The organism is Clostridium sardiniense, assembly GCF_016907995.1.
Taxonomy (GTDB): domain Bacteria; phylum Bacillota; class Clostridia; order Clostridiales; family Clostridiaceae; genus Clostridium; species Clostridium sardiniense.
In genome coordinates this window covers 115,343-168,323 of the sequence record NZ_JAFBDA010000008.1, presented here as the reverse complement: position 1 = coordinate 168,323, position 52,981 = coordinate 115,343, and the positions used below count along the sequence as shown (strand labels likewise).

The following is a 52,981-nucleotide window of genomic DNA, read 5'->3' as shown; positions in this document are numbered from 1 at the left end:
AAAGTATATATTAAATCATATAAAGTATATCATTAAATCTAATATTTGTAACCTAATTTGAATTAAAGTCATATTTTATATATAAATTTTATCTAGAAAGACAGTACCTAAAATTACTTATTTAATTCAAGTTAACACTTGTATTGAATCTCACTGTATTAAAATAATTTAAAATAAAAAAACCTACATTAAATAATAATGTAGATTTTTTTATATAATTTATTATAGTTATTTACTCAAAATAACAAACAACTGGTGTATTAGGTTCTATATTATTAAATACTTTTTCTGCAAGAGCATGTGGTGCATTTACACAACCATGAGAACCACTATTTTTATAGATTTCTCCACCAAATTTATTTCTCCAGCTTGCATCATGAAGACCGATCCCACCATTAAATGGCATCCAATAATCAACCTTTGAACTATAATTTTCTCCTTTTAGTGTTGCATTTTTTTCCTTATACTTTAACCTATAAGTACCTACAGGTGTTCCCCATTTTTTGCTTTCATTACCTGTAACTACATCACCATCGGCTACAAGAACTCCATCTTTATAATACCATAGATGTTGTTTTGTCATGTCAAGTTCAACATAAGTATTTCCAATATCATCTGAACCATAAGCTGCTGCTGTTTGAGAATATTTAGGGTCTCTCTTTACAGTTTCTCCATTCTTTATATCTTCCATTAATGCTTGTGTCTCATTTGGAATACTAATTGCCCATCCATAATCTCCACCTGGAACTTTTACTACAGTTCCTAGTGTAGTCTTAAAATCTCTTGTTTTTCCGTATGTGTTGTAAGTTTTAGCTAAATTAGTTACATAATTGCTAACTTTATTTTCATTAATAATAGCATTTAAATCTCCATTAACTTCAAGCCATTTATTTATTGTAGAGCCATCTAAGTTAACTTTGTTATCTCCTATTGTATAAGTCACATTAGTTTTTACGTATTTATCAAGCTTGTCCTTAGCTTGTGCTACTTCTGGTGATTTTGTAGTATATTTTGGATTTTCATAACAATTAGCTTCTTCTAAATTTAACGTATGTTTGCCATTAGCTATAGCTTTTACTATTTCATTATATAAAGTTTCTTTATTAACTTTAGTTCCATATACTTCATCTACAACTTTATATTGACCATCTTCATACTTAAAGCTAACATTCTTAGGTTCAACTATATTTTTCTTCTTGAAATAAGGTAGCTCATTAACATATTTATCTAATTTTTGTTTATCATATGAAGCCATTTCAGTAACCTCTGAATTCTTCGCTTTAAAAATATGAATAATCCAAGCAAATGGATTTTGGCTATCTTTTAACTCTTGAATCTTATCTGTTGAATTATACTGCAATCCTATATCAGATGCTGTAATTTCTGCATCTAAGTTATCTCTACCTTCTAACTCTAACTTATATGCTCCAATTTGTGATGATATTTTTTCATTTGCCTCTTCCACAGTTTCACCAGACACACTTATACCGTTAATTTCAGATCCAAAATAAAAGTGGTTAGTAAAATAAAATGACATACCTAAATACACTACTAGTAAAATGCAAAATGCAATTATAATACCTGTAATTATTTTTTTGCGATTATTTTTTTCTTTTTCCATAATGATTACTCTCCCCTGTACTTGTTACACACAACATAAAATTTTATTTTAATACTTCTACTTTTTTAACTTATGCCTTAGAAATACGCTTGTTACTTTTAAAAATTTATTCATATATTAAGTCCTAACCCCTTATATAATCATAAATTTTATTTTAAATATATCTCATTACTTATGTAATACATTCTATAAATATGTACTAATACTTATAATTAGGATTACTTTCTTTAAAAGAATAAAATATTATAGTTAAGACTTATCAACTACAAACCTATTTTTATTGTTCCTGTATTGCTTAATTAAGTAATACTTTTCACATACGGAATAAAATTTTCAAAATAAAAAATCCACTATATCGCTATGGTGGATTTTAATAGTTGATGTTACTTATAATACATCTTTTAAAATAATTCCATCAAGATCTCTCTGAGTATAGCATGTGTATTAAAATGCGATTTCTAGAAAACCTATATTTAGGTAACTAAAATTTTAGCTTTATATGTTTAATATCTAGTTAAAATAAATATAAAATTTTACTAGTTTGAGTTCACAACTAATAATACCAGTATACTTATACTTCGGCAATATAGAATTCATAAATTTAACTTTTAAATTTATAATATTTTTTAAACATATTAACATATTTTTAAAAATTATTTCTATTATTATTTTAACTCTAATTTTTGTGTTTTTTGTGAATATTTTAAAATATTTTCCTTATCTTTTCTCGTGTTTTTTTAACATATTTTATGCATACTAATATTATCAATTACTGGAGGTGAGAATATGACAAAAGATAGTCAGCCTGATAATAAAAAAGATAGAATGAAAAAATGTAATTACCAAACACCAATAACTAGTGAAGAAGGTAAAAATCATAATAGAACTCAAAAGAAACACTCAGTTAAACGCGAAGGTTTTCAAAGTCAACATATTAACTAATAAAAAAGATTCTACCTTTATAAATAAGGTAGAATCTTTTTTATTAAAGTTCATTACTTTCAACAATTTGTATTTCTAATCCATCTGGATCTTTTATAAAGAAGAACTTAGTATCTTTAAAGACTTTAATTGGTCCTCTTACTATATCTATATTCTTATTCTTCATATCCTCAATAGATTCATCTAATGAATCTACTCTAAAAGCTAAAGTTATTCCTTTAAATATTTTTTCTTCATCATTTTTTTTATTTTCTATAAGCTCTAAATTAAAATTATGATTATCCTTTAAAAATATTATAGTCATTTCTTCATTAGGCCTTAGAGTTCTTATTTCTTTTAATCCAATTATATCCTTATAAAATTTTGATGATTTTTCTATATCTGATACCGTCAATGTACTCCAGCAAAAATTCACTGCTATCACTCCTTCTAATATATACAGTAGTATTTCTTTTTCATATTATATCATAATAATTTTGTATTATTAGTCTTACATAATACAAAAAATTTAACTAAAAATACTTGTAATTAAATAAGAATCCTAATAACATATTAGGATTCTTACATATTTAAAATTTTTACTTTTGTAATCTCACAGTGTCTTTAGCAATCATAAGCTCTTCATTAGTTGGAACTACATAGACTTTTACCTTTGAATCATCTGATGAAATTTCAGCTAACTTACCTCTTACTTTATTTTTCTCACTATCTACTTTAATTCCTAAAAACTCTAGTCCACTTAAGCAAGCTTCTCTAGTTTCTGGACCATTTTCTCCAACTCCTGCTGTAAAGATAATTGCATCTACTCCACCCATTTGTGCTGCATATGCTCCAATTTGTCCTTTAATTTTATAATGGAATATATCTAAAGCTAATTGAGCCCTTTTATTTCCTTCTGAAGCTGCTTTTTCTATATCTCTAAAATCTGAGCTAACTCCTGATATTCCAAGAACTCCTGATTTTTTATTTAATAAATTAGCTACTTCCTCTGCTGTATAATTACATTCACTAATTAGATATGTTGGAATAGATGGATCTATACTTCCTGATCTTGTTCCCATAGCAATACCTTCAAGTGGTGTAAAGCCCATAGTAGTATCAACAGATTTACCACCCTTTACAGCAGCTAAGCTCGCTCCATTTCCTAGGTGACAACTTATTATTTTTAAATCTCTAATATCTTTACCCATCACTTCTGCAAGCTTATTTGATACATACTTATGAGAAGTTCCATGGAATCCATACTTTCTTATTTTATAATTTTCATATAATGCATATTCTATTGGATAAATATATGCAACTTCTGGCATTGTTTGATGGAAAGCTGTATCAAACACTACAACCATAGGAGTATCACCCATAATTTCTTGGCATGCTCTTATTCCAATAATATTTGGTGGATTATGTAAAGGAGCTAGCTTTGAGCATTCCTCTAAATATTTAATTACTTCTTCATCTACAACAACAGAATTTGCGTATCTTTCTCCGCCATGAACTACTCTATGTCCTACAGCTGATATTTCATCCATAGATGAAATTACACCATTTTCTTCATCAACTAATGCTTTAAGTACTAAATTTATAGCATCTTTATGATTTTTAATCTCTTCATTTATCTTATATTTACCTTTATCTGATTTTTGTGTTAAAACAGAACCTTCAAGTCCAATTCTTTCAACTAATCCTTGTGCGATACATTCTTCATTTGTCATATCAATTAATTGATATTTTAAAGATGAACTACCACAATTTATAACAAGTACCTTCATTTAAATACACCATCCTATTCTTTCATTGTCATCTATTGTTTTTAAAATAATTACAACAACGTTTACAATACCCTTAATGAACATTCTCTTTATAAATAATTAATTGGGCCTAAATATATTGGTAAATTGTTCTATACCTTTTAAAATATACCCAGCATCTATATTTTTATATGAAATAACAACTCCAAATCCCAATCCCCTATATTTACCTCTTTAAATTATTATCCTTCGCTCACTCAAAGTATTAATAATCATCGTACATGTAAGCATTTACTTACACTCTCATTGTAAACATTTTATATTAATATATCAACATTTGCAAATAAAATAATAAAAATAATTAGATAAATATTTTTATTGAGTATTTATTAAAATTTAGTTAAAAATAAGTGCTTTTTTATCATAATTTATTAACAATTGTTCATTTATACGCGATTATATTCATTTATGGTTCATTTTATAAAATTTGTGTTCATAAAATAAATATTTAATCAACTATTTATTACCAAGTATTTTTTTACCTTAAAATAAATGCAATGAATTATTAAAATATTAATTACAAATACTAAATAAAACAATTACCAAACTATATAAAAGTGTATAAAATATGTTTCTAATTATTGTATTTTTATTATTAATAAAATATTCAATAAATTATTTGTTGATAATAATTATTATTTAATATATAATTTAAATATAGAATTTATTGAGAATTGGAGATGTTAAATATGAGTAATAAAGAAAAAACTATAAAACCAGAATTTTTTGATCAAATCGTAGAAGAAGAAAAAAAGGTAGATGTAACAGATCCTTGTGATCCATCACATCCTGATTATCCTTGGGTACCTTGTGGAATAGACAAGAAGGATAAGAAAAATAATAAATAATATAAAACATCAAAGCTCCACAAAACATTTATTGTTGTGGAGCTTTGTTTTATTCTCTATATATATTTACCCAATAAACTAATTTATTTTAATACCTATTTATATAATTTATTTTATTGCCTTAATAATATACTTTCCTTTTGGTATATTAAAAAAATTATATTCTCCAGTAAAATCTGTATAGGTAAATTTTTTTGGTATATATACTTTTTTAGAAATTACTTTATACAATACTACAATCGCCTTATTAACGACTCTATTATTTATATCAGTAATATATCCATATATTCTATTAGTATTTATATGACATAAACTTATATTACAATTAATATTTTTGAATGCCTTAATTATAAATGTTTTTTCTGTATATCCCTTCTTAGAAATAGTAATTTTATAAGTATTTTTGCAGATTCCACTAGTGAGTGCTCTTCCTCTATAACATGTCAAAATATTTATAATTTTTTTTGATTTATATGCCCTAATTGAAATTTTAGCATCTTTTATAGGAACATTATTCTCATCTCTGACATTAAATTTAATATATATTCTACTATTTATTTTATATTTTTCTCTAGGTAATATCATCAGTATTAATATAAATAAAAATCTATTAATCATATGTTATATTCACCTTTATTAAAATTACTTATATGTATATTTAAAGAACTGAATTAAAATCCAGTTCTTTAAATTTATTAAGGTACAATAACATCTTGTGTTTGGTTCGCTTTAACTTTGTAGTTTCCTTGTGGAACATTAATAAACAAATATACTCCTGAAGCATTAGTTTTACCAAATGAAATAGCTGTCAGTGAATCATCTGAATTGACTTTATATAAGACAACATCGGCATTAGCAATTGGTTGATTATTATTATCTGTAATAATACCTGAAACAGTACCTCTTGAAGCATTTGGATCCTGCGCTATTGTAATTAGTGAAGGGACTATTTGACCAGGTGTGCTTATAGATACAGTACTAGATGCTCCTATATATCCTAAAGCTGATACTCTTATTGAATAATTTCCAATTGCAAGCTCTCTAAATACGAATTGTCCATACTCATTAGTATAAGTTATAGCTTGAAGAACTTCTGTATTATCTGGATTAACCAAATATAATGAAACAACTGCACCGCCTATAGGTGTATTGCTTGAAGAGTCAACTAAGTCTCCTGCAATTATTCCAAGCTGGGCTGCTGGATCACTAACAAGATTAAAATCTCTATTTATAACTTGTCCAGCAGCAATACTAAAGCTTACTCCTTGTTGAAGTGCCATTCCAGCTGCTGTACAGAATATATTATAGCCTGTTCCAGCTGGAAGATTATCTAATGTATAAGTCCCATCTAGTGCAGTTACAGCATGTAATATTGGATTATAATTAGAATCCATAATCTTAACTAAAGCATTAGGGACTGGGTTTCCACCTGAAGTTACCGTTCCTGTAACTTTTCCTGTATTATTTAATACTTGTGGTCTCAAAGATAAGTCTAACCTAATTTCTTGGCCTACACTATTAATTTGTTTAGCTTGAGATTGACCGAGCACATAAATATCTTGTTTTATCGTTGCCATAAAAGTTCTCTCCTTTATTCTTCTACTTAAAATCACAAATTTTTTAAATATTATAATGTATTATATTAATAAACACAGTAATGTGCTATAACAAACTACATTTAGCCGAATATAATATATAAAAATCTTTTTATGGAGGTGCAACATGTATAACCCTTCAAATTTTCTAATCAGTATAAATAATGACTCAATTATTAATTTAACTACTGGAGGAACTATTTCAGTATTAACTACCGTATCTAATACTGATAGTACTAGCACTTTATATAACTTATCATTTACTCTTAATTTAGGTGATGGAATCACGTTTGTTAGCTCTTCAGTACCATATACAAGCGTATCAGATAATATTTATTTATTTACAAATATAAAGGATCTAGCTCCTAATGAAATAGATTATGGCATTAATTTTAATTTAAAACTCAATACTGAATTTAATAATGGTGATACTATACCTTTTGGCTCATTAATACCATGTAGTATTAATGCATTTGCTGATACTATGCCTCGTGGAATTTATGATAATGATAATGAAATTATAGATGCTATATCATCCTTTTTATTTAATGCAAGCAGATATATTATTTATAAAGTAAACCCATCTGAATTATTATTAGGTAGAACCTATTCCTCATCTATAATAATTAAAACAGCTAAAAATTCTGATATATTCTTTGATAGTTTTACAGATATTTTAGGCAATGGGATAAGTTATTTGGGCAATTTAGTTATATTCGGTTATTCATCGCAGGAACTTAATAATTTTACACTTCTCGCTCCAAGCACTTTAAGTAATAATTTTATTTTAGTTTGGAATAATATTTCAATACCTGAAGATACTACTGTAACAATAAGTTTTGATATAAAAGTCAATGAAAGATATTACACTAATGGTATTATATCAGGTTCATATATTGAGAATAATTCATCAATTTCAAATGAATTATCTTGGATTATAGATAATGTGAGTTTTTCTCAAGTTTATACCCTTGTTGCTTTTGAGGTAATTTTAAATATAGTTTTATCTAAATATATAGTTGATATAAACGAAAATTTAACTTACTATGTATATTTTTATAACAATCTATATCATGGGTTATTGAATCTTAGTGGATATCTAACTACAAGCGATGGACAAATGCTTGATGATACTAGTACTCCTATGTATAATTCAAAAACTACTTCTTCTGGTGGAATAACTCAAGTTTTATTCAATGTAGGAACCATATCTCCCGGTCAAACATCAATTGTAAAAATTAATGGTAACATTCTTAATAGATATCTATCTAATGGGCTAGATATTCTATCTGGTGATACCTTTACCGTTTCAACAAGTTGTAATGCCATAAGTACTGCTACTAATAAACTTATAAGCTCATCAAATTCTACTGCCCTAAGAATTGGTTCTCCATTAATCTCTAAAGTTATTACTGGATATTATTATAGAGATAATACACCAAAACCCTTTAATATTGTCGCTCCTGGCGATTATGTAAGTTATAAATCAACTTATACTGGAAGCAATATACTGGCTCCTTCTAGCCAAGTTAAAATATTTGATTTTTATCCTTATATGACTAAAGATATTATCAATATTAAATATAATTATTCATCAAATGAATATCCTGGTACTGGAATTGTTCCAGTATCTCCAAACGGTGTATTATGGTTTGTAAATAGTATATCTGGAGGTCAATCCTTTGATATAGATTATACTACTCAAATAGATTATATAAATTCAAATACTAATTTCCCTTATAATCTATTTAAGTTACAAGTTGTAAACTCTAATGGAATAGGTTATTCAAGTAGAAGCCAAGTAGGATTTATTTTGGGAAAACCAAATTTAATTTTAAATAGAAACGTATTTGGAAATAATATAAGTAAAGTAAAGATTGGAGAAATATATTCTTTTAATGCTTCTCTTAAAAATGATAATTCTCTAAATAACGTAACTGATGCATTTAATATTACATTTACTGAATCAATTCCAGCTTCTGTAATACTAGATCAAAACTCTATAATTGCTAAAGTGAATGATTCTATAGTCCCATTTACAATACAAAATAATTCTATAGTTATTAATATTGCTAAATTAGGACCAAATGATATTTTTATATTAAGTTATAAAATAGCAATAACTAATACTCTAGGTCCTAATGAATCCTTTACTTTTACAAGTTCTACAACATCACCATATACACAGAGTTATAATTCAACTCTAGAAAATTTACAATATGATATTGGTGCTTTAACACAAAGTACAACACTTCGTTCAGAGATTATTACACTTCAACTAAATAGTGATTCACCTACAAAAATTGTAGGTGATATTGTATATTATACTCTTAAAATTATAATCCCTATGGGACAGAAGTTATCATCATTATCTGGCTTGATATTAATACCATCATATCAAACTTATTTAAATGAAGCATGGCTAAATGATATTCCTATAGATTCTTCTTTGGTAAATAACACGGTGGTTTTTAACACTATAACTAATATAGATACAACATCTAACTCAATTATCTATAATTATAAAATTAAGTGCTTAATAAGTGACTCAATAGTATCAAGTCAAAATCCACTCTATACTACAGAAAATTTTTATGGTAATTTGACTTATATAAATATGCTAAACGTAAGTACTAATTTAGGTATAAATAATTCACTTATAATAAATCATCCTCATATTGACTTAAATATTGGCTCCTCTGGAGTTATGAATGGATTTACACAATTATTTATCCTTGGAAGCTTTAATAAAGTATATACCAAAGTTGAAACTTCTAATTTAGGAAGCACTGATGCTACTAATATTTATGCTACTATAAGTATTCCAAACTATTTAAACTTTAATAGTATTACATTGTCTTCTAACGGAATTACTTCAACTTACAACAGTACTACTCATATACTATCTATAAATATAGATGATATTTCTGCTTTATCTAGTAAATATTTAGTATTTGAATCTAATATTTTAAATGGACCTATTGCTGAAAGTAAGCTAATTATAACTGGTCATGTAAATCAATATTACAATAAAATATATAAAAGTAAAATATATACTTCTGATTTGATTTATAATAATGAATTATATATAAATAGCTTAATACAATTCTTACCATTATCATTTTACAGTCTAATTGGTAGTGATGCTGCAATTAATCTATCTCAGCTTGGAGAGCCAACTAAAATAGAATATATTTTAACTAATATAGGACAAGGATTTGATAACTATAGATTAGAGATGACTCCAATTAAATATATCTATGATGTTTATATTGGCGAAACATTTGTACAATCTATTCTTCCAAATACTTCTGCTAATATAACATCATCATTATTAAATAATATTAATCATGGAAATAGTGTTTATATATCTTTTAGATATATAATACCAGTGGATAGTGGAATGCCTTTCTATACAACTATGCTTGTAAAGGCTATCTCACTTAATAACGAAAATACTAACAAAACAATTCCAACAACACTTCAAGACCCATAAATAGCATAGAAGGGTTGCTACTAAAATGTAACTACCCTTCTATATTATTTGTTATTTAAACTTCTTTTTACTTCTAACAAATAATTTCCTCTTATAATTAAAAAATATATTATTTGTACTAATAAGAAACTTCCCATTACAAGAAAAGCAGCTATGCTTATATTTATATTAAAAGCGCTCTTTAATGCCTCTAGTGCAAATATTGAATGAATAACAGCTATTGCATATGGTAATAAAAACAGTACTCCAATTTCAATAGTTGATACTTTTTTTATCTCTTTAAAAGTTAATCCTATCTTATTTAACTTTTTATATTTAATTTTATCTTCTTCAACATCCATGTAACACTTATTATATAAAAAGCTTCCTGTAGTTACAAAGAATATTATTCCTATGAATATAGTTAAAAACATAACTTCTCCATATTCAACCTTGCTTGCTTCTAGCATCTCAGCCTTCATTAGTAAAGTATACTCGCCACTATATCTTTCATCTCCAAATTTTTTATTATAGTCATTACATATATTTAAAGTATCCTTATAATTTTTTACATTGAAAGCAATAAATAAAGATTCTGATTCTTTAAGTTTATTATAGGTATAATCATTTACAACATAAACATCATCATAATATGCAGGTACTATTCTTTTTTCTAATTTTCCAATTACCTTTATATCCATATTATTTGTTAGAATATTTTCTCTTTTAGTACTATTAAGTGGTGTTCCTAGTAGTGCTTCGTTATTTTTAAGATGTACTTCTTCTTGTCCAAGAGATTGAGCTAAACTATTGTAAGTACTTTGACTAATTACATGTAGAGCTATAGTATTCTCTTCAGGGAATACAAATTTAATTGCACCTTGCTCCTTCATATAATCGTATCCATCCCTTTTTAGAGAATTTTCAATAAAATCTATTCTATTACTATTTATCTTTTCTCCTGAATAAAAAAATGTTTGAGGAAAGTTTTTTTGAACTTCCTCTTCTTTATTCATCCAAAAAGCTGTTACTCCACCAATTGATGTAAATACTACTGATGAAGTTATTGCTATTAGAAAAAACATTCTTGAATTATCTTTAACTCTATATAAAAGATTTGATATCCATAATACAGATGTTTTATTCATATAGAATTTCCTGTTATTTTTCATAATTTTTATAAGGAATATACTAAATTGTGAGAATAAAAGATATGTGGCTATTATGACAATTACGGTTACAGGTATAATTCTATAAGATATATTTCTCATAGTTGATGTAATAGAGAAGTAATATCCTCCTATTAATAAAATTAAACTTAATATTGATAGAATTTTAGAACTCTTAGGCTGATCCTTTGGCTTTTGAGTTCCTTTAAGTAAACCTAGAACCTTATCTTCTTTTATTATTGATGTGGTAAAAATCGATATTACAATCCCCATTAAAATAAATGCTATTAGAATTACTATAATTGCTTTAACAGGTAAATAAAATTCTAAAGCATCAATACCTAACAGTTTTCCACTCAGTGCTAAAAACACCTTAGAAAATACTAAGCCTATTAACACTCCAAAAAATCCTGCTGAAGTGCTTATAAGCATATTTTCAATTGCAATCATTTTTCTTATCTGTCTTTTTGATATTCCTAAAATATATAGTATTCCAAATTCCTTAAACCTACTTTTTAAAAATATACTTACTGAGTAGAATACAAAAAAGCATAAGAATAAGTATGCAATTGATGCTGTTAACTTAAAACCTTGTTGTAAGTGCTCTGGCAAAATGTTAATATTCAAATCAGGATGCATTACTAGCATAGTAAATGAAAATAATAATGCTGCAGATATAGTGCTACTTAAAAAATATCCAAAATAAGCCCTTATATTTCTTAATACATTTTTAGTTGCAAACTGTCTAAAATTCATTAATTTGTTCCTCCTAATAGTGCAAGTACATCTATTATCTCTTGATAAAACTGTTCTCTACTTTCCCCTTTGTAAATTTCATTATATATATATCCATCTTTTATAAAGAGAATTCTACTACAATAACTTGCCGCTAATGGATCATGAGTAACTAGCATAGTTGTTACCTTCTCTTCTTTATTTATCTTTTCAAATAGTTCCATTACTGTCTTTGATGACTTTGAGTCTAAATTTCCAGTAGGTTCATCTGCTAGAAGAATTGAAGGATCATGTATAAGCGCCCTTGCAATAGCTGTTCTCTGCGCTTGACCACCTGATACTTCGAAGGTTCTCTTATCTAGTAAATCCTTTATTCCAAGAATCTTTGATACTTTATTAAGTTTTTCATCCTGCTCTTTAACTAATATCCCATCTAACGTTAATGGTAATACTATATTTTCTCCTATAGTTAATGTATCTAATAAATTAAAGTCCTGAAAGACAAATCCAAGTTCTCTTCTTCTAAATAAAGCTAACTTATCCCCTTTTAATTTTAAAGGATTCTTACCCTTTATTGTTATTTCACCTGAGGTTGGTTTATCAACAGTAGAAACCATATTTAAAAGTGTCGTTTTACCACTTCCTGAAGGTCCCATAACCCCTACAAATTCACCTTTTTCTATAGTAAAATTTATATTATCTAAAGCATTAAATGTTACTTTCTTTCCATATACTTTTTTTAAATTTTTAACCTTTAATATGTCCACGTCTCTACTCCCCCTTTAAACTTCTTTCTTTTAATAAAATATTTTTAAGTGTAATTATTTTATGGTCTCTCATACTTCTTTCTCCTTCATTACTACCGCTTATATGACTAGTTTAAAGGGAGTTCCATAAAGTTACTATCTCCAAACCTTACATAAACGTGACACGTATGTCACACTTATTTATTAATAAAATAAGTAGAATTATATATTAAAAACATATAATCCTACTTATTAAATGTTATTATTACAGTTGTTCCTTTTAAAACTTCTGAATCTATTGATATATCATGACCTAAATAATCACAAACTTTCTTTGATATATATAATCCCATACCAGTAGATTCACCAAATTTACGTCCATTTTCACCTGTAAAAAAAGGATCAAATACTCTTTTAATATCCTTCTTAGGTATTCCTATACCTTCATCACTTATGGTTAATTTTATATTATCAGTGCTTTCATAAGCTTTTATAATTAATTCTTTTCCATATTCTTTAGAATATTTTAATCCATTAACTATAAGCTGTTCTAATATGAATTTTATCCACTTAGCATCACTATTTACTTGTATATCCTTATCTATTTCAATCCTTGGCATTATTCTGCTTTTTATAAACATCTGTTTTTCTTCATTAATCTTACTTAAAACTAAATTATTCAACGAAAACTTTTCTACTACAAAATCTTTTCTAAAAGAATCAAGCCTCGCAAAATACATAGCCATGTTTAAACCTTTATTTAATTTATTTACCTCTGCTTTCATGCTTTCAATTGGTTCTTCACCCTCATACTCTTGAATATATAATTGTATTGCAGATAGTGGTGTCTTCATCTGATGAACCCATTGATTTATAAAAGTTAAATGCTCTTCATGAGTATTATTAAGTTTTATAATCTCACTTTCATATAGGCTATGCTCTTTCTTTAAAATATTAGATATATTTTCTCCTAAAAGAGAATTACCAATATCAATAAATGCTTCATCAATATTTTTTATACCATCTTCTAAGAACTTGTATACTTCTTTATTTTTATAATATCTATAAGTTAAAAAGCATAATAAAATAAATGTATTAAATAACAATATATATAAGCATTCACTAAATTCAACTGTACCTAGAAGAATTAAATATCCTAACGTAAGAAAAATACTTATAAAATATATACTTATATATCCTATATTATCTTTTATAAATAACTTCATATAAATTTCTCCTTACCATGTTTTATTCAATTTATATCCTAATCCTCTTACAGTTTCTACACCATTTTCTATTCCAAGTTCTTTAAGCCTTTTTCTTATTCTGCTTACATTAACATTTAAAGTATTCTCTTCTACAAACTCAATATCGTCCCATATCTTCTCTAAAAGAAAATCTCTACTTACTACTTTAGGATACCTCTTTATAAGATACTCTAATAATATTCCTTCCTTTTTAGTAATTATTAAGACTTTATGATTAAACTCTAACTCAGATCTATCCTTATAAAACTTAAGTCCATCTAGCTCCACTATTCTTTCATTAATTTTTGTTGCATAATCTCCAAATGCCCTTCTTATTTGACTTTTTATTTTTGCCATAACAACTTCATAATAAAATGGCTTTGTTATATAATCATCTCCACCACTTTCAAGAGCCATAACTTGATCCATACCACTATCTCTAGCTGATATGAAAATTATAGGTATCTTAGAATATTGTCTTATTTTTCTACACCAATAGAATCCATCATATTTAGGAAGATTAACATCTAATAATACAAGATCAGGATTAAACTCATTAAATTCATTAATTATATCTTCAAAGTCATTAGCTACTTTTACATAAAAACCATATTTACTAATATACTCTTTTAATAAAAGGCTTATTGATACGTCATCTTCTACAATATATATTTTATAATTCATAACATTATCTCCCCTTTAGTTATTAGCCCCATTTAATTATACCAATATTTACTTCATATATATAATATTTTCATATTATGATTCCATTTAATTTCAACAATAAAAAAAGTAGCTTAAAATAAGCTACTTTTTACTATATTATTTATACTACTATACAATTTTCTCTAAAACAGATTCACCTATAGTTCCTTCTGGCATCTTAAGATCAAAGTTATCAGCTATAGTTGCTCCAATTGTAGCAAAGCTTTTTGCTGTTTCTAATTGTCCATCGCCTTTCATTGAAGGTGAGTATGCTAAGAATGGTACATGTTCTCTTGTATGATCTGTTCCTTTATAAGTTGGATCATTACCATGGTCAGCAGTTATTATTAATAAATCATCTTCTTTTAATTTATCTAGTACTTTACCTAAATTAACATCGAATTTTTCTAATTCTTCTGCATAACCTTGTGGATTTCTTCTATGTCCCCAAAGAGCATCAAAATCAACTAAGTTTACGAAACATAATCCATTAAAGTCTTTATCCATTATTTCTAATGTTTGTTCCATTCCATGAACTGAACTCTTTGATTTATGTCCTTCTGTAATTCCTTCACCATCAAATATATCCTTAATCTTACCTACAGAAATAACGTCAAAGTTATTATCCTTTAATTCATTAAGAACAGTTTTTCCATATGGCTTTAACGCATAGTCATGTCTATTACTAGTACGTTTGAATTCCCCTTTTTTATTTCCTAAATATGGTCTTGCAATTATTCTTCCAACTTTCCACTCATCTTTAAGTGTTAATTCTCTTGCAATTTCACAACATCTGTATAATTCGTCTAATCCAAATGTTTCTTCATGACCACAAATTTGTAGAACTGAATCTGCTGATGTATAAACTATCATATCTCCAGTTTTCATTTGATGTTCACCAAGTTCATCTAGTATTTCTGTTCCACTAGCACTCTTGTTTCCAACAATTTTATGACCAGTTCTTTTACTTAATTCATCTAATAATTCCTTTGGGAATCCTGTATCAGTAAATGTTTGGAAAGGTTTTGTAATATGAAGTCCCATCATTTCCCAATGGCCTGTCATTGTATCTTTTCCAACACTCGCTTCTTGCATTTTCATTTGATATCCTAATGGTTTTGAAACTTCATCTACATGTTTTACTTTGTGTAAGTTTGAAATACCCATCTTTTGTAGATTAGGAATATTAAAACTTTCCACTGATTCAGCTATATGTCCAAGTGTATCAACACCTACATCACCATATTTTTCTGAATCAGGCATAGCTCCAATTCCTAATGAATCTATTACTATAGTAAAAACTCTTTTATATTTACTCATAATCACAACTCCTTATACTTTTTAATGCTATTTTATAACAGTCCTTTTTCTTTGTCTAATTTTATTAGATTTCTAATTCCTTCAACTGCTACTTTTATAGCTCCTTCAGTATCATGCGCTTGCTTATTTTCAAGTCCAGCTTTTTCTCTTTCTTGGTTAGCTATAGCTAGGAATACAGCTCCGACTCTTACCTTTAAGTAACTTCCAACTATAAATAATGCTGCACCTTCCATTTCAGATGCAAGACATCCACATTTAACCCATGCATCCCACTTATTAATTAAGTCATATCCTATTGGCTTAGTTTCTGGTGAATGTTGACCATAGAAAGAATCTTTTGATTGAACAACTCCAGCATGATAAGTTTCATTTAAATTTTTTGACGCTTGTACTAAAGAGTTTACTACATCTAAATTTGCAACTGCTGGAAATTCTATTGGAACATATTCCCTAGTAGTTCCTTCTGCTCTTATAGCTCCTGTTGCTACTACTATATCTCCACCTTTTACATCAAGATCCATACCACCACATGTACCTACTCTTATAAATGTATCTGCTCCACATTTAACTAATTCTTCTAATGCAATAGCAGCTGATGGTCCACCGATACCAGTTGAAGTAACACTTACTTTAACTCCATCTAAATAACCAGTATATGTAACATATTCTCTCTTATCTGCAACAAGTTCTGCATTATCAAAATATTTAGCTATCTTAGCACATCTTTTTGGATCTCCTGGCATTATTACGTATCTTCCAACTTCACCTTTTGCGACATCTATATGATATTGTTTTTCTGAACCTTGTGAATAAATCATTTAAATTCCTCCTATTGTTAGGACAAGTACAACTTGTCTATTTTGTTGTATGTTTTTATATATAGATAATACCATGATAATTTATCATCCGTCAATCGTTTACATATTTTTTCATATTTTTTATTTGCTATTTTTATAAAATATCTTATAATTTATATTAATAAATGAACTTTCAAAGTTAAACTTGTATATAACTTGTCCGTTTATTAGAAAGGTGATTATGATGGATAATATTGATATTAATATAATTGATACAGCAAAAGAATTACGATATGTGACTGTATATAATAAACTTTTTAAAATGATAAATGAAGGAACTTTCCCTAAAAATAGTAGACTACCATCCGAACCAGATCTTGCAAAAACATTAGGGGTAAGTAGAAGTACCCTTCGTCAAGCACTAGCATTACTTCAAGATGATGGTCTAATTAAAAATATACGTGGAAAAGGAAATTATATTACAAAAGAAATTTCACCTAAGAAAAGTGGCTTAGAAAAAATAGGACACGTTGTTTATAAATGCTTAGATCATAAAATAGATACTATTGAGTTTGATTTTAAGATACAACCACCTTCAGATTATTTCACTAAAATATTAGGTAAAAAATCTGTAGCAACAGTTGGTATAGATAGATGGTATATGTGTAATGAAGATACTGTCGCTTATACATTTACTATAATTCCAATAGAAGCTATATCTACTTTTAATCTTGATTTAAATGATAGAGAAGAACTTCTTAAGTTTATTGAAGATAAAGTTTATACTGAATGTACTGATGCATTAGTTGATATAAAATTTTCAACAGCTGGAAACTTTGTCACTAAAGGTCATCCAATCTCTTGTGAGAAGCAATTTTATTTAGTTGAGGAAGGCCTTTATAAAAATAGTAAATATCCTATTGCCTTTAATAAACATTATTTACCTATGCAGTATGCTAATATTAAATTTCATCCAACTAAATAAATTTCATCCAACTAAATAAATTTAATAGTTAATTTAATAAAAATAAAAAAAACATCTTATTTTATTATAATAAATAAGATGTTTTTTATAAAATAATTTTACTTTTATTTTAATACTCTAAAATTTGAGTATTGAGAGATCGATATATTTTTTATATTAATACGTTATATAAATATTTACTTAATAATCTATGCTGATTTTTTCTTTCTAAAGCATAATGAATAAAGAAGTACTACAGCAAAACAAATAACAGGTATAAAGAATGCTGAACGAATAGCAGCTTCAGCACCTTGATATGCTGGAACTATACTTGATAATTTCCCACTATCAATAAAACTTCCCATAATAGGTGTTATTACTGCACCTCCTAAGATTGCCATTATAAGACCTGCTGCTCCAACCTTTACTTCTGTTCCTAATCCCTCAAGTGCTATACCATAAATTGTTGGGAACATTAATGACATACAAGCTGATATTGCAACTAAACACCAAACTGATATATTTGTTGGTAAGAATATTGTTCCTAAGCTAGATAGTATTCCACCGATTGCAAATATAGCCATCATTACAGCAGGCTCTATATATTTCATAAGTGCTGTACATATCCAACGACATACTATAAATGAAACTATTGCTATAAGATAGTATTTAGCTGATGATGCTTCATCTAATCCTAATGTAACCATTACATATTTTATAGTCCAAGTCCATACAGCTATTTGAACTCCAACATAGAAGAATTGAGCAACTACACCAAATGCATAACGTGGAATCTTTATAAGTTTCTTTATTGATTCTATTATATTAAGTTCACCAGAATCATCCTTTTCAGAACTTTTATTTTTCTTAAAGAAACACCAAATTATTATAGCTATAACAACTAAACCTACATATGGTACACACACCCATAATAATTCAGTATTACGTATATCACTTAAAGCTTCTGCACTCATACTTAAACGTTCTTCATAAGTTGCTGCATTTAAATTTCCTAATATTAAATATTTAGCTAATATAATACCTGTTAATGAACCAATAGGATTAAATGCTTGGGCAAAGTTAAGACGACGAACACTTGTCTCTTCATCTCCTAATGAAATTACATATGGATTACAAGTAGTTTCTAATATAGAAAGTCCACCTGCTAAAACGAAAACTGATACTAAAAATAAATTGAAGTTTTGTAACATTGCAGCTGGTATATATCCCATAGCTCCGATTATATACAATCCAAGACCTACTAATACACCATTTCTATATGAATATTTCTTAATAAGCATTGCTGCTGGTAATGCAAGTACTGCATATGAACCGTAAAAAGCAACCTGAACCAGTGAAGAATCCGCTGCTTCAAGCATAAATATTCTTCCAAAAGCCGGTACAAGATTATCAGTCATATTATTTAAAAGACCCCAAAGTACAAAACATGATATAAGCATTATGAAATGTACTCTATATTTCTTTGGCACAATACTAGTTTTCTCGGTACTCTTTATTTTCCCTTCCATTAAGAACTCCCCCTACAAATTTATAGATAATATATTTATTTTTCTTTTCTATAACGCTTGAATCCAGGATGTCTTCCACTTACTCCATAAGTTTTTCTCATACTAATTAATCTATCAACATTTTCTCTTGATATCTCTTTCTCTCCACCTAACAAATGTGCTGTTAAACTTATTTTTGCATATAATTCTAATGTTTCCATTCTATAATAAGCTGTTATTAAATCAGATCCTACTGCTAATGCTCCATGATTTTCAAGCAATACAACATCATGTTCCTGTAGATATGGCGCTATTGATTCTGGAACTTCATAAGTTGATGGCGTACCATATGGTGTAACTGGAATAGATCCTATTGCAATTACAGTTTCGATCATTGTATATCTATCCAAGTCAATATGAGCAACTGCAAATCCTGTCGCAGTTGGTGGATGTGCATGAACAACTGCACAAACATCCTCTCTTTCCTCATAACACCTTAAATGCATTTTTATTTCTGAAGAAGGTTTCGCTCCCTCTGATCCATCAAGAACTTCTCCACTTGCATCAATATGAACTAATTTTTCTGGAGTTATAAAGCTTTTACTTATTCCAGTAGGTGTAGCTAAAAATGTACCATCATCTAATTTTACTGTTACATTTCCATCGTTTGCTGCAACCCACCCTAATTGCCACATTTTGTGGCATACATCACATATTTGCTCTCTTATTTCCATATACATTAAATTATTATTTTCACCTTGCATAAATTCTCCCCCTACTCTTTAACTAAACTTCAGTCACTACTCCTTTTTGTAGTATTACATTTGCATATAGTGCTTTTTCTCCTGTTGCAATTATTGCATATGCTTTTTTAGCTTCATCATAAAATTTAAATCTTTCTATAGTTCCTACTGTCTCTTCTCCACGATTATCATATTTACTAATAATCTTTTTATAATCATCCCAAATTGGTGTTAAAACAGTATCTCCAACCATAACTTTCATTAAGTTCACTGGTTTCTCTACATAAGTATCAAGTGGAAATACCTTTAATATTGCATCTAGTAATTCTGGTATTCCATGACCATCGCAACGAATTACTATACAATCTTTTCCCATACTTTCAGTAGGAAAGTTACCATCTGCTATTACTATTTGATCGCTATGTCCCATTTCACACAACACTTTAAGAAGATTTGGGGATAAAATTTGTGGTACGCCCTTTAGCATTTAACTACCTCCTTATATTTGATCACATCTTTAAATCTTTCATATGCTCTATTCCATAAATCAAAATCATTAGGATAATACTGATTTATATCTTGAGAATTTTTTATAACTTCACGAGCTTTATATAAATTCTCTATTTGCTTTGTAGCTATTAACTGTATTGCTATATTTCCTAGTACTGTGGCTTCAATAGGACCTGCGGAAACTTTACAATTACATGCACTTGCTGTCATTTGACATAAAAGTTTACTTTGAATACCTCCACCTACCATATAAATAACTGAATAATCTTTATTAGTACACTCTTTTATTTCTTCTAAAGAATATCTATATTTCATTGCTAAACTTTCATTTATACACCTAACAATCTCACCTTCACTTTGCGGAACTTCTTGATTAGTTTTTACGCAATAATCTTTGATTCTACTTGGAATATCACCAGTTTGTACAAATACAGTATCATCTGGATCTATAAAACATTTAAATGGTTTGGCCTCTTTTGCCATCTCTTCTAATTGTGAGAATTCATATTCTCTGCCTTCTCTCTCCCATTGTCTTCTACTTTCTTGTATAAGCCACAAGCCAATAATATTTTTTAAGAAGGAAGCTTTATCTCCATACGCTCCCTCATTTGTAATATTATAATTATTTGATTTTTCATTAATAATTGGTTCATCAATCTCAGTCCCAAGTAAAGACCATGTTCCACAACTTAAAAATACAAAATCTTTTTCTGTAGTTGGAACAGAAACTAATGCACTTTGTGTATCATGCCCTGCTACCGCAATAACATCACACATATCTATTTTAAGCTCCTCACTTATCTCCTCTGATACATTACCTATTATCGTTCCACTTGGTACTATTTTTGTAAATATTCTTCTAGGAAGCCCTAAAGTTTCTATTACTTTATCTGACCAAGCTCTATTTTTAGCATTAAATAACTGAGTTGTTGATGCTATAGAATTTTCCGTAACCTTTTTACCTGTTAATAAATAATTAAATAGATCAGGCATTAGGAGCATCACATCCGCCTTTTCAAGCAGATGTGATCTTTTTTCCTTTAATGCTAATAGTTGAAATACCGTATTTATCTCCATAAATTGATTACCAGTTATATTATAAAATTCATCCTTTGATATTTTCTCAAAACTTTTCTCTATCATTCCAGTTGTTCTTTTATCTCTATAGTGAATTGGATTTTCAAGTAATTGACCAAACTCATCTAAAAGAGCAAAATCAACTCCCCATGTATCTATCCCAATACTATCAATTCTTCCAAACCTTTTAGCCTTTATAAGACTCTGCTTTATTTCAAAAAATAGTCTTAAAACATCCCAGTACATAGTCCCATTTAAAGTAACTGGGTCATTTGAAAATCTATGAATTTCTTTAATATCTATTTTATTCCCATTAAAAGTTCCAAGCATTGCCCTTCCGCTAGATGCACCAAAATCAAAAGCTAATACTTTCTTCTCTATACTTTTATTATCCATAGTATCACCTACTAATTTTTTTATTTATACATTGGTCCATAAGCTTTGCAAGCTCTATAATCTTGTCCTTCTTTATCCATTCCAAATGCACTCCAAGCTGCTGGTCTAAATACCTTATCCTCAGGTATATTATGCATACTTACAGGTATTCTTAACATTGAACATAGAGTTATTATATCTGCACCTATATGTCCATGACTTATAGCACCATGATTAGCACCCCAGTTATTCATTACATCATAAGCTGATGTAAATGCACCTTTACCAGTAAGTCTTGGAGCAAACCAAGTACAAGGCCAAGTATAATCTGTTCTCTTCCATAACTTATCTGATACTTCATCTGGAAGTTTTACCGTATACCCCTCAACTAACTGAACAACTGGTCCAAGTCCCTTTACAAGATTTAAGCGCATCATTGTTACTGGCATTTCAGCTTCTGTTAAGAATCTTGAAGAGTATCCTCCACCTCTAAAGTATCCATTGTCAGCAGCATTCCAAGTAGTTGCTTTTATAATTTCTTCTTGATCATTTTCTGTTATGTCATACCATGCTTTCATTGTTCCATTTCCATCAGCATCTTTAGCTTGTCCGCACGCGTCTAAGCAAGCTGCTCCTGAATTTATTAAGTGTATGAATCCATCTGATTCCTTTGCTACACCTTCTAAATCATATCCAGTAGCTTTCTTCACTGCATCTGGGCTCCAATAAGTACGAACGTCAGCAAATATTTGAGCCTTATTTGTAAGCAATTTATTAAATAGCATTCCTATTCCGTTTAATACATCATTTTCAGTAGCTAATATATAAGGTTCCCTAGCTCCATCCCAATCAAATGAAGTATTTAGTAGCGCTTCTGGGAAATCACAGTTTGGATAAAAATCAGTCCATTGTCTTTGACCTTGGAATCCAGCTGCTATTGCATTATGTCCAAGTATTTCTTCTTCGCATCCTTTAGGTAAATTCTCATTTCCATTCATTAAATCTTTTATAATGCACATCATCTTAACAACAAACTCCCAATCAGAGTCCTTTTCTTCTCTTGTCTTTTGAACACTTTCAGGATTTTTATCAAAGCCTTCTATACACCTTTCCTTAGTCCATTTTAAAGCTCTTTTAAATTCTTCTTCATCATATATTCCTTCAGTCATTCTTCTTATTATTTCTACTTCATCAACTGATTCTACTCTCATTCCTAAATATTCTTCTATAAAATTAGGATCTATAATAGAACCACCTATTCCCATACATATAGAACCTATTTGAAGATAAGATTTTCCTCTCATAGAAGCTGCTGCAACTGCCGCTCTACCAAATCTTAATAACTTTTCTTTTACATCTTCAGGTATTTCTGTGTTATCCGCATCTTGAACATCATGTCCATATATTCCGAATGCAGGAAGTCCTTTTTGTGCATGAGTTGCTAGAACAGATGCTAAATAAACAGCTCCTGGTCTTTCAGTTCCATTAAATCCCCATACTCCTTTTATAGTCATTGGATCCATATCCATTGTTTCTGCACCATAGCACCAACATGGAGTAACTGTAAGAGTTATATCTACACCTTCTCGTCTAAATTTATCTGCACAAGCTGCCGCTTCTGGTACTCTTCCTATTGTAGTATCAGCTATAACAACCTTTACCTTTTCTCCATTTGAATATTTTAAATTCTCTTCTAAAAGTTTTGCAGCTGACTTTGCCATATTCATTGTTTGTTCTTCAAGAGAACCTCTTACATCAATTACTCCTCTTCTTCCATCTATTGTTGGTCTTATTCCAATTACAGGATACTCTCCTACTAATCTACTTTTTGCCATAATAACTCCTCCCTAAATATTCTTATATTTAAATTCTTTTAATTTACATTTTTTAGTATTTTTGTTGTTAAATTCATTATAATTCTTTCGTTAAACGTTTTCTTGTGCTATAATAGTCAAAAAATATAATTATATTCACTTTTTCATTTAAATCTTAAATTGGAGGTTTTCCTATGAAGTATTTTGATTATAAAGAAAATAAACAACATGGCACTTTCGATTTTCCTATAGAGCTTTATCACGTAACACCAAATCATCCTAGATACAACATGCCCTATCATTGGCACACTGAATGTGAAATCATAAGAATCTTAGAAGGCGATATGCTTATAATAATTAACGAGGAAAAAATATTAGCTAAAAAAGGTGATATTCTTTTCATTCATGACGGAATATTTCACGGTGGAACACCAAAAGACTGTATATATGACTGTATTGTATTTGATATGAAATTACTATTAAAACAAAATCATGCTTGCACAAAGCAAATACAAAACATTATAAATCACAACAAAGTAATTGAACCTAAGCTTCCTACTGATATTGCAGAATTAAAGACATGTTGTAATAATCTATTTGATTCTATGCAGATAAAAAATGCTGGATATGAATTTGTTACACAAGGGTCTTTGTATCACTTATTAGGCATTATATTAAAGCATGAGTTATATATAAATAAGAATAAAAATACTAAAAGAAATCAGCAAAAAATTCTACAGTTTAAAAAAGTCTTATCTATAATTGAAAATGAATATTCTAACCCTATTTCCCTTGAAGATTTATCTAGAGCTGCTGGAATGACTCCAAAATATTTTTGTCGATTTTTTCATGAGATGACTAATAAAACTCCAATTGAGTATCTAAACTACTACCGAATTGAAAGTGCCTCGGAACAACTTATAACTACTGACTTACCCGTTACAGAAATTGCTTTTAATTGTGGCTTTAATGATGTAAGTTATTTTATTAAAACTTTTAAAAAATATAAAAATGTAACTCCAAAACAGTATTTGAAAGCATATTCACTTAATGTTATATAGGGCACTTATTTTAATTTATAAGTTTATTTAAATATTAGTAAATATAAAAATGAGCTACAATAAATCATAGGGATTTATACTGTAGCTCATTTTTGTATATTTTATATTAATATATTTTAGTTAAATTAATGATTGATATAATTTTATTATATCTTCTACTGATGTTTCCTTTGGATTACCAGGTCTACATGCATCTAAGTATGCAGACTCTGCTAAAAATTGAATATCATCTTCCTTTACTATATCTGTTAAGTTAGATGGTATACCAACATCATTAGAAAGCTTTTCAACTGCATCTATAGCTGCCTTTCTGTACTCTTCAACACTCATACTCTCTGTATTTTCAACGCCCATAGCCGCTGCAATATATCTATATTTATCACCTGTTTTATCTGCATTATATTCCATAACAGTTGGAAGAATAATTGCGTTTGCAACTCCATGAGGTGTATCATAAACTGCACCTAATGAATGTGCCATAGAATGAACAATTCCAAGTCCTACATTGGAGAATCCCATACCTGCAATATATTGGCCAAGAGCCATTCCTTCTCTTCCCTCTGTTGTATTTTCAACTGCTCCTCTTAAGCTTTTTGAAATTAATTCAATAGCTTTTAAATGGAACATATCCGTCATTTCCCATGCTGCTAATGTTGTAAAGCCTTCTATTGCATGAGTTAAAGCATCCATCCCTGTAGCAGCTGTAAGACCTTTTGGCATACTTGCCATCATTTCAGGATCAATAACTGCTACTATTGGAATATCATGTGTATCTACACAAACAAATTTTCTATTCTTCTCAGTATCTGTAATAACATAGTTAATAGTAACTTCTGCCGCTGTACCTGCCGTTGTTGGAACAGCTATAATTGGTACAGATTTATTTTTAGTTGGAGCTACTCCTTCTAAGCTTATAACATCTTCAAATTCTGGATTATTAATAATAATACCTATTGCTTTTGCTGTATCCATTGATGATCCTCCACCAACAGCAATTATATAATCTGCACCTGAATCTTTATAATTTTCTACACCAATTTGTACATTTTCAATTGTTGGATTAGGTTTAATATTAGAATATAATTCATAACCAAGCTCAGCCTCATCTAATATATCAGTAACTTTTCCTGTTACTCCAAATTTAATTAAATCTGGATCAGAACATAAAAAAGCTTTCTTAAATCCTCTTCTTTTTACTTCAGTTACAATTTCCTTTATAGCTCCAGCTCCATGATAAGAAACTTCATTTAATACAATTCTATTAACCATGCTATTCTCCCCTTTTTAATGTAATATAAGTATATTGTAATTTTATGAAGTTCTTATTACTAGGAAGATAGTAGCATAAAAATATAATAATTTTCACTTTTATTTATAAGCTAAAAATCTTTTATATATTATTATTCATTTTTATCAGTAACTTTACATATCTTTTCTAAGTATTCCTTACTAAAATCAACAGCTATTTTATTATCTAATACTAAAACATACTTCTCTTCAAAGGATTCGACTTTACCGTCATTAAATCTATAACCTTTGTAAGTATTTATTAGTTTACTAGTTCCTTCTTTAGTCTTACATAACTCATCTAATTCTTTACTTATTTCATATAAAGCTAGTGCTAATTTTATATTATATAAATCACATTCTCTAATATAAACTATCTTCTTAACCTTTTTATTTTTATCTTTAAATTCCTTTAATTTATCATGGGGAATATCCTTTAATACTTTCTTTCTATTCTTTATATGAGTTTCTTTTATCATATAGATTTTTTCTTTATGTATCTTATGCCATTCTTTTGAACTAACTAAGCCACCTAAATCATACAAATCCTTAAGTAGCTCTAATTCATTTTTATTTATCTCCATAAACCTATAACCTGGAACATTTTCTCCAAGCTCTTTTAATATATGATACCTTCCCTCTATATACTTTGCTAGAATCCAATTATTCTCTACTTTCTCTTCTGTAACTTCTAAAATACAATGTTTCTCCCCATGAGACATGAAATTCCAATGATCTGATATCCTAAGACTTCCTTCGGGCTTATACTCCCAATTAACATTTGGAACATTATAATAACTTGAACTATATGGACTTTTATTAATATGGTCAAACTTACTAATTTCTTCTAATACTTCCTTTGGAGTTACCTTTGCTTTCTGTGGTAATAATATCTTTCTCATAATACTTCTCCTAAATATTTTATATAAATAGTATGTGTATTTTAGAAAAGTTAATTATAAAAAAATTGCATGCTTTAATTAGCATGCATTTTTTTACTTATATTCATTAAAGGAAAGAATATCATCAATTGGTTTTCTTACCTTATTTCTTGGCTTTTTATCCTCATAATATCCTAAAGATATAACAAGATGTATTTCTTTATTTATATTTATATTCAATAACCTCTTTATTGCTTTTTCTTTAAACCATCCCATCATACAGGTACCAAGTCCTAGTTCAGTTGCAGCTAAGCAAATATGTTCTGAAGCAATACCTATATCTATAGATGTATAATCTTTCTTCTTAATAAGTTCTCCCATCTTAGATGTTAAATTACGTTTTTCACCTACAACAACAATAAATACTGGCGTATTAAGTGCAAATTTATTTAAACCAATCATTGGTTCATATAAAGTATTTGCAATTTCCTTTGTGATTTCTTTATCATCAACGACAACAAATTTCCAAGGTTGTGCATTACAAGCTGATGGTGCTAATCTAGCAGCCTCAATAATTTTTATAATCTTTTCTCTCTCAACTTCTTTTTCTAAGTATCCTCTGACACTTTCCCTTTTATTTATAAGATTAAAAAAGTCCATATACCATAACTCCCTATACATTTCTTTATATCTATATCATTTCTTTTTATTATATTATCTATTTTCATATATAGCTATTTAGAAAATTTATATTCCCTTAAAACATCACTTAGCTAATCTACTAATCCTAATTAGCTTTTTTTATCATATCTAAAAATCTCTCTTCATCTAAGAATTTTATCTTCTGACCTTTATCTCTTAAATTTGATGCTCTTTTAAGCTTATTGCTCATTTCACACCTATCTAATTCTTCTATATTTTTTGTATTTGTTACTAAGCATGTTGTTTTCTTAGTTACCGAACTTCCTGTGCATCCTCCAAGTTTTCTAACTAACATCATAGCTTCATCTCTTGTCATAGAAGATAATCCTCCTGTAAATACTACAACCTCATCTCTAAATGCATTACTATCTAAACATTCAAATGGATTATTACTATCTATTGATGGATCTCTTCTTGATGTTATTAATATTCTTCCTCTACTTGAAGAAGGCTTATACCCATCACTATTAACTACTCCAAGAGTTACCCCTAAAGATTTAGATATCTCATTAACATCTTTAGTATCTAATTCCTCTGAAATATTAAGTAGTATATTGCTACATGCAAGAGCATCTGCTAAAGCATCATGGTGCTTAAACTTATATCCTAAAAAATTATTTACTGTGTTTAATCTTACATTATTAAGCTCTGTGTAGAAATTCTTTGCAAGTTTCATTGTACATATATAATTAAAAGTTGGTGCTTCAATTCCATAAAGTTCTAAGGTATTTCTTAAAACAGATATATCAAATCCAGCATTATGAGCTATTACTAAACTTTCATCAAAATGATGTTTAATTTTTTCCCATACCTCATTAAATTCTAATTCATTTTCAACCATTTTAGGTCTTATACCATGTATACCTATATTTATTGGCATAAACCTCATTTCCTTTGGCTTTATTAAATGATGTATTCTTTCAATAATTTCTCCATTCTTTACTACAACAATACCTATAGAGCAAGGACTATTCCTCTTTTCATTTGCAGTCTCAAAATCTATAGCAACAAAATTCATCTATCTTCCTCCATTATTAAATAATTGATTATATTTATATATCTTATAATTTAAACAATATTATATTAAAAAAATAATTATACTATGATAATCTAATATTTAAAAATTATTATTTAGTAAATTTAATATAAATAAAAAGTTGTATTGAGAAACAATATCTCTCAATACAACTTTTAACTAATATAGTATTAATTATATTATATACTATTTAAATTTAATTTTATTACTTTCTACAATAGAAATGTATCTTTATAAACTAATTATTATCTATTTCTTTTCTATTCTTAGCTTCAAACTTATCTGAGATAAATGACAATATTATTGATAAGATCAAAACTGCTACAGATAAATATAATAATGGTCTATTATCCTCTACTGGACATGCTCCTTGTGGTAAATGCATACGACTTTGAAATACTTTATACCCAGCATATATAGCTACAACAATGGCTATATTAGAAATATAATTACTAACTTTACTTAACTTCATAAATTTGTTACCCCTATACTCCCTTATAATATTTTTAAATATTATTTTATATGGAATTAATATACCATTATTATTGAGATATAACAATAAGTTACTTTTAGGTAACCAAAATTACTTATTATATTCTCTAATGTATTTAGTTTACTATTAGTTTACTTTTTAATAATTTAGATTAACTTCTATTCAATTGTAATATTTTTAATTACTGGATATACTTTACTTAGAAAGCTTTCTTATTACAAAATAAAGGAGTAAAACTTATGATTTTAAATGTTGGAAAAGTCATACAAAAATTAAGAAGAATAAAAGGTCTAACTCAAGAACAGCTTGCCGAAGCAGTAGGTGTATCAAAGCCAGCAGTATCAAAATGGGAAAATGGATACGCTTATCCTGATATTACATTACTCTCTCCAATCGCTCGTCTGCTTGATACTACAATTGATGGATTATTAGAATTTAAAGAAAAGCTAACAGATAAAGACATAGAAGAAATTTTATCAATATGCTCAAATAATTTTACAAGTAAAGATTATAAGGAAGCTTATGAAGATTGTGAAAAATACTTAAAAGAATACCCAAATGATTTAGGTTTAAAGCTTAAAATAGCAAGTTTATATTTTACTCAGCTTCCCCTTATAACTACAGAAGAAAGTCAAAACTCTCTAATGGACAGAGTTATGGAACTAACTAAAGAAGCTTCCGTATGTGAAGATATAGAAATATCAAAATCAGCTCTTTTAAGTTTAACAAGTTATTATATAATGCTGCAGGATAATGATAAAGCTTTAGAAACTGCACAAAAGTTACCATCTGAATCTACAGATACTAATCTATTAATTGCTACTATTTACTATAATAAAGGAGAAATTGAAAAATCAAAGAAAATGTATCAAGAAATGCTTATTAAAAACTTAGGAAACTGTGGTATGAATTTATTATCTTTAGCTCGTATTGCAGAAAAAAATAAAGAATTTGACAAATCAATAAAATTATTAGAAGCTCTAATAAAGCTTCATAATTTGTTTGACTCCCCAAATAATGGAATGGCAGCTTATATAACACTAGCTGAAGCATATGCTCGTAATGGTTGCGAAAAAGAATCCATAGAAGCATTAAAGAAATCTGAACCTCTTATAAAATGTAGATTAGAAAATATTTATGAAGATTTATCAAATAATATATTTTTTGATACCTTAGAGATTAGCAAAAAGACTATCTCTAAAGAGTATTTAAAAGAAACTATAACTACTCTTTTAGAAGGTAATAAGACATTTGATAAGATAAAAGAAAATACTGAATTTCAAGAAATCATAAAAAGAATTAAAGAATAAATATAGTATCCTATAATACTTATTTTTATTTATATTTTAAAGGAATAAACTTCAATTTATAGATTGTCGACCTGATGAAAGAATAGTAAGACGCCTTAAAAGAAATATGGAATGGGGACTTACATTTGATGAAATTTCAAATGTTTACTTAGATATGGTTCGTTATAGACATGATGAATATGTTGAACCCACTAAATGGAAAGCGGATTTAATTTTAAATAGCTCTAATATATCAGATATGTCTATTAAGGCAATTACTCAATTAATAAAAGATTCATGTACTAAATTATAATTTTCTTTTTGATGATTCTTTATTGAATAATTAATCCGTTTTAAAATTAGACTTTTTAAATCTAAATTATTAAAATCTCTTAACTAAAATAATGCTACATTATTTTAGTTAAGAGGTAAAAATCAATTCATAATTTAATATATATATTAATTATATTATTAGTCAATTTAACTTCTTATTATTTCCCTTTTTAAATATTTTTACGTTTAATTTAAATATTACTTAAATTAAAACTCTCTATTCGCAGCTATTTTTAATATAAGTTCACTATAAAGCTTCACCGCACCTAGCATATCCTCCTCATTAAAATCAAACATAGGTGAATGATGTTCAGCTTTTAAATCACTACCAAACATAATATATGATGCCTTTCCTCCATTAGCTTGTACCTTATTCATCATATAACAAACATCTTCACTAGCTCCAAAACTATCTTTTTCCCTTATAATAGTATATTCTTTTATACTATTTGCAACATTCTTAATTAGTTTTATTAACTCATCATCACTACTTGCACTTATAGATTTTCCTACACATTTTATATTAACATGTGTGTCATGCATTTCTGCTGAAGCCATTAATATTCTTTCTGCATAATTTTCCATATATCTATTTAATTCAGTTGTCTCTCCTCTAGTCTCTATTTCCATAAATGCTCTTCCTGGAATTACATTTCTTCCACTTCCAGCTATTAACTTTCCAACATTTATTCTTGTATCGCCCTCACCATTTCTTGGTATAGCATCTAAGTTCAAAACTGCTGTTGCTGCTGATAAAAGTGCATTATGTCCCTTTTCTGGAGCTACTCCTGCATGAGATGATTTACCTTTAAATTCAGCATTGATCTTAGATGTTGCTAGGAATCCATCTGTCCCACATATTATTTCTCCTGATTTTCTTGCCTTTATTCCTATATGCCCACTAATTATATAATCTACATCATCTAACAAATTTGATTCTGATATTGCTCTAGCTCCACTTACACCCTCTTCGGCTGGTTGAAATATAAGTTTTATTGTGCCCTTAAAATATTTTTTCATCTTTATAATAGTCTCTGCAACTCCAAGTCCTATAGCTATATGTCCGTCATGACCACAAGCATGCATTATCCCATCATTATTAGATGAAAATCTATTTTTAAAAGGTATGTGACTATAATCTTCACTTTCTTTTATTCTAACTCCATCCATATCAAACCTTAATGATATAGATGGATCATTTCCATTTTCTAAAATTCCTACTACTGCCGTATATCCACCACGCATTAGCTTGCATATATCTTCATATGCACCTTGATTTATTGCTCTTTTATAACTTTTATCTAACTCTTCTTTAGATGGAATATTCATTCTATATTTATCATTTATAACTTCTTTTCCTACTTTAACCTTATACCCATTATCTATTAATACTTTTGCAATCAAGGAAGCTGTTCTAAATTCTGTCCATGCAAACTCCGGATATTTGTGAAAATCTCTTCTGTATCCAATTATCTTATCTTTTATATCATCAACTAATTTTTCTATAAACTCATACATTCAAAGCACTCCTTAGTCTGCATTAAATCCTTTATTTGATTTTTGCAAATTAAAGTCTATATATTAATCTCATAATGAGTATACGTTTATTCATCTGTAAACTTTCCTATTTATATGAAAATAAAATTTTAAATATAAAGCAACATATTTACACTACTATAGTTAAATACCAAGTAAGCTTTCCCTAATATTTAGTTACTATAAATTTATGACTACCTATTGTTCACCGTACCTTTTACTATATTTCACCTGTACTTTTATATTTGGATATTTTTTGCAAAACTGACTAATTACAAAATAACAACTTGGACAAGGTTCCCATTTACTATACAAAATAAGATTTCCTTCATTCTTAAGTATTTTTCCTTCTATTTGTTTATCTATTTCTTCAAGTATCTTTTTTTCACTATCGTTAACTCGATTATATCCTGTTCCTAATCTACCTAATTTATTAACTTTCATACTTTTAAAGCTTGCTTCTTTTAATAAAGGTGCCGTACAATAACCTTTTACATCATTACTACCGCTTATTGCTTTAAATTCCTTATTATTATATGTTGCTACTGCTATATTTATAGAATCTTGTAATGCTTTGCTTTGATCTATTTTAAATGTGTTTTTTTCTTTTTCGGAGACCTTAATATATTTATGTATATTCTTTATTAAGCGTTTCATTCTTGGTATGTTACTTGTTAAATGCTGATGATATTCTACAGTTCCCTTCTTCACTTTCATATAGTGATAATTTATTTCATTGGGTATTTCTATTAATATTGTTTTAACTCTAGTTTCAGCATTATATTTTTCTTTTACCTCTTCTTTTCTAATAAGAACCATTTTCTTTAGAAATTCAATATCCTTTGCATAAAGATAATCATTATTTAATTCCTTTTCTAAACTTTCAAGCTTTGCTTTCTCTTCTTCACTTATTTTTACAGATATAAGTTTTTTTATTTTTTCTATGTCCTTTATAATATCTTCAACATTATCTTGTGAACTTGGCTCTCGTTCATATTCAATTCTATCTATACTTAATCTTTTTATTTTACTTATTTTTTCACATAATTTATTATGTTCATTTTCAAATATCATGATTTTTTCTATATAGTCAATAAAATCATTAATATCATTTGCTCTATAAGTAATCTCAGTATCCTTTATGCATTTATATAACTTCTCTATTACACTACTATCTACTTTGAAAATTTTAGTAATTTGTTCTTTGAATTTTTCTTCATCTAATTCATCTATTTTATATCCTTCTTTTTTTAGTGCATTCTTAAATTCATTTACATTATTAATTTTTATTCGTTCTTTTTTTCTCTTCTTTAAAGTCATATTTACCTCTTATTCTTGGAGTCCATATTGAAAAATAATTCAATATATATTATTAAAGACCATAAGTCCCTTTCAATTTCTTTTATATATTATATAATATTAACATAATATATTTCAGGGGAGGGTTAGTTTTTATGAATAATCAACTAACAGAAGAAAATGTAAAAAAATTAAGAGAAGAATTAGAATATAGAATGACAGTTAAAAGAGCTGAAATCGCAAAAGAAAAATTAATTGCTGCTGCACATGGTGATAGATCAGAAAATGCGGAATATAAAGAAGCTTGTGCAAATTATAGAGAAAATGATAATAGAATTCAGTATTTATTAACTATGATTTCAACTGCAACAGTAGTAGATGATGCAAGTTTAGATAAATCAGTCTTAGGTATCAATAGTAAAGCTAGAATTAAATTTGTAGAAGATGATGATGAAGTTACAGTAACTCTAGTAACTACAATGGATTTAGACCCAGAAAATATGCTTATAAGTGTGGAATCTGATTTAGGGAAAGCACTATCTGGCCACAAAGTTGGAGATATAGTTACAGTTAATGCACCTGAATATACTTACACTGTAGAAATATTAGAAATATTATAAATAAAAAAAGCATCCATAGATTTAACTATGAATGCTTTTTTATTATTTTAAATATAATTTCAAATATTTTTACCCTTTAGTATTATAATATTCTTCTTTTTTAATCTCCCAATAAGCCTTATCTTCATCAGTGATAGTCCTTAAAACTCTACATGGATTTCCTACAGCTACTACGTTATCTGGAATATCTTTTGTTACTACTGATCCTGAACCTATAACAACGTTATTTCCAATTGTAACTCCTGGATTAATTACTGTACTTCCTCCAACCCATACACTATTTCCTATTTTTACTGGCTTACCAAATTCCAATCCTGTATCTCTAATTTCAGCATCTATTGGATGACCTGCTGTATATATACCTACTCTAGGTCCAAACAATACATTCTCTCCTATTTCCACTTTACACACATCAACAATAATACAATCATAATTTGCATAAAAATTATTCCCAACAGAAATGTGGCATCCATAATCACACCTAAATGGTGGTTCAATATATAAGTTCTCTCCTGTTTTCTCAAATAATTCTTTTAACAACTCTTTTCTATACGGAATTTGCTCCTCTGTAGAATTATTGAATAATCTAGTAAGCATTCTTGATTTTTTATTGTCTCTTCTAAGTTCCTCATCATTAGCCATATATAAATTTCCCGATAACATTTTTTCTTTTTCTGTCATAATTCTAACTCCTTTTCAATTTATAATTACATTATAAATACATATTAGGGACGTTTCTTATTTAATTTTGACAAAATATTATACTATTTTGACATCTTTATTTGTTTTCTATATTCTGATGGAGTCGTATGTTTATGCTCATCAAAACGTTTAATGAAATATCCAATATTATCATATCCACAAGACATAGCAATATCTATAATCTTTCTATCTGTCTTAGCTAACAGCTCTGTAGCTTTTTCAATACGGATTTCATTAATATATTCAGTAGGAGTTTTACCTACTAACTTCTTAAAGTATCTACAAAAATACTGCGTATTCATACCTATTAATTTTGCCATATCATCTGTATATATTTTATGTTTATAATTATCATGTATATATGTCAAAACCTTTTTAACATTTGATATTTTGTAAATTTCATCTTTATTCATATCATCTAAATACTTAAACTTTTCATTTTCATATAAGATAGCAATAAGTTCATACATATATGATTTAATCCTAATGCACGCGCCTAATCCCTCATTTCTAGACTCTTTCATTATTCCTTTATATATTCTTTTCATTTCATTCCATATACTATCACCTTGGAAAATAAACTGTGGAAACTGTATCTTTTTTTCAATTAATGGTCTAATAATCTCATATTGTATTCCATCAAAATACTCAAAACTAAGCATCTTTAAATCAAAAACTAAAGCACTTTCTCTACACCCTTCCTCACCAATAATAGAATGAATATCTCCTGAAGTAATAAACATAAATGAGGGAGCATTGATTTCGTACTTTAGCATGTTAATATATACAGTAAATTTACCCTTATTAAAAAATACTAATTCTATCTCATCATGCCAATGAAGTTTAACAAAAAACTCTCTGTTGTTATTCCACTTGTAACTTGCTAATGGAAACCTATCTGTTCCATGCTTAACTTCTTCTTTTAGTTCTATCTTGTCCATCATCTAATCCCCTCTAAATACCATCAAAGTTCATTATAAATTCTAAAAATATTTTAACATAATATAGGAAATATTATAAATAAAGATACTCCCATATCTATAAAATATAAATTTAACTAGCTATAGGAGTATATTAATTATTTATTATATTGAGGCTCTTCTTGTTTCACAAAATCAAGTCTTGATTGAATAGTTTGTTCTACCTCTTCCATTTTACTTGCAAGTTGATTAAATATTTGTTTTGCTTCTTGATTATCTGTATCTAAAGAAAATGTCTTCATATCAGCTACTAATCCTTTAGCACTAGCTAATGCCATCTCAAGTTTAGTTCCTGTTGGCATAAAAGTCCCTCCTTTATAATTTTTTATCGCACATATATTTTTGTTCGTAATCAATTTAAATATTCAAATTATTGATAATTAAATATATCCCTTTCAAATTTACTCTATATTTATTAAATTATCTTTAATAATATAAGTAAACATCTATATTAAGAAATGAATTAAAACTAAGCTTATTGGTTAAAGTAAATTAGAAATCAATTTAATAAATATAAAGGAGAATTTTTATGACTGCGATTTCAAAGGTAAAACAAACATTAACTACACTAAAAGGAGCTGAAGCTACTTTAAAAATATACTCATTACAGGAACGTAACAAGGAAGCTAGAGCTATTTATAATCTGGCATCTGAAGAAATAAATAAAATCAAAACTGATTTAGAAAAAAGAATAGGACTTATGGAGTTTGAGGAACCCCAATACAAAGGTAACTAAGTGAGGTGGATTATGGATTCTTGGTTAATAATATTATTTAATTCAATAGTTTTATTTTTTTTAACAATAGTTATAACAAAATATATGAAGAAAAAAACCTTATCTAGGGCTACTCCTTTTGACTTTATTTCTTATGCTGTCATTGCTATTATAATTACTTTAATTTCTTTAAATATACTTAATAATACTTACTTTGGACTAATTGCACTTGCAGTTTGGGCACTTATGCCTCTTATTTTAGATTATGTTTCCATGAGGAGTAAGTGGATTTATAACCTAATACATAGTAAAGAAAGAGTATTAGTTAAAAACGGTAAAATCATGGAAGATAACTTATCTAAAGAAAGAATTACAGGTCAAGAATTTCTACAAGAAATGCGTTCAAAAAAAGCATTTAACTTATCTGACGTTGAATTTGCCATACTAGAAACAAACGGAGATATAAATGTTAGTTTAAAAGCTGATAAGAAACCTGTTACTCCATATGATCTAGGAAAACAAGTCTCACATAAAACTGAACCACAAGTAGTTATTTTAGATGGAAATATATTAAATCAAGGACTTACTAATGCTGGATTAAATCGTGGCTGGCTTACAACTCAGCTAGAAATCAAAGGAGTCTCCCTTGAAAATGTTTTTCTTGGCCAAGTAGATTCTTCTGGAGACTTATATGTTGATCTTTTTGATGATATGATACAAGTCCCTAAAACACAGGTTAAAGAAATGTTATATGCCAGTATTCAAAAAAGTCAAGCAGATCTTATGTCATTTTCTTTAGATTGTGATAATGAAGATGCAAAAGCCATGTACTTACAAAATGCTGAAAAGTTAGAAAAAATCATAAAAAAATTAGAAACATATTTATTACGTTAGAAGGTGAACTAAATGTCAAATATGAAAATGAAAAGAATGTCCACAGCTCAGCAGAAATATGATGAATTAGTAACTAGTATAGAACCTAAAAGACCTATTTTTACTAATTGTATTAGAGCTTTTATAGTAGGTGGTGCAATATGCACAATTGCTCAAGGATTACAGTGGATATTTATTAACTATTTAAATTTTGATGAAAAGACATCAATGGCCCCTACCTCCATAGTTTTAATCTTTTTTGCAGTTTTATTTACTGGTCTTGGGATTTATGATCATCTTAGTCAATGGGCTGGATGTGGAACTGCTGTTCCTATTACTGGCTTTGCTAATTCTATAGCTTCTGCTTCAATTGAACATAAAAGTGAAGGATTTGTACTTGGAGTAGCTGGAAATATGTTCAGTCTTGCAGGTGCTATTGTTGTTTATGGAGTCTTTGCTGCTTTTATAGTTGCTACAATAAAAATGACAATAATATGGTTGGGGGCGATGTAAATGCTTAAAGGACATCAATCTTGGATTTTTAATTCTAAGCCTACAATATTAGCTTCTGCAGCTGTTGGCGGTCCTTTCGAAGGTAATGGTGCTTTAGCTAATGATTTTGATATACTTTATGAAGATTTATGGCTCGGGCAAGACAGCTATGAAAAAGCTGAAAAAGTTATGCTTGAGCATGCTTGTCAAAGAGCAATAGAAAAATCCAGTCTAAGAAAAGAAGATATTAACTTTTTTATAAGTGGAGATTTAATGAATCAAATAATTTCTAGTAGTTTTACTGCAAGAACTTTAGGAATACCCTTTTTAGGAGTATTTGGTGCTTGCTCTAGCTCTATGGAAAGTCTATCATTAGCAGCTCAATTAATAGAAAGTAAAGCAGCTAAATACGTTATAGCATCAGCAAGTAGTCATAATGCAGCTGCTGAAAAACAATTTAGATATCCTACAGACTATGGTGTGCAAAGACCACCTAGTGCTCAATGGACAGTAACTGGAGCTGGCGCTGCAGTCCTTGGAGAAAGTGGCGATGGTCCTAAAATAACTTCTGCTACCGTAGGCAGAGTAGTAGATATGGGAATTTCTGATCCCTATAATGTTGGAGCAGCTATGGCACCAGCGGCTGTAGATACCATTGAAGCTCACTTTAGAGATTTAAATATTGATGCTTCTCATTATGATCTTATTGCTACTGGTGATTTAGGTAAAGTTGGTCATGAAATTGCTAATGCTTTATTAAAAAAACATGGCATAGATATGCCAACAGATATATTTACAGATTGCGGGCTTTTAATATATACAAAGGAGCAACCAAGCTTTTCTGGTGGTAGTGGATGTGGTTGTTCTGCTACTGTAACTTATGGACATTTACTTAATCGTATGCGAAAAGGAGAACTAAAGAAAATATTAATTGTCGCAACAGGTGCTTTAATGTCTCCTATATCCTATCAACAAAAAGAAAGCATACCTAGTATTGCCCATGCTGTTTCTATAGAAATGTAAAAAGAAGGTGTGAGTTACGTTATGGAAAAATTTATTTTTGCTTTTATCATAGGTGGTGTAATTTGTGTTATTGGGCAACTTATAATGGATACTTTTAAAATTACCCCAGCACACACAACTTGTACGCTAGTTGTTATTGGTACAATTTTAGGTGGCTTTGGTCTATATGATCCTTTGGTTAAGTTTGCAGGTGCAGGAGCATTTATACCTATAAGTAGCTTTGGTAATACTCTTGTAACATCAGCTATAACTGAAGCTCAGCAAACGGGCTTCATAGGAATATTTAATGGTCTTTTAAGAACAGTCAGTGGAGGAGTTTCTGCTGCAATAGTATTTGGATTTATTGCTGCAATGATATTTAAGCCAAAAGGTTAATCATATAAGAGAATATGTATTTAAACTTTGATTTTAATATATATTTCTTCTTTAACATAGTAATTATAAGTATAAAGTATTTCTCTAATATAAATATAAAACATTTTTTAAGTTCCTAGAAATTAAAATAACCCACGACAAACTCTCTTTGTATTGTCGTGGGTCTTATTATTGAAATTAAAAGTTATGTTTAAAAACTTAAATAATATAAATTTATTTCAATTTCATTTTTTATTATTTTCATTAATTCTACTTATCTAATAAAACATATATATTTTAATACTGATTACTAAATAATCCAGCACCTTCTATAATATCCTGATCATTAAATAAACTTGATACCGCTTCATTATAATCACTTATTTTTTGTGATTTTTTTATTTTTTTAGCGTATTTTTTATTATCTGAAAATATGTAAATCATATATCCCCATAACTCTTTCATTCTAAGTATTGCATTTCTATCTTCATTGAACACTTCTCTATATGTATTAAAAATTTCATCATGAAAATCTTTTAATATCTTCTTATCAATGAAAGTATTATCTTTAATCTCATTCATTAATCCTGGATTAGATAGTAATCCTCTTCCTATCATTACTGTATCTACTTCCGGAAACGCTTTTATTAATTTATTATAATCACTTTTTGTAAAAATATCTCCATTATAACATACTGGACTATTACTTAATGATAGTGCATCTTTAAATACATCTAAGTTCGGCTTGTTTCCATAAAAATCTTTTTGAGTTCTAGGATGTATAATTAATTCTTCTAAAGGATATTTATTATAAATTTTTATTAGCTCATAAAATTCTTCTGGATTCTCTTTTCCTATTCTAGTTTTTATAGAGATTTTCATATCATCTATTTTATATATTTCATCTAAAAACTTATCAAGTTCTTCCCTTTTTGCTAGAAATCCTGAACCCCTACCTTTGGATACAACTGTTCCAGCAGGACATCCTAAATTTAAATTAATCTCATTATAACCTAATTGTTGTAACTTTCTAGAAGTAAAGATAAAACCTTCTGAATCATTAGTAAGTATTTGAGGAACTATATTCATTCCCTCATTATTTTCAGGCAAAATATCTCTTAATTCTTTAGTTTTCAGGCTTCTACTGTTATTTGGAACAATAAATGGTGTAAAATATTTATCAATATTATGAAAAAATTTCTCATAAGTATTTCTATATATATATCCTGTAATTCCTTCCATTGGTGCTAAATAATATTTCATTTGTTAACTCCTTTATAACTGAAACTTAATCAAAGAGAGTTTTAACCTCTCTAATCTTTAGCTGATCTTGCCCAATATTGTAGATACTATTATATCCCACTTTTATAAGATATGAATTACATCTTCTAGACATTGAACAAACATTCTAAAAAATATTATATCAGCCTTCTTTTTTCTTATCTACTTAATTTATATTACATATTAAATTATTTATAGGAAAATATTATTAACTAATCTAATTACTTTAATTACATCTACTATTATGAAAAGCAAATATTTAAGTATCATTTTTATTTGGGTAATAAAAAATTAAAAGCCGTATGAAAAAATACATTCTAAAATGTATCTTAACCATACAGCTTAATTATTTATATTTTCTGTAATTATACGTGTTTTATAAGAGTTTATTTGTCATGCAAAATTTCAAGTAAAATACTTTTTAATAGTCACTTTGATTAGCTAGCCTTGTTTTTAAATTAATTTTTATGCTTCGTCGCTTAAATACCTAAATTCTATACTAGTTAAAAGTAATGCACCAGCGTAGTCATTATTAACTGCTATACGAGCAACGCTTAATAATGCAAAATCTTCTGCTCTAATAATATCGTCTAAGTCAAACTCTAAAACATAATGATTGTATTGGAAATTTCCAGGTGAGTTTTGAATTGGGATATTTCCACTATTATTAACCATTATATTAGCTGCATTTACTACACCATTAGCTCTAGTGAATAATGATGAAAGTCTAATTGCAAACATATTTCCAGTTGGTGTATTTGAATTATCAGTTAATAAATGAACAAACACTTTAGCTCTTTGCCATTTATTGCGAGCATCTCTTGGTACACTAAAAGTTAATGAATATTCATCTGTATCACCTTGAGGCAAAAGCCATCCCAATATACTGATACTAGAATTAGCGCTTCCTAGTGGTACAGTATCAGGTATACTCTCAGTACCATCATTCATACTTCCACCATTAAATATTAATGATCTAAATTCTAATAGTTCATGATCTGGACAACAACAATTTGACATATTGAGTTACCTCCTTATTATTTTAATTTTCTTTACAATATAATATATTACATATTTCTAATTATGTTACTAAATTCTACTTTAACATCATCATTTTTCCTGATAATTTTCCAGTATATGTACCTGACTTAAACCTACCCCACTACTTGTACATTCAACTATACCTAAATAACCATAAAGATAGCTAAACATTTAATAATGATTCTTTTATCTTTTACTACTCTTCTACTCCCATATTTTTAATTGTACATAATAAGTATATGATAGATTATTTTTTAACAGCGTTTCAGGATTAGATTTAATTATTTTAGTTTAGAACTTTACATGATTATTAAACAAAAAATCCCCTAGACTAATCTAAGGGAATATTAATATATTTTTTATGTATACTCATTAATGCTTTGTAGACTTTGATATATTATTTCTTACTGGAACAAATTCTGAAGTTGTATCATTAGGATCAATATATTTATAATCTCCATTTTCATCTTTCCTAAGACCTAAAGATGCCATTTTCTTCTTACTATTCTTATGTTTATTACTCATTTTTTCACCTCTTATAATATTTATATTTGTCATTGAATACTATATTATTCTTAGTATTACAGTCTAAAATTATAGATAAAATTCAAATATTAATTTAAATTTATTTTTTATCAATATAATTTCCTTGTAATTAAAAAAGAGCAGAATTAATCTACTCTCTAAAGAATTTATAACTAAACTTATTCTCAATGAATCCTACAATATAAGCTATACTATTAAAAATAATCCTCTAAATAAATGCTCTTCAAAAAATGGACCTAATATTGTCCAAGCATTCCTTATCTCAATCTTTCGAAAATTGTAAATCAAAACTGAACTGTTAAATCTCTATGCATATCTATTGGTATTAAGCTATGACTTAATCTCTATTTTTCTTTTCTATACTCAAAAAATCCACGATATCTCTATCGTGGATTTATTCTATGGTGGAGATGACGGGTGTCGAACCCGTGTCCGAAAGTAGCTCCGTCTAGCTTTCTACGAGCGTAGTCTGCATATTAAATTTCGCTTTCTAGAACACCTACAGACGGGTAACTAGATTGCTAGCTTCATAAATTCCGTTCTTAGCTCAAAGCTTTGCTAAGCTCGGTTCCCCACTTATAATGACACCAGGATCCTAGACCGTGGGCAATCTAGGGCTGATGAACAGCTATATTAAGCTGCTAATGCAAAATTGTCTTCTGCGTTTATCTTTAATGCATACTTTATTATCGAGGCACCATGCTTCCCTCGGCCCGCTTACCAAACCTCACTTACCCCCGTCGAAGCCAAAACATCCCCATGTTAGGTAAATTTGATTTTGCAAAACGCTTATATTCAATTTTGTTTTATGAACTAATTATATAGCACATATTCTTCACTGTCAACTTACCTACATGCTGAAACTAATTCATATTAAGCCAAAAGATTTTAATATTTTTTAAACTTACCTTAAATACACTATTTTTTCAAAATTTCATTTAATAACTTAACAGCTTCATATTTATTTTCTGATATCATATATCCTATTATATTTAAAAAACATATTTTCATATTTTACATAAATTGTATTTTAATAATAAAATACACACCACCTAGCAAAAATTTCACTAAAGGGTGTGCACAAATACTAAAAATATAATAAAGTAGCTCTGTTGTACATATTAGTTATTCAATAACCTAACTTTATTAAACCATAGCCAATTCATTAAAAATATTATTTAAGTCCAAGTTTTTTTCTTTTACTTATTATATGAGCTTCTATAGCCTTTGCTGCTTCAAACGGATCATCTCCTAAAGCTACCTTACCACCTGTTAACCCCTCAACATCTTCTGTAAGAAGTTTTACTAATTTAGGAGCACCAGTAACAAATGGAGTAGGAGATAAATGTGTATATGCTCCATATGCTACTGCAAATATACCATCTATAGTAGCTTTTTGTTCCATCCATTCTGGAGCAGTAACTGCTATAGGAAGGTCTGGAATATCAACATGAAGATGATCTGCTAAGGCCGTAACAAGCATTGATATTCTACCTGTATCAGTACAAGTACCAAAGCTTAATACAGGAGGTATTTTAAGCATATTACATATTTCCTTTAAACCTTCTCCTGCATATTTTTCTACAGAATCTAAGTTGCATAATCCTGCTACTTCAAGAGCGTGATTACCACAACCTCCGGCCACTACTAATATATCTCTTTTTATTAATTCTTTTGTTATATTAACTGTATTCCAATCTTGAGGACCGTTTCTCAAAGTGGAACAGTTTGCAAGTGCAACGACACCTTTTATTTTGCCTGCTGCAATTACATCAACTAATGGATCAATTTTACCTCCAAGAGCACTTAAAACAGCTTCTGTTGAAAATCCTGATATAGCTTTTGTAACATGTTTAGGTACCATAGGTTCAATTTTACCATATCTTTTCTTAAAGTTATCTATTGCTATCTTAATTAAACTATCTGACATTTCATCAGCCTTTTCTGGATAATATGGAATCTTATGTTCAGCACCAGGTACACCTATTATTGTACTTATACTAACTAATGCTATTTGATATTTTTCAGCATATTGATCTATAGCTGGAGGTGAACAGTTTTCGTCCATAGCGATTGCATCTACTGTACCAGTAGCTAAGAGTGGTTCTATAGCTAGCCAATTGCCCATAAGACCAACGAATACATCATCAACTTCGTATCTTTGTAGTAATTCTTGACCTGTTTCAATAGAACCAACTACTCTAATCCCTTTAGCACCTGCCGCTATAGCTTCATCTTTATATTCACCTTTTCTAAGTTTTTCTATTGTAATTGCCCCTATCCAAGGTTGATGTCCATTAAATACTATATTTACATAGTCAGGATCCATTATACCTAAGTCAACATTAACTTCATGAGGCATAGGAGTTCCAAATAAAATATCTTGCACCATTTCAAGTCCTATTTGTGCTGTATATATTGTAGATAATCCTAATCTAAGAGCTTTTGTAGCAAGTGATACATAATCTCCGTCAACATTTGTTAAACAGCTTGCAATTGAGTTTTGAACTTCATGCTCAATACCAGAAGGATAAATATGAAGCTTTCTCCATACTGATTTTCTTTTTTGTGGAGCAAAGGCTTCCGTCATTATACTAGATTGATCAGGACTAACATTCATCTCTTTATCAAGAAAATCGGCTAATTGAACAGCAAGTTTATTAATATCTTGATTAGCATCTATTCCTACTTTTTCACACATCCATTTTAGTTTAGTTTCATCTTTTATTTTAAATGGAGATTTACCTTCACCAGTAGATCTAAGTGTTCTAAAAGCTTCAAATGCATGATGTGCATATGTAGCTGCACCCATTATATTTCTCATAAGAAAATTTCTCATAGCCATGGCATCTGCTCCGATACCACAAACTCCCTTATCAGCTCCTGTTTTTTCATTAATTCTACAAGGACCTTGTGTACATAATTGACAACTTAATCCTTCAAGACAGAATTTACATCTTATTTTTTCTTGTGGTTCCCATCTTGAAAATACACTTGAAAGTCCATCAGTTTGTATTCTCTTTAACATCTCTTCAACAGAGTCATGGTAACTCACGCGACCTTCTAATTTTTCTCTAATTGTTTCCCTCATATTTTATATTAATCTCCCTTCTATACTTAAATATTACTTCTATAAATTAATATCATTTAATATTATTTGCCTATTTTTTAATATTATTTATATTTCTTTTTACTATATAAAAGAGTCTTTTTAATATCTCTATAAGTACCTATTCTTAACATAATAATAAATTTTTCACTTAATTTCCCATGAATTAAACATTCATTAATGCAAATAATACATTTGAAGGTAAGGAGGTAATTGAGATGAAAGATGAAAATGGAAATCCTATAGGTGTGTTAGCTCATATACTAAAAACCAATGTAACTGAGTCTAGTGACGCAGATATGATAACTTCTCTTAATAAAGATTTAGATAATATTAAAATTAATGATAGATTTTCAAATGAGGAAATATTATCTTATATTAATCCAAGAGTACAAACAAATAAACAAACTACATTAGCAGGTGCAGTTGATCCTTCACATGATTATGACAAAAAATAAGATAGGCATACAGCCTATCTTATTACATATCTAATTATTGAATTATGCTTACATTTAATAATATTATCTTATCCTATAAAGTTATATAATCTGCTGATACGTATCCATATCCGTTCTTATACTTTATTTTGTGCCATCCCTTTGATGTTGATACTATTTCAACTTTAGCTCCTCTTGATAAACTTCCTATTATTTTATTCTTTGTTGAAGCTCCATTTCTTACATTTAATGCACTTGCTTTAACTTTTCCAGTTTTAGTGCTTGTACTCGGAGTGTTTGTTGATGGTTTATTTGTGCTTGATGAATTATTTACACTTACATAATCAGCTGATATATATCCATAACCATTCTTATACTTTATTTTGTGCCACCCATTTGATGTTGACACTATCTCAACAGTTGCTCCCTTTGATAAGCTTCCTATTACTTTATTTTTTGTTGAAGCTCCATTTCTTACATTTAGTGCACTTGCTGTTACTTTTCCAGTTTTAGTGCTTGTACTTGGAGTATTTGTTGATGGTTTATTTGTGTTTGATGAATTATTGGAATTTACAGTAACGTAATCTGCTGATACATATCCGTAACTATTCTTATATTTTATTTTGTGCCATCCATTTGATGTTGATACTATCTCAACAGTTGCTCCCTTTGATAAGCTTCCTATTACTTTATTTTTTGTTGAAGCTCCATTTCTTACATTTAATGCACTTGCTGTTACTTTTCCTATCTTTGTAGTTTCTGGTTTTACTTCAGGTTTAGTATCTGGCTTTTCTTCCGGTTTAACTTCTGGCTTACTTGGCGTTGAATTTATAGTAACATATTCTGCTGATACATACCCAAAACCATTTTTATATTTTATTTTGTGCCATCCATTTGATGTTGATACTATTTCAACAGTTGAACCCTTTGATAAACTTCCTATTACTGAATGTTTTGTTGAAGCTCCACTTCTTACATTTAATGCACTTGCTGTTACTTTTCCTGTCTTTGTAGTTTCTGGTTTTACTTCAGGTTTAGTATCTGGCTTTTCTTCTGGTTTAACTTCTGGCTTAGTATCCGGTTTTTCTTCTGGCTTATCTGTATTACCATTTAATTTAATATTATCTTTTAAATACTTTTCAATTCCATCTGCAATTGATGTAGCTAACTTTTCTTGATATTCATCAGTTTTTAATTTACTTGATTCTGCTTTATTTGATATAAATCCAGCTTCAAATAATGATGAAGGCATATTAGTTTCTCTAAGTACAGCGAAATTTGCAGACTTAACTCCTCTATTTACTGCGCCTGTTGATTTAATTGCATTATTTTGTATATTATCACTTAAAGGCTTGTACTGAGTTTTATCTCTATGGTGATATGTTTCTATTCCATTTGCACTTTCTTGGTCAAATGAGTTTATATGGTTAGATACAAATACATCTGGAGCATATTCATTTGCAAGTTCTGATCTTTCTTCTAATGAAAGATATACATCAGATGTTCTACTCATTCTTACTTCTATACCCTTAGCTTCTAATTTTTTTTGAATTCTTAGTGCAATTTGAAGATTTAATTCATCTTCATATACCCCATTTCCATAAGCTCCGTTATCATGTCCACCATGACCTGCATCTATAAATACTTTATAATGATCTCTATCTACCGTATTTGATTTTGGTGCTGAATAAGTACTTGAACTATTTTTAGGTACATATATTTCAAATACATGAACCTTATCCCCTATTTTCTTAGTTAAATAAACAGTCCCTGAATTTTTAGGAGTTACAACTCCTTTATCATTTATAGTTACTGTATTACTATTAGACATCTCCCAATCCGGATATTTAGATAAATCTAATGATTCTCCTTTTCTTAAAGATATACCATTTTCAACAATAACCTCTTTTTGATTATACTTACTTATTGCTGATAAAAATTCTTGTTCAGTAGCTGCACTTGCATTTGCAGCTGTTCCACCAGCAAACAATGGAGCTATAGATATAGCTGCCATAAGTAATGTAGTTTTAACTATTGTATTTAATTTCCTTCTATTCATACCTTGTAATTTCTCCCCTTTAATCCCAATATATATATTCATTATTAATTAATTATTTATTCTTTATTTGTTAACATTTATCATTATAAGATAAATTTATCTATGATTCAACGATATATTGGATATTATAGGTATATATGTAGCAATATATTTAAATTTGTAATAAAACTACACAATATTAAATTTATATATTTCCTAAATAACTTTTATCTTAATTAACTAAAAAGCTACTAGAATATATTAAATTCTAGTAGCTTTTTATATAATTATTCTTTTGTACTTTTCTCTGAATTTTTAATTAAATTATCAAGTCCAGCTCCAACACCTACCCCTATAGTAATCCAAACTCCAATTTGATTAAGTAGGATTCCTATAAGTAAGCCTGCCATCATTCCAACTATTATTAAGCTTCCAAAACTTTTCTTAAGACTTAATAAAAATTTATTTTCAGATACATTCATTTAATTTTTTCCTGTTTTTTATTGTTTCTTCCTCCTAACACACTCTCTAGAAGCACTCCTATTGAAGCACCAATACAAAGTCCTGCATCCACTTCAATATCTTGAAATATAAATCCACTTAACATTCCAATTATAGCTCCTATAGCTATTAAGATTCCAAAACTATTCTTAAGGTTAGATACACTATTGACTATTGACTCTCCCATCTATATTCTCCTTAAGTTATCGTTACATATATATTATATAATTAATATATTCACTCTATGCCAAAGCTCTCTTCATTGAAGTACTAACTATCTTAAATAACATACATCCTGCAATTAAATTTATAGCTACTGCTGGAATTACTACTGCCATAAATAAAGCTTCAAATCCTGCTGGTAATCCAACTAATATACTAGCTGAACCTAAGAAGGTCACACCACTTATTAAAGTACCAATTGGGAATATAATTGCACTTTGAGTCAATCTTCTCTTACTTTCTGACATATCTTTTAGCATCTTAATCTTATTCATAGCAAACATCATAATAAATATAAGATTTACAGTAACTATTTTATCTATCATATTAGGAACTTGTCCTCCAGGGAATTTAGTAGTCATAGCTGTAAATACTCCTGTTATAATTCCTGCAATTAATGAAGTCTTATAATCTGCATTATTTATAATCATTATTATAAATAGCATAACAAGTGCAAAGTCAGGTTGCATTGGCAATCCAAGTGCTGGTGTAATTTGATGAAGTATAGCTCCTATTCCAAGTAATAATGCATTAATTATCATTTTTTTAGTATTTCCATTTCTATTCATAATTTTCTCTCCTTCTAATTTAAAATAATTATTTATTTGCCACTCTCCTAGAATTTCATCATTTCATAACACTTTGATCACCACCTTTACATATCTCTATCTTAGAATCTTTTAAATTCTTAAGTATTAATTTTAGACAAATAAAAAACCGTCCTATGCTAAAAACATAGGACGGATTATAAACTTTCCGCGTTGCCACCTAAATTGTGTTTAAAATTTATGTAATAAATTAAACACCACCTCAAATTCAAGTACTAACATACTCTATCCGCTATAAGGTGCAGCCCACCATAAATGCTACTCTCTAAAAATTAGATTTCGTTTTATTCCTCCAAGGTCCATTCACTAAATCTCTTCTTGCTAAGATCTCACCATCCCTAGCTCTCTTTAACGAAGCTTAACTTACCTACTCTTCCTTATCAATAGATTATCTTTATTTAATTTTCTTATACTATATATTATCAGATTTATAGTTTTTTGCAACTATTTTTTTAAATTTTCGCATAATTTATTATTCCTAATATAGATTCATAATAGAATGTTACATAATCATAATGCTCCCCACTTTCCATTTCTCTCTTAACATCAAGAACCATAGGCACATTATCTGTTATTATGTTATCTACTCCTAAATAGATCATCTTTTCTGCTTCTTCTCTATCATTTATAGTAAATACATGCACTCCTTTTCCAAGTGCATGAAGTCCATAAACGGTCTTTGCATCTACAAGAGAATATTCTAAACTAAAGAAATCTACATTTAACTTTTCAAAATCTCCTACTGCTGCAAGTACAATATATCCAACCTCTATATTAGGATTAAGTTTTTTCATTTCCTGCAATGCTTTAAAGTTAGATGATGATATTACAACATCATGTTCCATACCATTTTCTACAATTAATTTATTTACATTTTGAACCAACGGGTCATCGTTACCCTTTGGCTTAAGCTCAATATTCAACTTAATCTTTCCCTTAGATTCTTTTAGTACTTTATCTAATGTTGGAATAGGTTCTCCCTTGTATTTACTTGAAAAGAATGATCCATTATCAAGCTGCTCAATTTCTTTTAGAGTTAATTGTCTAGGTGTTTTATTAACTCCAGCTGTTCTTTTAAAAGTGCCATCATGAAGAAGTATGGTTTGATTATCCTTTGTGGTCTGAACATCTATTTCAGCATAATTAGCTCCTTGTTTTTCTGCTTCCTTTATTGCTGATAATGTGTTTTCTGGAGCAACTTCACTTGCCCCTCTATGAGCTGTTATTTGAACTTTATCATTTATTACTTTATTAAACACTGTCCTATATCCTATAAACCCACTATATCCTATAAAGCATAGTATAAGTATTGCTACAAATATTTTTGATCCTTTTCTTGATATTTTATATAAAATATTATTTTTATAATCCTCATAGGATTTAAACTCTCTCTCATCCTCCACTATATCATCTCTAAGTGCATAATAAAGTTCTACTAAGAATGAAACAAATAATGGAGTTATTAAAAGTGATACTACTATGAAACCTATGTAAAATAATACTAATAAAATCCCTAACAATATCTTACTTTCAATAGAGTTTGGTGAAAATATATATCCACCAATTCCGATTCCAGCTCCTAAAAATATACTTATTGCAATTGAAATGAGTATAACAAAAACAACTTCCCATAAAATTACTCCTTTTAAAAGAGTCCATTTATTTTTCTTGTATATTCTATTACTTTTACTTACAGCTTCTTTTCCTTTTACCTTTTCTATTACAACTATTGGAATAGCTAATATCCATCTAAGTAATAATACTACTACCACAACCGCTATTAATCCAAGTAAAACCTTTCCTAAAAGTGTCTTTGAAAGTTCTATTGTTATAAAAGGTGGTATAGAATAGTCTCTAATTAAAGAACTACAAAGTCCAACTCCAGTTAATGGCCCAATTACCCCTGTGATCAGAATAAGTGGTATTAATCCAATATTAAATGTATCTTTTAATACTCCGAATACATTAAAGATCCCATCTATAATCTTAATCTTTTTTCCTCTATGTGATTCTGCTCCTATATATGTTAAGGCACCAATCTCTATAAATATCATACAAAAAGCTAATATTAACAATATGGCTATACATATAATTCCTTCAGGACTAAGTCCAAATGTTATAAAATCTTTATTTGTAAGATTAGCCATTCCATCTGTCTTTATAAAGTATTTGAATATTAGAAATATTATTGGCCCAAATATAAATGCAGTTAAAATTCTATAGCACATTTCAAAATATGTACATGCGAAGAAATTAAACTTAAAGTTTTTATATGTATTTTTAATAAGAGATAGCATTACTATCTTTTGCTTTTCTCTGCTGTTTTTCATATTTTCTCCCCCAATCTCTAAGTTTATTATCCTACTAAACAACAAAAAAAGCTATTAGAGGATTGTAAACTTATTCTCTAATAGCTATTATATCTATTTATTTATAAAATTAATCAGATGTTCTTGCAAGCCATATAGCTGCAATAACTATTAATAGTCCTCCAAGTAGTTGAAGTCCTGTTAATGTTTCTCCATAAACTATATAAGCAAATAAACTTCCAAGAACTGGTTCTAATGCAACTAATACTGATGCAACACCTGTTTCTATATAATCTGTAGCTTTTACATATGATATGTTAGCTATAAATGTACTTAATATACCAATTGATAATATGTTAAGTATTACAAACATAGGTGATGAATTTGTAGTTATAGCAGTATTTACTCCAGTAAAGTTTGTAAAGAATGCTAAAGCTATTGTACTAAATATAAATCCATAGATTAGCATACTATCCTTTGAGTACTTTCCATCAAAAAATCTTGGTATTACAAGTTGAAGAGCAAATAATACTCCTGTTGAAAGTCCAACTAATAATCCAACTATATCAAGATTTTCAAATCCAACTCCAAATATATTTGAAATTAAAAGACATCCTATTATTGCAAGAGCAATTACAGTTGCTTTTTTTGAAGTTATCTTTTCTTTAAAGAATATAGCATTAAAAATTGTTACCCATATTGGATTAGTAAACATAAGAACTGTTGCAACTGCAATTGGAACTCTCTCTACTGCAATATTAAATGTTGTAAATGATAATCCAAATGTTACGATACCATATATACCACTAATTATAATTCCTTTTAAATCAACCCTAAAGGCTTTTTTATTAAAAATAAATAAGAATATACCAAAGCCAATTGCTGCAATTAAACATCTAAAGAATGATATACTCATTGAATCAATTCCTGCATTTCCTAGAGTTCTACTAGTTACACCCATCATTCCCCAGAATAATGTTGCAATTAATACAAGAGTGATTCCTTTTTTCTTGTTGTTCATGTAATTCTTCCTTTCATAATAAAGTATGTTTATATTTTGTGCTAAGGTTTACATTAACCCTTTACTATTCTACTATAAATTCTTATTTTTTTCTAAGATTGCTATCATTATTTACATTTTAGTCATATTTACCGTTAATAACTAAGAAAAATCCCTCTACCCATAACCAGACCGTGATGTTATAGATAGAAGG

At 28.4% G+C, this 52,981-nt stretch carries 50 protein-coding genes, 1 other RNA gene and 1 other annotated feature; of the genes, 14 read left to right on the top strand and 37 right to left on the bottom strand.

Annotation, left to right across the window (positions count from 1 at the left end; translation table 11 throughout):
• Nucleotides 1-232: 232 nt before the first annotated feature.
• Entirely contained in the window at nt 233-1,621 is a 1,389-nt protein-coding gene (locus JOC62_RS09020; protein WP_204594936.1) for a L,D-transpeptidase family protein, read from the bottom strand.
• 786 nt (nt 1,622-2,407) lie between these two features.
• Here JOC62_RS09020 and JOC62_RS09015 point away from each other — a divergent pair.
• Nucleotides 2,408-2,563, top strand: a complete 156-nt coding sequence (locus tag JOC62_RS09015; RefSeq protein ID WP_204594935.1) for a hypothetical protein — start codon at nt 2,408-2,410, stop codon at nt 2,561-2,563.
• Between the two features lie 43 nt (nt 2,564-2,606).
• Here the strand turns inward: JOC62_RS09015 and JOC62_RS09010 are convergent, their stop codons facing one another.
• Together JOC62_RS09010 and JOC62_RS09005 are read right to left on the bottom strand one after the other, a co-directional pair.
• Nucleotides 2,607-2,978, bottom strand: coding sequence for a VOC family protein (locus JOC62_RS09010; protein WP_204594934.1), 372 nt, complete (start codon nt 2,976-2,978; stop codon nt 2,607-2,609).
• A 163-nt stretch (nt 2,979-3,141) separates the two neighbouring features.
• The gene (locus JOC62_RS09005; RefSeq protein ID WP_204594933.1) at nt 3,142-4,332 is read right to left on the bottom strand and encodes an acetate kinase; all 1,191 of its coding nucleotides are present in this window, start codon (nt 4,330-4,332) and stop codon (nt 3,142-3,144) included.
• 728 nt (nt 4,333-5,060) lie between these two features.
• On the opposite strand from JOC62_RS09005, the gene JOC62_RS09000 reads away from it, so the two are divergent.
• The gene (locus JOC62_RS09000) at nt 5,061-5,219 is read left to right on the top strand and encodes a hypothetical protein (protein WP_204594932.1); all 159 of its coding nucleotides are present in this window, start codon (nt 5,061-5,063) and stop codon (nt 5,217-5,219) included.
• Nucleotides 5,220-5,327: 108 nt separating this feature from the next.
• Here JOC62_RS09000 and JOC62_RS08995 read toward each other — a convergent pair whose 3' ends face one another.
• Together JOC62_RS08995 and JOC62_RS08990 are read right to left on the bottom strand one after the other, a co-directional pair.
• Complete coding sequence (locus JOC62_RS08995; protein WP_204594931.1) at nt 5,328-5,837, bottom strand: carboxypeptidase-like regulatory domain-containing protein; 510 nt, start codon at nt 5,835-5,837, stop codon at nt 5,328-5,330.
• Between the two features lie 77 nt (nt 5,838-5,914).
• Nucleotides 5,915-6,796 carry an MSCRAMM family protein gene (locus JOC62_RS08990; protein ID WP_204594930.1) on the bottom strand — a complete coding sequence of 294 codons (882 nt, stop codon included), beginning with the start codon at nt 6,794-6,796 and terminating at the stop codon, nt 5,915-5,917.
• Nucleotides 6,797-6,941: 145 nt separating this feature from the next.
• Here JOC62_RS08990 and JOC62_RS08985 point away from each other — a divergent pair, with 145 nt between their 5' ends.
• Complete coding sequence (locus JOC62_RS08985) at nt 6,942-10,310, top strand: hypothetical protein (protein WP_204594929.1); 3,369 nt, start codon at nt 6,942-6,944, stop codon at nt 10,308-10,310.
• A gap of 44 nt (nt 10,311-10,354) precedes the next feature.
• Here the strand turns inward: JOC62_RS08985 and JOC62_RS08980 are convergent, their stop codons facing one another.
• From JOC62_RS08980 to udp, 6 genes are all read right to left on the bottom strand, one after another.
• Nucleotides 10,355-12,214, bottom strand: coding sequence for an ABC transporter permease (locus tag JOC62_RS08980; RefSeq protein WP_204594928.1), 1,860 nt, complete (start codon nt 12,212-12,214; stop codon nt 10,355-10,357).
• Nucleotides 12,214-12,960 (bottom strand): ATP-binding cassette domain-containing protein, encoded by a 747-nt coding sequence (locus tag JOC62_RS08975; RefSeq protein WP_204594927.1) that lies wholly within the window; start codon nt 12,958-12,960, stop codon nt 12,214-12,216. The genes JOC62_RS08980 and JOC62_RS08975 overlap by 1 nt, the downstream gene beginning before the upstream one ends.
• A gap of 224 nt (nt 12,961-13,184) precedes the next feature.
• Nucleotides 13,185-14,165: a sensor histidine kinase gene (locus JOC62_RS08970; RefSeq protein ID WP_204594926.1), complete on the bottom strand. Its 981-nt coding sequence runs from the start codon at nt 14,163-14,165 to the stop codon at nt 13,185-13,187.
• A 12-nt stretch (nt 14,166-14,177) separates the two neighbouring features.
• Complete coding sequence (locus JOC62_RS08965) at nt 14,178-14,870, bottom strand: response regulator transcription factor (RefSeq protein WP_204594925.1); 693 nt, start codon at nt 14,868-14,870, stop codon at nt 14,178-14,180.
• Between the two features lie 150 nt (nt 14,871-15,020).
• Nucleotides 15,021-16,211, bottom strand: coding sequence for a phosphopentomutase (locus JOC62_RS08960; protein WP_204594924.1), 1,191 nt, complete (start codon nt 16,209-16,211; stop codon nt 15,021-15,023).
• A 32-nt stretch (nt 16,212-16,243) separates the two neighbouring features.
• Nucleotides 16,244-17,029, bottom strand: a complete 786-nt coding sequence (gene udp, locus JOC62_RS08955; RefSeq protein WP_204594923.1) for a uridine phosphorylase — start codon at nt 17,027-17,029, stop codon at nt 16,244-16,246.
• 232 nt (nt 17,030-17,261) lie between these two features.
• Between udp and JOC62_RS08950 the strand changes: the two genes are divergently transcribed.
• Complete coding sequence (locus tag JOC62_RS08950) at nt 17,262-17,993, top strand: GntR family transcriptional regulator (RefSeq protein WP_204594940.1); 732 nt, start codon at nt 17,262-17,264, stop codon at nt 17,991-17,993.
• A 188-nt stretch (nt 17,994-18,181) separates the two neighbouring features.
• Here the strand turns inward: JOC62_RS08950 and fucP are convergent, their stop codons facing one another.
• Genes fucP through JOC62_RS08925 form a run of 5 tightly spaced genes read right to left on the bottom strand, consistent with a single transcriptional unit; the run spans nt 18,182 to nt 24,020 of the window.
• Nucleotides 18,182-19,501, bottom strand: a complete 1,320-nt coding sequence (gene fucP / locus JOC62_RS08945; protein WP_204594922.1) for an L-fucose:H+ symporter permease — start codon at nt 19,499-19,501, stop codon at nt 18,182-18,184.
• Nucleotides 19,502-19,536: 35 nt separating this feature from the next.
• Complete coding sequence (locus JOC62_RS08940; RefSeq protein ID WP_204594939.1) at nt 19,537-20,220, bottom strand: class II aldolase/adducin family protein; 684 nt, start codon at nt 20,218-20,220, stop codon at nt 19,537-19,539.
• Nucleotides 20,221-20,266: 46 nt separating this feature from the next.
• Nucleotides 20,267-20,710, bottom strand: a complete 444-nt coding sequence (locus JOC62_RS08935) for an RbsD/FucU family protein (RefSeq protein ID WP_204594921.1) — start codon at nt 20,708-20,710, stop codon at nt 20,267-20,269.
• Complete coding sequence (locus JOC62_RS08930; RefSeq protein WP_204594920.1) at nt 20,704-22,206, bottom strand: rhamnulokinase; 1,503 nt, start codon at nt 22,204-22,206, stop codon at nt 20,704-20,706. Before JOC62_RS08930 ends, JOC62_RS08935 begins: the two co-directional genes overlap by 7 nt.
• 20 nt (nt 22,207-22,226) lie before the next feature.
• Nucleotides 22,227-24,020, bottom strand: coding sequence for an L-fucose isomerase (locus JOC62_RS08925; protein ID WP_204594919.1), 1,794 nt, complete (start codon nt 24,018-24,020; stop codon nt 22,227-22,229).
• Nucleotides 24,021-24,193: 173 nt separating this feature from the next.
• Here JOC62_RS08925 and JOC62_RS08920 point away from each other — a divergent pair, with 173 nt between their 5' ends.
• Nucleotides 24,194-25,060 carry an AraC family transcriptional regulator gene (locus tag JOC62_RS08920; protein ID WP_204594918.1) on the top strand — a complete coding sequence of 289 codons (867 nt, stop codon included), beginning with the start codon at nt 24,194-24,196 and terminating at the stop codon, nt 25,058-25,060.
• 120 nt (nt 25,061-25,180) lie between these two features.
• Here the strand turns inward: JOC62_RS08920 and fucO are convergent, their stop codons facing one another.
• The 5 genes from fucO to JOC62_RS08895 form a co-directional block, all read right to left on the bottom strand.
• Nucleotides 25,181-26,329, bottom strand: coding sequence for a lactaldehyde reductase (gene fucO, locus JOC62_RS08915; RefSeq protein WP_204594917.1), 1,149 nt, complete (start codon nt 26,327-26,329; stop codon nt 25,181-25,183).
• A 131-nt stretch (nt 26,330-26,460) separates the two neighbouring features.
• Nucleotides 26,461-27,249, bottom strand: coding sequence for a hypothetical protein (locus JOC62_RS08910; RefSeq protein ID WP_204594916.1), 789 nt, complete (start codon nt 27,247-27,249; stop codon nt 26,461-26,463).
• A 93-nt stretch (nt 27,250-27,342) separates the two neighbouring features.
• Entirely contained in the window at nt 27,343-27,888 is a 546-nt protein-coding gene (locus tag JOC62_RS08905; RefSeq protein WP_204594915.1) for a nitroreductase family protein, read from the bottom strand.
• A gap of 127 nt (nt 27,889-28,015) precedes the next feature.
• The gene (locus tag JOC62_RS08900; protein WP_204594914.1) at nt 28,016-28,948 is read right to left on the bottom strand and encodes an exonuclease domain-containing protein; all 933 of its coding nucleotides are present in this window, start codon (nt 28,946-28,948) and stop codon (nt 28,016-28,018) included.
• A 256-nt stretch (nt 28,949-29,204) separates the two neighbouring features.
• On the bottom strand, nt 29,205-29,438 hold the full coding sequence (locus tag JOC62_RS08895) for a hypothetical protein (RefSeq protein ID WP_204594913.1): 234 nt from the start codon (nt 29,436-29,438) through the stop codon (nt 29,205-29,207).
• 260 nt (nt 29,439-29,698) lie between these two features.
• Between JOC62_RS08895 and JOC62_RS08890 the strand changes: the two genes are divergently transcribed.
• Nucleotides 29,699-30,769, top strand: a complete 1,071-nt coding sequence (locus tag JOC62_RS08890; protein ID WP_204594912.1) for a helix-turn-helix domain-containing protein — start codon at nt 29,699-29,701, stop codon at nt 30,767-30,769.
• A 106-nt stretch (nt 30,770-30,875) separates the two neighbouring features.
• Entirely contained in the window at nt 30,876-31,061 is a 186-nt protein-coding gene (locus JOC62_RS08885) for a nucleoside/nucleotide kinase family protein (protein WP_204594911.1), read from the top strand.
• A gap of 227 nt (nt 31,062-31,288) precedes the next feature.
• Here the strand turns inward: JOC62_RS08885 and JOC62_RS08880 are convergent, their stop codons facing one another.
• Together JOC62_RS08880 and JOC62_RS08875 are read right to left on the bottom strand one after the other, a co-directional pair.
• The gene (locus JOC62_RS08880; protein WP_204594910.1) at nt 31,289-32,599 is read right to left on the bottom strand and encodes a M20 family metallo-hydrolase; all 1,311 of its coding nucleotides are present in this window, start codon (nt 32,597-32,599) and stop codon (nt 31,289-31,291) included.
• Between the two features lie 216 nt (nt 32,600-32,815).
• Nucleotides 32,816-33,937 (bottom strand): deaminase domain-containing protein, encoded by a 1,122-nt coding sequence (locus tag JOC62_RS08875; RefSeq protein WP_204594909.1) that lies wholly within the window; start codon nt 33,935-33,937, stop codon nt 32,816-32,818.
• A 134-nt stretch (nt 33,938-34,071) separates the two neighbouring features.
• On the opposite strand from JOC62_RS08875, the gene JOC62_RS08870 reads away from it, so the two are divergent.
• A complete protein-coding gene (locus JOC62_RS08870) occupies nt 34,072-34,536 on the top strand; it encodes a GreA/GreB family elongation factor (RefSeq protein WP_204594908.1) in 465 nt (154 codons plus the stop codon).
• A gap of 69 nt (nt 34,537-34,605) precedes the next feature.
• Here the strand turns inward: JOC62_RS08870 and JOC62_RS08865 are convergent, their stop codons facing one another.
• From JOC62_RS08865 to JOC62_RS08855, 3 genes are all read right to left on the bottom strand, one after another.
• Nucleotides 34,606-35,217, bottom strand: coding sequence for a sugar O-acetyltransferase (locus JOC62_RS08865; protein WP_207758167.1), 612 nt, complete (start codon nt 35,215-35,217; stop codon nt 34,606-34,608).
• 83 nt (nt 35,218-35,300) lie between these two features.
• Entirely contained in the window at nt 35,301-36,179 is an 879-nt protein-coding gene (locus JOC62_RS08860; RefSeq protein WP_204594907.1) for an AraC family transcriptional regulator, read from the bottom strand.
• A 137-nt stretch (nt 36,180-36,316) separates the two neighbouring features.
• Nucleotides 36,317-36,520, bottom strand: a complete 204-nt coding sequence (locus JOC62_RS08855; RefSeq protein ID WP_204594906.1) for a DUF1657 domain-containing protein — start codon at nt 36,518-36,520, stop codon at nt 36,317-36,319.
• 227 nt (nt 36,521-36,747) lie between these two features.
• On the opposite strand from JOC62_RS08855, the gene JOC62_RS08850 reads away from it, so the two are divergent.
• From JOC62_RS08850 to spoVAE, 5 genes are read left to right on the top strand one after another with little or no spacing between them, the layout of a single operon-like run.
• Complete coding sequence (locus JOC62_RS08850) at nt 36,748-36,954, top strand: DUF1657 domain-containing protein (protein ID WP_204594905.1); 207 nt, start codon at nt 36,748-36,750, stop codon at nt 36,952-36,954.
• A 12-nt stretch (nt 36,955-36,966) separates the two neighbouring features.
• Nucleotides 36,967-37,827, top strand: coding sequence for a DUF421 domain-containing protein (locus JOC62_RS08845; RefSeq protein WP_204594904.1), 861 nt, complete (start codon nt 36,967-36,969; stop codon nt 37,825-37,827).
• Nucleotides 37,828-37,839: 12 nt separating this feature from the next.
• Nucleotides 37,840-38,319 carry a stage V sporulation protein AC gene (spoVAC, locus tag JOC62_RS08840; protein ID WP_204594903.1) on the top strand — a complete coding sequence of 160 codons (480 nt, stop codon included), beginning with the start codon at nt 37,840-37,842 and terminating at the stop codon, nt 38,317-38,319.
• Nucleotides 38,320-39,321 carry a stage V sporulation protein AD gene (gene spoVAD, locus JOC62_RS08835; RefSeq protein ID WP_204594902.1) on the top strand — a complete coding sequence of 334 codons (1,002 nt, stop codon included), beginning with the start codon at nt 38,320-38,322 and terminating at the stop codon, nt 39,319-39,321.
• 21 nt (nt 39,322-39,342) lie between these two features.
• Entirely contained in the window at nt 39,343-39,696 is a 354-nt protein-coding gene (gene spoVAE / locus JOC62_RS08830; protein WP_204594901.1) for a stage V sporulation protein AE, read from the top strand.
• Between the two features lie 276 nt (nt 39,697-39,972).
• Here spoVAE and JOC62_RS08825 read toward each other — a convergent pair whose 3' ends face one another.
• The 5 genes from JOC62_RS08825 to cooS form a co-directional block, all read right to left on the bottom strand.
• Nucleotides 39,973-40,938 carry a tRNA dihydrouridine synthase gene (locus tag JOC62_RS08825; protein ID WP_204594900.1) on the bottom strand — a complete coding sequence of 322 codons (966 nt, stop codon included), beginning with the start codon at nt 40,936-40,938 and terminating at the stop codon, nt 39,973-39,975.
• A 483-nt stretch (nt 40,939-41,421) separates the two neighbouring features.
• Nucleotides 41,422-41,976: a hypothetical protein gene (locus JOC62_RS08820; protein WP_204594899.1), complete on the bottom strand. Its 555-nt coding sequence runs from the start codon at nt 41,974-41,976 to the stop codon at nt 41,422-41,424.
• Nucleotides 41,977-42,369: 393 nt separating this feature from the next.
• Nucleotides 42,370-42,522, bottom strand: coding sequence for a hypothetical protein (locus JOC62_RS08815; RefSeq protein ID WP_204594898.1), 153 nt, complete (start codon nt 42,520-42,522; stop codon nt 42,370-42,372).
• Nucleotides 42,523-42,945: 423 nt separating this feature from the next.
• Nucleotides 42,946-43,302: a transfer-messenger RNA gene (ssrA, locus tag JOC62_RS08810) on the bottom strand.
• 415 nt (nt 43,303-43,717) lie between these two features.
• Nucleotides 43,718-45,634, bottom strand: a complete 1,917-nt coding sequence (cooS, locus tag JOC62_RS08805; protein ID WP_204594897.1) for an anaerobic carbon-monoxide dehydrogenase catalytic subunit — start codon at nt 45,632-45,634, stop codon at nt 43,718-43,720.
• Nucleotides 45,635-45,870: 236 nt separating this feature from the next.
• On the opposite strand from cooS, the gene JOC62_RS08800 reads away from it, so the two are divergent.
• The gene (locus JOC62_RS08800) at nt 45,871-46,110 is read left to right on the top strand and encodes a hypothetical protein (RefSeq protein WP_204594896.1); all 240 of its coding nucleotides are present in this window, start codon (nt 45,871-45,873) and stop codon (nt 46,108-46,110) included.
• Nucleotides 46,111-46,183: 73 nt separating this feature from the next.
• Here the strand turns inward: JOC62_RS08800 and JOC62_RS08795 are convergent, their stop codons facing one another.
• From JOC62_RS08795 to JOC62_RS08770, 6 genes are all read right to left on the bottom strand, one after another.
• The gene (locus JOC62_RS08795; protein WP_204594895.1) at nt 46,184-48,148 is read right to left on the bottom strand and encodes an N-acetylmuramoyl-L-alanine amidase; all 1,965 of its coding nucleotides are present in this window, start codon (nt 48,146-48,148) and stop codon (nt 46,184-46,186) included.
• Nucleotides 48,149-48,414: 266 nt separating this feature from the next.
• Nucleotides 48,415-48,609 carry a hypothetical protein gene (locus JOC62_RS08790; RefSeq protein WP_204594894.1) on the bottom strand — a complete coding sequence of 65 codons (195 nt, stop codon included), beginning with the start codon at nt 48,607-48,609 and terminating at the stop codon, nt 48,415-48,417.
• Nucleotides 48,606-48,815, bottom strand: coding sequence for a hypothetical protein (locus JOC62_RS08785; RefSeq protein WP_204594893.1), 210 nt, complete (start codon nt 48,813-48,815; stop codon nt 48,606-48,608). The genes JOC62_RS08790 and JOC62_RS08785 overlap by 4 nt, the downstream gene beginning before the upstream one ends.
• Before the next feature lie 55 nt (nt 48,816-48,870).
• Nucleotides 48,871-49,419, bottom strand: a complete 549-nt coding sequence (locus JOC62_RS08780) for a tryptophan transporter (protein ID WP_204594892.1) — start codon at nt 49,417-49,419, stop codon at nt 48,871-48,873.
• 164 nt (nt 49,420-49,583) lie between these two features.
• Nucleotides 49,584-49,851, bottom strand: a binding site (T-box leader).
• A 59-nt stretch (nt 49,852-49,910) separates the two neighbouring features.
• Nucleotides 49,911-51,788: a glycerophosphodiester phosphodiesterase gene (locus tag JOC62_RS08775; protein ID WP_204594891.1), complete on the bottom strand. Its 1,878-nt coding sequence runs from the start codon at nt 51,786-51,788 to the stop codon at nt 49,911-49,913.
• A gap of 109 nt (nt 51,789-51,897) precedes the next feature.
• On the bottom strand, nt 51,898-52,788 hold the full coding sequence (locus tag JOC62_RS08770; RefSeq protein ID WP_204594890.1) for a DMT family transporter: 891 nt from the start codon (nt 52,786-52,788) through the stop codon (nt 51,898-51,900).
• Nucleotides 52,789-52,981 lie beyond the last annotated feature (193 nt).

Excerpts from the sequence above, each read along its gene's own strand:
- JOC62_RS08905 (WP_204594915.1), bottom strand. The coding sequence starts at position 27,888 with ATGGACTTTTTTAATCTTATAAATAAAAGGGAAAGTGTCAGAGGATAC.
- JOC62_RS08785 (WP_204594893.1), bottom strand. The coding sequence starts at position 48,815 with ATGGGAGAGTCAATAGTCAATAGTGTATCTAACCTTAAGAATAGTTTT.
- JOC62_RS08780 (WP_204594892.1), bottom strand. The coding sequence starts at position 49,419 with ATGAATAGAAATGGAAATACTAAAAAAATGATAATTAATGCATTATTA.
- JOC62_RS08815 (WP_204594898.1), bottom strand. The coding sequence starts at position 42,522 with ATGAGTAATAAACATAAGAATAGTAAGAAGAAAATGGCATCTTTAGGT.
- fucO (WP_204594917.1), bottom strand. The coding sequence starts at position 26,329 with ATGGTTAATAGAATTGTATTAAATGAAGTTTCTTATCATGGAGCTGGA.
- JOC62_RS08935 (WP_204594921.1), bottom strand. The coding sequence starts at position 20,710 with ATGCTAAAGGGCGTACCACAAATTTTATCCCCAAATCTTCTTAAAGTG.
- JOC62_RS08860 (WP_204594907.1), bottom strand. The coding sequence starts at position 36,179 with ATGGACAAGATAGAACTAAAAGAAGAAGTTAAGCATGGAACAGATAGG.
- JOC62_RS08865 (WP_207758167.1), bottom strand. The coding sequence starts at position 35,217 with ATGACAGAAAAAGAAAAAATGTTATCGGGAAATTTATATATGGCTAAT.
- JOC62_RS08800 (WP_204594896.1), top strand. The coding sequence starts at position 45,871 with ATGAAAGATGAAAATGGAAATCCTATAGGTGTGTTAGCTCATATACTA.
- JOC62_RS08990 (WP_204594930.1), bottom strand. The coding sequence starts at position 6,796 with ATGGCAACGATAAAACAAGATATTTATGTGCTCGGTCAATCTCAAGCT.
- JOC62_RS08925 (WP_204594919.1), bottom strand. The coding sequence starts at position 24,020 with ATGGCAAAAAGTAGATTAGTAGGAGAGTATCCTGTAATTGGAATAAGA.
- JOC62_RS08900 (WP_204594914.1), bottom strand. The coding sequence starts at position 28,948 with ATGAATTTTGTTGCTATAGATTTTGAGACTGCAAATGAAAAGAGGAAT.
- JOC62_RS08930 (WP_204594920.1), bottom strand. The coding sequence starts at position 22,206 with ATGGATAATAAAAGTATAGAGAAGAAAGTATTAGCTTTTGATTTTGGT.
- JOC62_RS08825 (WP_204594900.1), bottom strand. The coding sequence starts at position 40,938 with ATGAAATATTATTTAGCACCAATGGAAGGAATTACAGGATATATATAT.
- spoVAD (WP_204594902.1), top strand. The coding sequence starts at position 38,320 with ATGCTTAAAGGACATCAATCTTGGATTTTTAATTCTAAGCCTACAATA.
- JOC62_RS08870 (WP_204594908.1), top strand. The coding sequence starts at position 34,072 with ATGAATAATCAACTAACAGAAGAAAATGTAAAAAAATTAAGAGAAGAA.
- JOC62_RS08965 (WP_204594925.1), bottom strand. The coding sequence starts at position 14,870 with ATGAATTATAAAATATATATTGTAGAAGATGACGTATCAATAAGCCTT.
- JOC62_RS08885 (WP_204594911.1), top strand. The coding sequence starts at position 30,876 with ATGGAATGGGGACTTACATTTGATGAAATTTCAAATGTTTACTTAGAT.
- JOC62_RS08940 (WP_204594939.1), bottom strand. The coding sequence starts at position 20,220 with ATGTATATGGAAATAAGAGAGCAAATATGTGATGTATGCCACAAAATG.
- JOC62_RS08960 (WP_204594924.1), bottom strand. The coding sequence starts at position 16,211 with ATGAGTAAATATAAAAGAGTTTTTACTATAGTAATAGATTCATTAGGA.
- JOC62_RS08850 (WP_204594905.1), top strand. The coding sequence starts at position 36,748 with ATGACTGCGATTTCAAAGGTAAAACAAACATTAACTACACTAAAAGGA.
- fucP (WP_204594922.1), bottom strand. The coding sequence starts at position 19,501 with ATGGAAGGGAAAATAAAGAGTACCGAGAAAACTAGTATTGTGCCAAAG.
- JOC62_RS08775 (WP_204594891.1), bottom strand. The coding sequence starts at position 51,788 with ATGAAAAACAGCAGAGAAAAGCAAAAGATAGTAATGCTATCTCTTATT.
- JOC62_RS08845 (WP_204594904.1), top strand. The coding sequence starts at position 36,967 with ATGGATTCTTGGTTAATAATATTATTTAATTCAATAGTTTTATTTTTT.
- JOC62_RS09020 (WP_204594936.1), bottom strand. The coding sequence starts at position 1,621 with ATGGAAAAAGAAAAAAATAATCGCAAAAAAATAATTACAGGTATTATA.
- JOC62_RS08895 (WP_204594913.1), bottom strand. The coding sequence starts at position 29,438 with ATGAAGTTAAGTAAAGTTAGTAATTATATTTCTAATATAGCCATTGTT.
- JOC62_RS08980 (WP_204594928.1), bottom strand. The coding sequence starts at position 12,214 with ATGAATTTTAGACAGTTTGCAACTAAAAATGTATTAAGAAATATAAGG.
- JOC62_RS09000 (WP_204594932.1), top strand. The coding sequence starts at position 5,061 with ATGAGTAATAAAGAAAAAACTATAAAACCAGAATTTTTTGATCAAATC.
- cooS (WP_204594897.1), bottom strand. The coding sequence starts at position 45,634 with ATGAGGGAAACAATTAGAGAAAAATTAGAAGGTCGCGTGAGTTACCAT.
- spoVAE (WP_204594901.1), top strand. The coding sequence starts at position 39,343 with ATGGAAAAATTTATTTTTGCTTTTATCATAGGTGGTGTAATTTGTGTT.
- JOC62_RS08795 (WP_204594895.1), bottom strand. The coding sequence starts at position 48,148 with ATGAATAGAAGGAAATTAAATACAATAGTTAAAACTACATTACTTATG.
- JOC62_RS08890 (WP_204594912.1), top strand. The coding sequence starts at position 29,699 with ATGATTTTAAATGTTGGAAAAGTCATACAAAAATTAAGAAGAATAAAA.
- JOC62_RS08920 (WP_204594918.1), top strand. The coding sequence starts at position 24,194 with ATGAAGTATTTTGATTATAAAGAAAATAAACAACATGGCACTTTCGAT.
- JOC62_RS08790 (WP_204594894.1), bottom strand. The coding sequence starts at position 48,609 with ATGAATGTATCTGAAAATAAATTTTTATTAAGTCTTAAGAAAAGTTTT.
- JOC62_RS08910 (WP_204594916.1), bottom strand. The coding sequence starts at position 27,249 with ATGAGAAAGATATTATTACCACAGAAAGCAAAGGTAACTCCAAAGGAA.
- JOC62_RS08770 (WP_204594890.1), bottom strand. The coding sequence starts at position 52,788 with ATGAACAACAAGAAAAAAGGAATCACTCTTGTATTAATTGCAACATTA.
- JOC62_RS09005 (WP_204594933.1), bottom strand. The coding sequence starts at position 4,332 with ATGAAGGTACTTGTTATAAATTGTGGTAGTTCATCTTTAAAATATCAA.
- JOC62_RS08875 (WP_204594909.1), bottom strand. The coding sequence starts at position 33,937 with ATGACTTTAAAGAAGAGAAAAAAAGAACGAATAAAAATTAATAATGTA.
- spoVAC (WP_204594903.1), top strand. The coding sequence starts at position 37,840 with ATGTCAAATATGAAAATGAAAAGAATGTCCACAGCTCAGCAGAAATAT.
- JOC62_RS08820 (WP_204594899.1), bottom strand. The coding sequence starts at position 41,976 with ATGTCAAATTGTTGTTGTCCAGATCATGAACTATTAGAATTTAGATCA.
- JOC62_RS08985 (WP_204594929.1), top strand. The coding sequence starts at position 6,942 with ATGTATAACCCTTCAAATTTTCTAATCAGTATAAATAATGACTCAATT.
- JOC62_RS08995 (WP_204594931.1), bottom strand. The coding sequence starts at position 5,837 with ATGATTAATAGATTTTTATTTATATTAATACTGATGATATTACCTAGA.
- JOC62_RS09015 (WP_204594935.1), top strand. The coding sequence starts at position 2,408 with ATGACAAAAGATAGTCAGCCTGATAATAAAAAAGATAGAATGAAAAAA.
- JOC62_RS08880 (WP_204594910.1), bottom strand. The coding sequence starts at position 32,599 with ATGTATGAGTTTATAGAAAAATTAGTTGATGATATAAAAGATAAGATA.
- JOC62_RS08855 (WP_204594906.1), bottom strand. The coding sequence starts at position 36,520 with ATGCCAACAGGAACTAAACTTGAGATGGCATTAGCTAGTGCTAAAGGA.
- JOC62_RS08970 (WP_204594926.1), bottom strand. The coding sequence starts at position 14,165 with ATGAAGTTATTTATAAAAGATAATATAGGATATATAAGTATATATTTT.
- udp (WP_204594923.1), bottom strand. The coding sequence starts at position 17,029 with ATGATTTATTCACAAGGTTCAGAAAAACAATATCATATAGATGTCGCA.